Origin of the sequence: Thermaerobacter subterraneus DSM 13965, from assembly GCF_000183545.2 — a bacterium.
Classification (GTDB): Bacteria; Bacillota; Sulfobacillia; order Thermaerobacterales; family Thermaerobacteraceae; genus Thermaerobacter; species Thermaerobacter subterraneus.
The window spans coordinates 57,672-113,987 of sequence record NZ_JH976536.1; the positions used below are offsets into that span (position 1 = coordinate 57,672).

The window sequence follows — 56,316 nt, forward strand, 5'->3', positions numbered from 1 at the left end:
TTGCTGGCGGCCGAGCGGCCGGCGGCACGCCTGGTGCTGGTCGGCGACGGCCCCCTGCGGGAGAGCATGGAGCGGGCGGTGGCCGCCTGGGGCCTGTCGGGCCGGGTCCGGCTTCCAGGGGCCGTACCGCCTGAGCGGATCGCCGCGTTCTACCGCGCCGCCGATGTCTACGTGTTCCCGTCGGTGACCGAGACCCAGGGGCTTGTGGTGATCGAAGCCATGGCCGCGGGCTTGCCCGTGGTCGCGGTGGCCAGCGAGGTGTCCCACGAGGTGGTGGCGGCAGGGGAAGCGGGACTGGTGGTGGCAGACGAGGCGGCCGAGCTGGCCGCCGCTTGCCGGCGCCTGGTGGACGACCCCGCGCTGCGCGCCAGAATGGGCCGGGCCGCCCAGCAGGCGGCCCAGGCATACGATAGCGATGTGATCCTGGCGCGCATCCTGAAGCTGTACCAGGAGCTTCTGGCGGAGACCCGGCGGCGACCTGCCGCCGTGCCGTGAACGACGGGCCTTGGCCATGGCACCGCGGACCGGCCGGTACCGTGCCCCGGCCCGGGCCGACAGCCGGGTGCCGTAGACCTGCCCGCGCCGTGCCGTGGCGGGCGGCCCGGGCGCTGCGGTCCGCCGGCCGCCCGAGATCGGGTGGCCGCTACCCCGTCTCCGGGGGCGCTGCCGGCCCCGAGGCGGCCGGCCCGGCGCGCAGGGGGCCGTCGCGCAGGGGGCCGGCGCAGCGCGCCACGGTGCGGGGCGCCACGCCGCGGGCGTGAGTCGCAGGCGCTACCCCGGACCCGGTTGCTCCGCGCGGCGGCACCGCCGCACGGAGCGGCCGGGGCGAGCAGCCGCTGCGGGTCATTCGGTCTCGGGCAGGGTTTCCTTCAGCCGCTGAAGCTCCTGTCCGAGTTCTTCCACCTCGCGGCGGGCCAGGTCGAGGAAGAATTCCAGCTCCTCGCGGCGCTGCGGGTCACCCTGCTCCAGCTGGCGGCGGCACTCGTTGTAGATGTCAAGGGCACGGTCGACCCGCTCCCGCAGTTCCTCCAGCCGCTCCCGGGGACTGGAGGTGGCCGCCGGCTCGTGCGGGTCCAGGACCGCCTCCAGCCACGGGGGCCGCGGGCCGGTATCCAGGGCCAGGTAGATGTCGATGTCCCGCTCCGCCAGGACCGAGATCAGCAGCACCGGGTCGGCCACCTCGGTGGTGCCGACCCAGGCCCGGAACCAGCGCCCCGTCCAGATGCGGGCATGGGGGGTGGCCAGGACGATGCGCGCTGCGGCCGGGTCGGCCCCTTCGGCGGCGGCGACGAAGTGGAGGCGATCCAGGCGCGCGGCCAGAAAGCCCAGCAGCATCATGAGGCCGGGGTGCTGGGGGAGCATCCGCGAGAGGTTCATCAGGGCGATCATCTTCTCCCGTTGCCGCTCCATCTCCCTCGCCTCCTGAATCTAAGTGTACACCGCGAAGGGGAAAGGGGGACCCGGCATGGCAGGACCCGGAACGGCGGGCCCGGTTCCACCGGTGGAGGTTGAGTGCTGGACCCTTCATGGCCAGCGGCGCCGCTATCCCGCCGAGCAGGTGCGGTTTCGCCCGGCCGTCTACGGCGTGGCGGTGGATGGAGGCCGGGTGCTGCTGGGACGATCCGCCTTCACCGGCCGGCTGGACATTCCGGGCGGCGCCGTGGAACCTTGGGAGTCGCTGGAGCAGGCCCTGCGCCGCGAGTTCCGGGAGGAAACCGGGGTCGAACCCGAGCCCATCGAGCTCTTCCACTTCACCGAGAACTTCTTTGCCTTTTTCAACCACCCGTTCCACTCCCTGCGGTTCTACTACCTGGTCCGGGTTCCCGCGGGTGCCACCTTCACCCCGCAGCCCGGCGAGGTGACGGAGGTCTCCTGGGTGGATCTGGCCATGGCGCCGGCCGACGCCTTCGCCCCAGGGGATCGGGAGATCCTGGAGAAGGCCGTCCGCAGGGCCGCGGGCCGGCGGTGAGGGACACCGCCAGGACGCCGGGGTGGCGGGGCGGGACGCCTCCACCGGTCGGCCCGGCGGCGAGCTCCGGGAAGGGCCGGCGCCGGGCGCGAGTTCGTCCCGGGCTGCTGGAGAAGCGGCCCGCCGCGGGGGCGCACCGGTGGGGACCCGGAGGGACCGTCCCGGAGCCGGGCCCAGCCCGGGCCCTCCTGGCGAGGGTTGTGGCCCCGGGCAGGGAACCGCCCCGGGCTGTCGAATGGCAGTGCCGTTCCGGCCGGTCCGGAGCGGGCCCCACCGCCGCCCGCAGCCGCCGGAGGCCAGGAAGGAGGGCGTCCTTTGAGCGGGGATCGCACCGCGGCGGGCGGGTTGCGCCGCACCCCCCTGTACGACGAGCACCTGGCGCTGGGAGCGCGCATGGTCCCCTTTGCCGGCTGGGCCATGCCGCTGCAGTACACCGGCATCATGGAGGAACATCGCGCCGTCCGCCAGGCCGCGGGACTCTTCGACGTAAGCCACATGGGCGAGATCGAGATCTCGGGGCCTGGCGCCCGCCAGGCGCTCCAGCGCCTGGTGACCAACGACGTCGAGCGGCTGGCTCCCGGCCGCGCCCTGTACACGGTGATGTGCACCCCCGAGGGGGGCATCGTCGACGACCTGCTGGTCTACCAGGTGGCCGAGCAGCGCTACATGCTGGTGGTCAATGCGGCCAACACCGCCTCCGACCTGGACTGGGTGCGGGAGCACGTGGCCGGTCCTGAGGTGACCGTGGCCGACCGCAGCCTGGAGACGGCCCTGATCGCCCTGCAGGGGCCGCGGGCCCAGGCCATCCTGGCCCGGGTGACCGACGGCATCGACCTGGAGTCCCTCCGCCCCTTCCATTTCGTGGGCGGCTGGGAGGGCATGATCTCGCGCACCGGCTACACCGGGGAAGACGGTTTCGAGATCTTCCTCAGCTGGGAAGGCGCCCCCGCCATCTGGCGCGGAATCCTGGCGGCCGGCCAGGACGAGGGGCTGGTGCCGGCGGGCCTGGGCGCCCGGGACACCCTGCGCTTCGAGGCCTGCCTTCCCCTGTACGGCCAGGAGCTGGACCGGGACACCAGCCCGCTTGAGGCCGGGCTGGATTTTGTCGTGAAATGGGACAAGGGGCCGTTCATCGGCCGCGAGGCGCTGCTGCGCCAGCGGGAGCAGGGCCTGCGCAAGAAGCTGGTGGGTCTGCGGCTGCTGGAGCCGGGGGTGGCCCGCACCGGCTACCCGGTCCTGGACGACGAGGGGCGGGAGGTGGGCCGGGTGACCAGCGGCACGGTGGCGCCGACGCTGGGGGCCAGCCTGGCCCTGGCCTACGTGCCGCCGTCCCTGGCGGTGCCGGGCCGGCGCCTGGCGGTGGGCATCCGCGGCCGGGCCGTGGCGGCTCAGGTGGTCGAGACCCCCTTCTATCGCCGGCGGCGGGGAGGTTGATGAGGGTGGCCCACGAGGTGCCGGAAGGCCTGTACTACACCGAGGAGCACGAGTGGCTGCGGGTGGAGGGCGAGGAGGGCGTGGTCGGCATCACGGCCTACGCCCAGGACCAGCTGGGGGATGTGGTCTTCGTCGAACTGCCCCAGGTGGGCGCCGAGTACCGGGCCAAGGAGGCCTTCGGCGTCGTGGAGTCGGTGAAGACCGTCTCCGACGTGTACATGCCCGTTTCGGGGCGGGTGGTGGCCGTCAACGGAGCGCTGGCCGACCGGCCCGAACTGGTCAATCAGGATCCTTACGGCGAGGGCTGGCTCGTCCGCATCCAGATTCTCAACCGGGACGAACTGGCCGGGCTCCTGGATGCCGCGACCTACCGCCAGCGCACCAGCTAAGGCAGGGAAAGCCATCATGGCGATCAGCTACATACCCCACACCGGCGAGGACCGGCAGGCCATGCTGGCCGCCCTGGGCATCCGGTCGGTGGAAGAGCTGTTTGCGGACATTCCACCGGATCTCCGGCTGCAGCGGCCCCTGGCCCTGCCGCCCGCCCTCAGCGAACCCGAGCTGGTGGCCCACCTGGAAGGACTGGCCGCCGCCAACACCGGGGCGGCCAAGGTCTGCTTCCTGGGGGGCGGCGTCTACGATCACTTCATCCCGTCGGTGGTCCCCTACCTGGCCGGCCGGGGAGAGTTCGCCACCGCCTACACGCCCTACCAGCCCGAGGTCAGCCAGGGCACCCTGCGGGCCATCTTCGAGTTTCAGACCATGGTCGCCGAGCTGGCCGGGCTCGACGTGGCCAACGCGTCCATGTACGACGGAGCGACGGCACTGGCCGAGGCCGCCTTCATGGCCGTCAACATCGCCCGGCGGGAGCGGATCGTGGTGCTGGGCGGCGTGCATCCTGAGGCGCGCCAGGTGGTGGAGACCTACGCCGGCGGGCAGGACCTTCCCGTCACGGTGGTGCCCGTGGACCCCGGTCTCGGTACCACGGACCTCAAGGCCCTGGATGAGGTGCTGGCTGCGGGCGACAGCGCCTGCGTGCTCCTGCAGCAGCCCAACTTCTACGGGTGCCTGGAGCCCGCGCCCGAGATCGCGCGCCGGGCCAAGGCGGCAGGCGCCCTGGTGGTGGTCAGCGCCGATCCCGTCAGCCTGGGGCTTCTCGAGGCACCCGGCCGCTACGGTGCCGACATCGTGGTCGGCGACGGCCAGAGCCTGGGCTTGCCCATGGCCTACGGAGGACCCCACTTCGGGTATCTCGCCTGCCGGGGCGAGTACGTCCGGCGCCTGCCGGGGCGCATCGTCGGGCGGACCCTGGACCGCGACGGGCGGGAAGGGTACGTGCTCACCCTCCAGACCCGCGAGCAGCACATCCGGCGGGACCGCGCCACGTCGAACATCTGCACGAACCACAGCCTGATGGCGTTGACCGCCACGATCCACCTGGCGGCCCTGGGCCCGCGGGGCCTGCGGCGGCTGGCCGAGATCTGCCTGCACAAGGCCCACTACCTGGCGGAGCGGATCGAAGGACTCCCCGGGTTCCGCCGCGTGTTCCAGGCCCCCTTCTTCAAGGAGTTCGCCGTGGCTTGTGAGCGGCCCGACTTCGACCCCGCCGCCGCCGCCCTGGCGGCCGGCTACCTGGTGGGACCCGACCTGGGCCGCTGGGAGCCCGAGCGGCGGGGACAGCTGCTGGTGGCGGTCACGGAGCGCCGCACCCGCCAGGAGATGGACGGCCTCCTGGCGGCCTGGGGGGTGAGGGAATGATGGACCACGACCAGCCGCAGCGTCCTGGCGGACCCCAGGCGGCCGCCGGGGTGCCCGCGGGTGCCCAGGCGGCGGAGGGCGTGCCGGCCGGGCCCCAGAACCGGGGACCGGTGGCGGACCGGGGCTCGCCGGCGCCGGCCGCCATGGCGGCCGGAACGGCGCCCGGGCAGGCCGAACCCGCCCCCGTGGGGGCCGAGCCGGAGCCGCTGATCTTCAGCTACAGCCGGCCCGGCCGCGGGGGCATGGTCTGGCCCGAGCCCGACGTCCCGGTGCGGCCTGTGGAGGAACGGGTGCCGGCCGAACTGCTGCGCCAGGAGGCCCCCGCCCTGCCGGAGGTGGCCGAGGTCGACCTGGTCCGGCACTATACCCGCCTGAGCCAGATGAACCACGCCGTGGACACCGGGTTCTACCCGCTGGGCTCGTGCACCATGAAGTACAACCCCAAGGTGAACGAGCGGGTGGCGGCCTTGCCCGGCTTTGCCGGCCTGCACCCGTACGTGCCCGACGAGCTGGCTCAAGGGGCGCTTCGGCTCATGTGGGAGCTGGAACGGGCGCTCTGCGAGATGGGCGGCATGACCCGGGCCACCTTGCAGCCGGCGGCCGGCGCCCACGGGGAACTGACGGGCATCCTGCTGATCCGGGCGTATCACCGCGCCCGGGGCCAGGGCCACCGCCACAAGGTCATCGTGCCCGACTCCGCCCACGGGACCAACCCGGCCACGGCCGCCATGGCCGGCTACCGGGTGGTGGAGGTGCCCTCCGACGCCCGGGGCGGGGTCGACCTCGGCGCCCTGGAGGCCGCGCTGGACGACGACGTGGCCGCCCTCATGCTGACCAACCCCAACACCCTGGGGCTCTTCGACGAGAACATCCACCGCATCGCGGAGATGGTCCACGCCGCGGGCGGGCTTCTCTACTACGACGGCGCCAACGCCAACGCCATCCTGGGCATCTCGCGCCCGGGGGACATGGGCTTCGACGTGGTCCACTTCAACCTGCACAAGACCTTCTCCACGCCCCACGGCGGCGGCGGGCCCGGGTCGGGCCCGGTCGGCGTGAAGGAGGAGCTGGTGCCCTTCCTGCCGGCGCCCCTGGTGGAGCGGGACCCGGCCACGGGCCGGTTCTACCTGGACTACGAGCGGCCCCAGGCCATCGGGCGGATGCGTTCCTTCTACGGCAACTTTGCGATCCTGGTCCGGGCCTACACCTACATCCGGGCGCTGGGGGCCGAAGGGCTGCGCCGGGTCAGCGAGGACGCGGTGCTCAATGCCAACTACGTCATGCGGCAGCTGGCCGGCCTGTTCCGGCTGCCCTACGACCGCACCTGCATGCACGAGTTCGTCCTCTCGGCCGCCAACCTCAAGGAGCGCACGGGGGTACGGGCCCTGGACGTGGCCAAGCGGCTGCTGGACTTCGGGATCCACCCGCCGACCATCTACTTCCCGCTCATCGTGGAAGAGGCGCTGATGATCGAGCCCACGGAGACCGAGAGCAAGGAGACCCTCGACCGCTTCGTGGCCGTCATGCGCCGGATCGTACGGGAGGCCCAGGAGGAACCCGAGGTGGTCCGGCAGGCGCCCCACACCACGCCGGTCAGCCGCCTGGACGAGGCCCTGGCGGCGCGGCGGCCCGTGTTGCGCTGGCGGCCTGAAGGGGAGGACGCGCGATGAGCCGCGGGGAGGAACGGGTGCCGGGCGCCCATGACCGCGCCGGCGAGGCCGGTCAGGGAGTCCGGGAGGGAGAGGCCCGCCGCCCTGCGCCCGGACCCGAGCCCGGCTCGCGTCCGGGCGGCGGTGCGGTGGAGGCGTCGTTGCGGGCGCGGATCCGGCAAGTGCCCGGCTATCCGGTCCCGGGGGTGACCTTCCTTGACATCACCCCGCTCCTGGCCGACGGGGCGGCCCTGGGCCAGGCGGTGGAGGCCCTGGCCGCGGCCGTGGCGGGGATCGAATTCGACCGGGTGCTGGGTATCGAGGCCCGCGGGTTCATCCTGGGGGCACCGCTGGCGGTGCGCCTGGGCAAGGGCTTCATCCCCGCCCGCAAGCCGGGCAAGCTGCCCCTGGAGGTGGCCCGCCAGGAATACCAGCTGGAGTATGGCCAGGCGGCCATCGAAGTCCACCAGGACGCCATCCGGCCCGGCGACCGGATCCTGATCGTCGACGACGTCCTGGCCACCGGAGGAACCAGCGCCGCTGCCGCCGCCCTGGTGGAACAGCTGGGCGGCCGGGTGGCCGGATTCGCCTACCTCATCGAGATCGTTGCCCTGGGGGGCCGCCGGCGCCTGGGAGATCGCCCGGTGCGGGTCGTCCTGCCCTCCTGAGGAGCGGATCGGCCGGGCGGGCACGGGCCCGCGGCCCGGCCCCGGCCCGGGGGCCGGGCCATTCCATGCCCCCGGGCCAGGGGCCGGAGGATTCCATGCCAGGGGAGGCGAAGGATGATGGCCTTGACGGTGCCCGCCGATCGCGCAACCCAGACGGCCCAGCGCCTGGCACGGCTGCGGGAGCGGATGGCGGCAGAGGGACTGGAAGCGGTCTGGATCGGCAGCCCGGCCAACCGCCGTTACCTGAGCGGCTTTTCGGGCAGCTCGGGGTGGCTGCTCATCACCGCCACCGGCGCCCAGCTGTGGACGGACTTCCGCTACCTGGAGCAGGCGGCCCAGGAGGCCCCGGGCTATGAGGTGGTGCGCCACGAGGCGCAGGTGTACGCCCACCTGGCCCGGCACCTGCAGGAGGTGGGGGTCCGCCGGCTCGGCTTCGAGGCCGAGCACGTGCGCTACGGCGACTGGCAGCGCCTGCGGGCGGCCCTGCCGGAAGAGGTCGAGCTGGTGGGCATCAGCGGCTGGGTCGAGCAACTGCGCCGGGTGAAGGATGAGGTGGAACTGGCCCTCATTCGCGAGGCCGCGCGCCTGGCCGACGAGGCGCTCCTGGAGGTCCTGGCGGGGCTGCGGCCGGGGGTCACGGAGCGCCAGCTGGCGCTGGAGCTGGAGTTCGCCATGCGCCGGCGCGGGGCGACGGCGGCGGCCTTCGACCTGATCGTGGTCTCGGGCCCGCGCTCGGCCCTGCCCCACGGGCAGCCGGGGGATCATGCCATCGAAGCCGGCCAGTTCGTCACCCTGGATTATGGGGCCGTGGTGGGCGGGTACTGTTCCGACTGCACCCGTACGGTGGTGGCCGGACGGGCCACGCCCCGGCACAGGGAAATCTACCAGGTGGTGCTGGAGGCCCAGCGCCGCGCCGTGGCCGCCATCCGGCCCGGGGTCAGCGGGGCGGAGGTGGACCGGGCCGCCCGCCAGGTGATCGAAGAGGCCGGCTACGGCGACCGGTTCGGCCATGCCACGGGCCACGGCGTGGGCTTGGAGGTCCACGAGGGTCCCCGCCTCTCGGCCCTGGCCGAGGAGGACCGGCTGGAACCGGGCATGGTGGTGACGGTGGAGCCCGGCATCTACATTCCGGGGTGGGGCGGCGTGCGCATCGAGGACCTGGTGGTCGTCACCGCCGACGGCGGCGAGATCCTGACCCGGGTCAGCAAGGAGCTGCTGGAGGTGGGCGTGGCCTGAAGGCAGGCCGGGGCCTGCAGGCGTGCCCGGAAGGAGGCTGGAGGCATGATCCAGGCAGGGGATTTCAAGAACGGGATGACCGTGATCATCGACGGCCAGGTGCACCAGGTGCTGGAGTTCCAGCATGTCAAGCCCGGTCGCGGCCAGGCCTTCGTGCGGGCCAAGATCCGCAACCTGGAGACGGGGGCCACGGTGAACCGCACCTTCCGGCCGGACGAGCGCTTCCCGCCGGCGCCCGTCGAGAAGCGGGAGATGCAATACCTGTACGATGCCGACGGCCAGTACTTCTTCATGGACACGGAAACCTACGACCAGGTGGGCCTGAGCGCCGCCCAGCTGGGGGACGCGGTCAACTTCCTCAAGGAAGGCATGGTGGTGAAGGTCCTGCAGACGGGGGAGAAGACCCTGGGCGTGGAGCTGCCCACGGCCGTCGACCTCAAGGTGGTGGAGACGGAACCCGGGGTCCGGGGCGATACCGCCCAGGGCGGGTCCAAGCCGGCCCGGCTGGAGACCGGAGCCGTCGTGCAGGTCCCCCTCTTCGTCAACGCCGGTGACGTGATCCGGGTGGACACCCGGACGGGCGAGTACGTGGAACGGGTTTCCTGAGAGCCGCCCGCTTCCCCCTCGGCCAGACCCGGCAGGAGGCGCGACTATGGCGCCCGCCTGCCGGGCACATTTTTTATGAGAAGGGGGGCGACGCCATGGCCCGCTTGCGCCAGCGGGTAGCCTACCTGAACGGGCTGGCCGCGGGACTGAACCTGTCCACCCAGTCGGCCGAAGGCCGGGTGCTGGCCGGCATCATCGAGGTCCTGGATGCCATGGCCGAGGAAATGGAACGGCTCGACGGGCGGTTGGGCGAGCTGGCGGAATACCTGGGCGAGCTGGACCAGGACCTGTTCGACCTGGAAGAGGCTGTTAGCGGCGAAGGGACGGGCGACGGCGACCTGTGGGACGAAGAGGACCTTCCGGAGGCGGCGGACGGCGAGGCCGGCGACCAGGACGAAGAGGCGGCCCCGGGGGACTTTGAGGGGGCCCTGGTCTTTGACGCCGGCATCCCCACCCGCCACCGCGAGGACGGCACCGGGCCCGGACGAACGCAGCAGGAGGACGGGCAGCTGGTGGACGGGCTTTTGCTGGAATGTCCCCACTGCGGCACGCAGTATGCCGTCGCCATGGACGATCTGGAGTTCGACCGGGAGCCGGAAGAAGACGAGAACGAGTTCGAATGGGTCTGCCCCCACTGCGGGGAGGTGGTCCACGACTTTCTGCCCGACGCCGACCCCGACGACAGCGACGACCCGCTGGAGGCGGGAGCCCGCCAGACCGCAGCCATGGAGCGGCCTGCGGGCGACGGCGCCGCCGCCGGGGTCCCGCCCGGGCGCCGGGAATCCGGGACGAGCGCGGCCCCGGTGGCGCCAGCCGGTGCCGGCACGGCGGCCGCCCCCGCCGGTGGCGCCACGCCGGTGGCCCCCTTCTAGCCCGGCCATCCGCTTCCCCTCGATGCCGATCCCGTTCCCCTGGCCGCAGCCCGGAGGTGCTCCGGGCTGCGTTTTTCTGCTGCTCCCCGGCGGCCTGTGTTAAAGGGGTCAAGCCCCTCATATACCTGGGAACGAGGTTGGACAGGGAGGCAAGCCCATGGCCACGGACCGGCACGCCACGGCCTGGCGGCCAACCTTCGCCACCCGGAGCCGGCCGGGTGCGGAAGCAGCGAGCGCGGCGGTCGGGGCTCCTCGGGAAGGAAGGGGAGCGGGCGCCGCCGGCGGCCCCGGCGGGATTCCGGGCGGCCCCGGCGCCGCTTCGGGCGCAAGAGCCACCGCCGCTCCGGGCGGGAGAGCCGCCCCCGGTCCGGATGCCGCCTCCCCGGGGGCGGAAGCCACGTGGGCGTCGCTGCTCGAGTCCCTGGCGCCCGCCCTGGCGGAGCGGCTCCGGCGAGTGCCGCCCCAGGTCCACCGGCAGGTCGACGAGGTGCGGGTGGTGGCCGGGTCCCCCGTCTGGCTGCTGCTGGCCGGGGGCGAGGGTTTCGTGGACGCTGCCGGGCGGCTGGTCCCCGTCCCCGGCCAGGCCCCGGCGGTGACCCCGGCGGAGGTGGCGGAATGCCTGGAACGCATGACGGCCAGTTCCTGGTACGCGGTGCAGGAACAGGCCCGGCAGGGGTTTCTCACCCTTCCCGGCGGGCACCGGGTGGGGCTGGCCGGAGAGGTCCAGGTGGAAGGGGGCCGGGTGGAGCGGTTCCGCCGGGTGCGCGGCCTGGTCATTCGCCGGGCGCGCCCGGTCAGCGGGTGCGCGACCCCCCTGCTCCCCTACCTGGTCGAACCCGCCCGCCCGGGCCCGTGCCTGGCCAGCACCCTGCTGATCGGCGCGCCCGCCAGCGGCAAGACCACCCTGCTGCGGGATCTGGCCCGGCTGGCCAGCGCGGGCGTGCCCGGGACCCTGGCGGGCCGGCGGGTGGCGGTGGTGGACGAGCGGGGAGAGCTGGCCGCCGGCGGTGCCTTCGACCTGGGACCCCGGACGGCGGTCCTCGAGCACTGCCCCAAGGAGGCCGGCATCCCGCTGGCCCTGCGCGCCCTCTCCCCGGAGGTGCTGGTCACCGACGAGCTGGGGGGACCCCACGATGCCGCAGCCGTGGCGGAAGCGGTCCACGCCGGGGTCACGGTGGTGGCCACGGCCCACGCGGGCAGTGTGGCCGACCTGGAGGCCCGGCGGCAGCTGCGGGCCCTGGAAGCAACCGGCGCCTTCCGCCGTCTGGTCCAGCTGACCCGCCACCCCCGGCCCGGGACGGTGGAAGCCGTCTACGCCCGGGGTCCGGGCGGACGCTGGATCGCCCTGACATCCGGCGGGAGGGGGTGACGGGCATGGGGTGGCTGGGTTTTGCCCTGGTGCTGCTGGCCTGTTCGGCCTGGGGGTGGCAGCGGGCAGCCGAGCTGGCCCGGCGACCCGGGGAGCTGAGGATCCTGCGCAGCGCCCTGCAGGCCCTTGAAAGCGAGATTGCCTTCGGGGTGACGCCGCTGCCCGAGGCCTTCGGGCGCATCGCCCGGCTCTACCCCGAACCGGCCGCGACCTTGTTCCGGCAGGCGGCCGCCCTGCTGGCGCCGCCCCGGTCCCAGACCGCGGCGGCTGTCTGGGAGGAGGCGGTGGACGCCCTGGCCCGCACGAGCGCCCTGACCCGCGAGGATGGTGGCATCCTCCGGGCCCTGGCCCCCTACCTGGGGGCCACGGGCCGGGACGACCAGGTCCGTCACCTGCGGCTGGCCATGGCCCGGCTGGAGGCAGCCGAGACCCTGGCCCGGGACCTGGACCAGCGGTGGGGGCGGCTGTACCGCTACGGCGGCGTGCTGGCGGGGGCCTTCATCGGGCTGCTTCTGCTGTAGCGGCGCGAGGGGAGGAGGCGCGGCGGTGATCGACCCCAACCTGATCCTGCGGCTGGCCGGCATCGGCATCATCGTCACCGTGGTCTACACCTTGCTGAAGACCGCGGGACGGGAGGAGTACGCCTTCACCGTCCTGCTGGCGGGACTGGCGGTGGTGCTCTGGATGACGGTCCAGGTCATCGTCGAGCTGTTCGAGACCATCCAGAACCTCTTCGATCTGGGCTGAGAGCCATGACCGTCGCCCAGGTGGTCGGCATCGCCCTGGTGGCCAGCGTTCTGCTGGTGCTGCTGCGGCAGGCGCGGCCGGAGTGGGCGCTGCTGCTGAGCATCGTCACCGCCGTGGCCGTGTTCCTCCTGCTGGTGGACGACATCGCAGCGGTGATCCGCGTCCTCCAGCAGGTGGCGGACCGGGCCGATCTGGACGCCCGCTACACCGCCACCCTGCTGAAGATCGTCGGCGTGGCCTACCTGGCCGAGTTCGGCGCCCAGCTTTGCCGGGACGCCGGCGAATCGGCCCTGGCCGCCAAGGTCGAACTGGCGGGCAAGGTCGTGATCCTGCTGCTGGCCGTGCCCATTCTCATGGCGGTGCTGGAGCTCCTGGTCGGCCTTCTGCCGGCCTGACGCGGGCCAGAGGGGAGGTGGCGGACCGTGGCAGCAGTGGCGCGGGGGCAAGGGCTGCAGGTGAAGGCCGGGAGGCCGGCGGTGCACCGGCGCCGGGGCTTGCGGCCTCCATCCCGGGGATGGCCGGCCGCATCCCGGACCGGCAGCGGACCCGCCGCCGGCCCGGTCCTGGGCCTCTGGGCCCGCGGTGCCCTAGCCCTCCTCGTGCTGCTGGTGCTGCCCTTCCTACCCGGGACGGCCCTGCTGGCCGGGGCCGCCGCCCCGGCCCCGGGTGCCGGCCCGAGCCCGGCCGATGAGGGCGCGCCGGCGGGGGCGGGACAGGGAGCGGGGCGACCCCTCCCCTGGACCGCCGGCCTGGCGGCCGGTGCCGTGCCGGTCCAAAGCCCCCGGGCCGGTACCCTGCCGGCCGCACCGGCGGGGAGTGGAGGCCCGGGGTCCGGGGGGATCGCGGCCAGCCCTTCCGGAGGGACCGCGGCCATCCCCGGACCGGCGGCGGCCGCCCCGCCCGCTTTCGTTGACGTGGAGCAGCTGGCCCGGGAGCAGTGGGAGGAGACCGAAGGCGCCACCGGTTTCCTGGAGGCCCTGGACCGGGTGCGCCAGCAGGTGGGGGAGGCCATCCCCGGCCTGGACTGGGAGCACACCCTGGACGCCCTGCGGCGCGGCGAGCTGCCCTGGAGCGCCGGCGACCTGCTGGGGGCCCTGCTCCGGGCTCTGGCCGGCGAGGTGCTGACCAACGGGGGCCTGCTGCTGCGCCTGCTGGTGCTGGCGGTGCTCCTGGCGGTCCTGCAGGCCATCGAGAACGCCTTCGACAACGAGGCGGTGGCCCGGGCCGCGTATGCGGTGACCTATCTGGCGCTCATCGCCCTGGCCCTGGTCAGCTTTCGCGATGCCCTCACCATCAGCCAGCAGGCCATCCGCGGCCTGGTGGACTTCCTCCTGGCCAGCCTGCCGGTGCTGCTGACCCTCATGGCGAGCACCGGTGCCCTGGCCACGGCCGGGATCCTCCACCCGCTGGTGGTGGCCACCGCCCACACGGTGAGCGTCATCGTGGGCCAGTGGGTCCTGCCCCTGATCTTCCTGGCGGCGGTGGTGGACATCGCAGGGCACTTCCCGGTAGGAAACTCCCTCTCCGGCCTGTCCCGGCTGCTGCGCCAGGCGGCGCTGGTGATCCTCGGCCTGGCCGGCACGGTGTTCCTGACGGTGGTGGCCATCCAGGGCGCTGCCGGCAGCGTGGCCGACGGCATCGCCCTCCGGACGGCCAAGTACCTGGTGGGGACGTTCATCCCGGTGGTGGGCGGCATGCTGTCGGACTCGGTGGAACTGGTGGTGACGTCCTCCCTGCTGCTGAAGAACGCCGTCAACCTGCTGGGCATGCTGGCGGTCTTCGCCCTGGTGGCCTGGCCCCTGCTCAAGCTGGTGGCCCTGGTCTTCGTCTACCGCCTGGTGGCGGCGGCGATCCAGCCCGTGGGGCCGGGGCACGTCGCCGGGGCCCTGCAGTCCATGGGCGACCACCTGGTGCTGGTGGGGGCGGCCACGGCCGTGGTGGGGCTGATGTTCTTCATCGTCATGGCGGTCATGCTGGCGGCGGGCAACGCCGCCGTGATGATGCGCTAGGAGGGCCGGCATGGGGGCGCTCAGCGACTGGGTTCGCCAGGTGGTCATGGTCCTCGTCCTCACCGGGGTGGTGGAGCTGGCGCTGCCCACCGGGGCCCTGCGCCGGTACGTCCAGGTGGTGCTGGGGCTGCTGGTGCTGCTGGCCATCGTGCGTCCGGTGCTGGCCTGGCTGGGCAGCGAGCCGGCGACCCTGGTGCCGGCGTGGCAACAGGTCTTAGAGGGCATGAGCGCCGGGCCGGGCCGGGCAGGCGGCCCGGCGGGGACCGTGGGTCCCCAAGACCTCCAGGCGGCCCGGGACCGGACCCGCAGCCTGGCCCTGGACCTGCACCGGCAGCGGCTGGTGGCGCTGATCCGGGATGAGGTCCGGGCGGTGGTGGGCACGGAGCCCCTGGCCATCGACCTGGACCTGGTCACCGACCCCGGTTCGCCCCGCTGGGGAGCGGTGACCGGCCTGACCGTCCACCTGCCCGCCCGCCGGCCGGCGCCCGCGCCGGGGGGCTTCCCGCCCGGTGCTTCCCCGGACCCGTCCAGCGGCCCGGCCGCCCCCGGCGATTCCGCACCGGACCAGGGTCCTCCCGGGCCGGGTAGCGCCGTCCGCCCGGTGGAACCCGTCCGCATCCCGCCGGTGGTTCCGTCAGGGAGCAGCGGGCCGCCTGCCCCGGGCGGCGCGCCGCAGGGTCGGGGAGGGCTGCCGGCGGGTCCTGACCTCGCGTCCGGCGGCGGGCCGCTCCCCGCAGCGGAGCGCCGGGCGCTGGCCCAGCGCCTCCAGCAGGCCCTGGCCTCACGCCTCGGCCTGGATCCGGCGGCCGTGGGGGTGGTGTGGGTGGAAGCCGTGGAGGGAGGTGATGGCGGTGGCCCAGGGTGACGGCCGGCGCCCCGCCCTGGCGCTGGCCCTGGACTGGCGGGATCCCCGCCGGCGACAGCAACTGCTGCTCGCCGCCGCCCTGATGGTGGGCGTGGGCCTTCTGGTGGCAGGCCAGTGGCGCCAGGGGGGTGCGGGCCCGGCGCCGGCGGTGGCACCGGCTGGGACCGGGACCGCTTCCGCCCCCGCTGCGACGACGGACCCGCTTCAGCCCATGGCCGCGGATCTGGCGGCGCGGCTGGAGGCGATCCTCTCCGGCGTCCAGGGGGCGGGCCGGGTCCAGGTGGAGGTGCACCTGGCCCGGGGACCTCGCTACGAATATGCGGCCAACCAGGTGGCCACCGAACGCCGGATCGAGGAACAGGATTCCGGCGGGGGCCGCCGGACGACCACCGAGCAGCGCGACGAGCGCCAGCTCTTGAGAGGAGGGGGGGACGAAAGGGCACTGATCAGCGAGGTGGACGCGGTGGAGATCGCAGGGGTCCTGGTGGTCGCCGAAGGCGCCGCCGACCCCGATGTCCGCGCCGCCCTGACCCAGGCGGTGGCGACGTATCTGCACCTGCCCCTGCACCGGGTGATGGTGCTGGCAGGGCAACCCAGCCTATGAGGAGGGAACGGGCATGACCAAGGCTCAGGCGGCATCGCCGGCACGGTTTCTCGTCTTCCTGGTGGTGGTGGCAGTGGTCTTTGCCTACATCGCCGCCAAGTGGGACGACTTCAACCACCAGAGCGCCCTGTACGACGGCAGCTCGGGTGTGGCCAGCTGGGATCAGCAGGGTACGGGGACCGCGGATCTGAGCGGCGGCCCCTCCGGTGAACCCGGTTCCACCGGGTTGCCGGGCGGCGAGGCGGGTGCGGGGGCCACCGGGAGCCAGGCCGGTGCCGTGCCCGACGTGGAGGCGGGCAGCTTCGCTGAGCTGCGGGTCCAGCGCACGGCGATCTATGACCGGCAGATCGAGCAGCTGCAGGCCATCGCCGGCGACCCCAACGCCAGCGCCAGCGCCCGCGAGCAGGCCCAGCAGGCCCTGGTGCAGCTCACCCAGCGCCAGGGGGTCGAGCAGCAGATCGAGCAGCTGATCAAGAGCAAGGGCTATGAGGACGCGGTGGTATTCGTCTACGACCAGGCCGCCATCGTGGTGGTCAAGGCCGACCGGTTCGCCCAGGCGGACGCCGCCCGCATCGCCGACATCGTCCGCCAGGTCACGGGCATCGGGTATGAGGGCATCCGCATCGTCACGCGGAACAGCTGAGAAGGGCCGGCATGCTGCCGCGCGGGCCGCCCTTCCGGGCCGGACCCGGCGCTGGCGGGGCGGCGCCCCGCCCCGGGGCCGCCGCCCCGGGCGTGCGCGGCCGCGGCAACCGCGGCTGGCCGCGGTTGCCGCGGCCGCTGTATAATGACAGCGCTGCGGCGGTTCCGGGAGCCGGCCCCCGGGGCGCGGGAGGTGGCGCGGATGGAGGAGCAGGGCGAATTTCTTCCCCTTCCGGGCGAGGATGAGGGAGGCCACGTTCGCATCGCCAGCGAGGTGGTCAGCGTCATCGCCGGGATCGCCGCCATGGAGATCGACGGCGTCGCGGGGATGGCCAGCGGCGGCCTGGTGGGCGGCCTGTCGGAGATGCTGGGTTGGAAGAACCTCGGCAAGGGCGTCAAGGTCGAGGTGGGCGAGCGGGAGTGCACCATCGACCTGTTCATGATCGTCCACTACGGGGTGCGCATCCCGCAGGTGGCCGAGCGGGTGCAGGATAACGTCAAGCGGGCCGTCGAAACCATGACCGGGCTGCGGGTGCGCGGCGTCAACATTCATATTCAGGGTGTGGCCTTTCCGGAGGCCCAGCGGGAGCAGGAGGCCCGGGCCAGGTAGGGCCTGCCAGGCCGGGGGCCTGCGGCTGCGGCCCCCGGCCGGCGCCGGCAGGGGCAGGATCCCGGACCGGCCCCCAAGCCCCTGGGGCTGGGATGAACCCCGTGACCTCCCGGTTCCGGGTCTTCCCCGCCGCGGCAGCGGTGGACAGGCCCTGCGGCCCGTTCGGCCGTGCCCTGCCGGGACGGCGGGGTCCCACACCCGGAGGGGGGCAGCCGATGGCCCCGTGGAACGCAGCACTGGCGGTAGTGAACTCCCTGCTCCTGGCAGGCGTGGGCGGGGTCTTGCTGGCGGCTGGCCTGGCGGGCTGGCTGCCTCCGGGCACCCTGCCGCCCGCCTGGTTGCCCGGACCGCCCGCACCCGGCGGGTGGCTGGTCGCTATCGTGGGCTTGGCGTTCGTCCTCAGCGGGCTGCATGTGACCTACCACGCCTTGCGGCCCCGCCGCCGGGACGCGGTGTCGGCGGCTACGGAGCTGGGGGAGATCCGCACCGCCCTGGCGGCGGTGGAGGAGCTGGCCCGCCGCACCGGGCTGCAGGTCCCCGGGGTGCGGGACATCCGACCGCGGGTCCAGGCCGGACGGGATGGCATCCGGCTCCGGGTCCGGGCGGAGGTCCTGCCGGATCATCCCATTCCCGATGTGGCACCGCAGCTTCAGGCGCGGCTGCGGGAGGCGGTGGAGACCATCGTGGGTGCCCGGGTCGCGGAGGTCCGCGTGGTGGTCGAGCGGATCGCTGCAGAACGGCGCCGCCGGGCCGAGTGAAGCCGGCGCTCCGGGTGGCGCCTTGCCGGCGTTGAGGGGACCCGGCGGGCCGGAAGGCGGTGGGGATGTGGAGGACGACCGGGGGTTCTGGCAGCGCCATGCCGGCAAGATGGCCGGGGCGGCAGCGGGCTTCCTCGTCGCCCTGCTGGTCAAGTGGATCGGCCTCGGATGGACCCTGCTCGGCTTGGCCCTGGCCTGGCTGGGCCTCCAGGTGGGCAGCCGCATCGACGAGGGCGACTGGGAATGGCCCGAGGCCTGGGAGCGGCTCTGGAACCGGTGGAGCAAGCGGGCTTGAAAGGCGGTTCCTCCGGTCCCGGAATGGGCCGGGGCGGGGGGCCGCCGGGAGGTGAGGGCATCTTTGGCGGCGGGAAGCGGTGGACCGGCCGGCGGGCCCCGGCGGAGAGGGCGTGAAATCGCCCTGCAGGTGCTGTTCCAGTGGGAGGCGGCGGGCCACCCCCTGGAGGCCGGCCTGCAATGGGCGGCCGGCGAGTACAACCCGGGGGAGGAGGTCCTGGCCTTTGCCGCGGACCTGGCCGGCGGTGTCACCCGCCACCGGCTGGATATCGACGGGCTCATCGCCCGCTACGCCCGCGACTGGGACCTGGAGCGCCTGGCCCGGGTCGATCGGAACATCCTGCGTCTGGGGATCTACGAGCTGCTCTATGCCGGCCGTCCCGACGTCCCGCCGCCGGTCGCCATCAACGAAGCGGTGGAACTGGCGAAGCGGTACAGCAGCGAGGACGCCGCCCGCTTCATCAACGGGATCCTGGGCCAGCTGGCCCGGGACCGGGGACTGGCGGGTGAGGGCCGGCCCGCAGCGCCGGCCGCCGCGGGACAGGGTGAGTCGGCAGGCGGGGCGCCCGCCGGTGAGGGCGGGAGCGGGGCGGCACCTTCTGCCCCGATGACCGCCGGCGCACGCCCCGCCCCGGCCCCAGGTACCGTGCCGGGCTCGGGCCAGCTGGGCGGTTTAATCCGGCAACCGGGGGAGGGAACCGGGGGTTGACGGCGGGACATCTTTGGGACGGCCGGCCTGTCGCGGCGAGGGTGCGGGCGGAGGTGGCCGCCCGCGCCGCTGCTTTCCGCAGGCAGGCCGGCCGCCCGCCGGGGCTGGCCGCCATCCTGGTGGGGGATGACCCGGCCTCCCGGCTGTATGTGGCCAACAAGGCCCGGGCCTGCCGGGAGGCGGGACTTTACTCCGAGGTTCACCACCTGCCCGCGGGAACGCCGCAAGCCCAGCTGGTGGACCTGGTCCGGTGGCTCAACGGGCGCCCGGACATCGACGGCATCCTGGTTCAGTGGCCCGTGCCCGCCGGGATCGATTACGAGGCCGTGCTGGCGGAGATCGATCCCGGCCGGGACGTGGACGGGTTCCACCCGGTGAACACCGGCGCCCTCTGGCGGGGCCGGCCCCGGCTGGTGCCCTGTACCCCCCTGGGCATCCTGCTGCTCCTCCGCGCCTACGGGATCTCTCCCCGCGGCCGGCGGGCGGTCATCGCCGGCCGCAGCCCCATCGTGGGCCGCCCCCTGGCGGGCCTGCTTTTGATGGAAGACGCCACGGTCACCATCTGCCACTCGCGCACGCCCCAGCTGGAAGAGGCCACGCGGGCGGCGGACATCCTGGTGGTGGCGGTGGGCCGGCCCGGACTGATCGGGGCCGGGCACGTGCGGCCGGGGGCGGCGGTGATCGATGTGGGGATCAACCGGGTCGACGGCCGGGTGACCGGCGACGTGCGCACCGCGGAGGTGGCCCGGGTGGCGGCGGGCGTCACCCCGGTACCCGGCGGCGTCGGGCCCATGACGGTGGCCATGTTGCTGGCGAACACGGTGGAGGCTGCCCGGGCGCGGGCGGAAGGGCGCCCGCCCGACAGCCTGGCCGCTTGGGGCCGGCTGGGGGAGGCCTGGTCATGAGGAGCCCTGAACCCCGGCCCCTGGCCTGGCGCCGCCCGGCTCCGGGGAGCGAACCGGCTGCCGCAGCCCGGCCCCTGGCCTCCGGGGGAGCGGGCTGGCCGGTGTGGGAGCCGGATGCCGGTGTCCCGGGGGGCGTCCGGCCTGCAGACCCGCCGGCGCCCTGGCCGGGAGGCGCCCTGGTTTCAGGCGGGGTACCGGCCGGGGTCCTGACGGTATCGGAGCTCACGGCCCGCATCCGCCTGCGGTTGGAGTCCGACGCCCGGCTGCGGCAGGTCTGGGTGCGGGGCGAGCTAAGCAGCTGCAAGCGCCACTCCTCGGGGCACCTGTACTTCTCCCTGCAGGATGAAGGGGCCACCCTGCGCTGTGTCATGTTCCGCAGTGCCGCCCGGCACCTGGGCTTCACGCCCGAGGACGGGATGGAGGTGCTGGCCCTGGGCCGGGTGGGGGTGTACGAGCCCGCCGGCACCTACCAGCTCTACGTGGAGACGCTGGAACCGGCCGGTCTGGGCGCCCTGTACCTGGCCCTGGAGCAGCGCCGGCAGCGGCTGGCCCGGGAGGGGCTGTTCGACCCCGCCCGCAAGCGGCCCCTGCCGGCCTGGCCGCGGTGCATCGGCGTCATCACCTCGGCCGACGGCGCCGCCCTGCGGGACATCCTGAAGGTGGCCCTCCGGCGGAATCCCCGCCTCCAGGTGGTGGTGGCTCCCGTGCCCGTACAGGGGGAAGGCGCGGCCCAGGCCATCGCCGAGGCGATCCGGCGCTTCAACCGCTGGGGCCGGGCCGACGTGCTGATCGTCGGGCGGGGAGGCGGCGCCCGGGAAGACCTGTGGGCCTTCAACGAGGAAGAGGTGGTCCGGGCCGTTGCCGCCAGCCGGATTCCCGTCGTTTCCGCCGTGGGCCACGAGGTCGACGTCACCCTGTGCGATCTGGCGGCGGACGTGCGGGCGCCCACGCCCTCGGCGGCCGCGGAGGTGGTGGCGCCCGAGCTGGCGCCCATGGAGCGGCGGCTGGCCGAGCTCTCGGGCCGCCTGGAGGGCGGCGTCCGGCGCCGGCTGGAGCGGGCTCGCCGGCGCCTGGAGGAACTGGCCGGCCGTCCCGGCCTGCGCCACCCGGCCCAGCAGGTGGCCGCGTGGCGCCAGCGCCTGGAGCGGCTCCGGCAGGATCTGGCCCGGGCCGCCGGCTGGCGGGTGGCCGGGGGGCGCCAGCGCCTGGCGAGCGCCACGGGCCGGCTGGAAGCGCTGAGCCCGCTGTCGGTCCTGGGCCGGGGCTACAGCATCACCCGGACCCGGGACGGGCGCGTGGTCACCCGGGCGGGGCAGGTACGGCCCGGCGACCGGGTGGAAGTGCTCCTGGCCCGGGGCCGGCTGGATGCCCAGGTGCTGGCCAGCTGGCCCGGTGAAGGGACCCCTTTGCCCGGCGGTGATGGGGGCGAGGAGGAACGGTGATGCCTCGTCGGAGGAACATCAACGAAAGCCGGGATCGCGGCTCGCAGCAGGCCGGGCCGGCGTCCGGCCCGGAACCGGTGATTCTGGCGGGCGACGCGGTGTCCCCGGGTTCGACGGAGGCGCCGGCCGGTGCGCCCGCAGGGGACCCGCCGGCGGTGGGGAACCCGCCGGCTGCGGGGGCCGGCGGGCCCTCGGCGGCGGCACGGGCCGGAACCCGGACGGTCGAGCCCGCCGGCAGGCCCGGGGACCAGGGAGCCGGGGCCTCCGCGGCCCCGGACGGCGGGGCCTCCCCTGGTGAAGCCTCGTTTGAAGAAATGCTGGCCGAGCTCGAGGCGATCGTGACGCGGCTCGAGTCCGGCGACGAGCCCCTGGACCGGGCGCTGGCGCTGTTCCAGCGGGGCATCGGCCTGGTTCGCCGGTGCAACCAGCTCCTCGATGCCATGGAACGCAAGATCCAGTGGCTGCTGGAAGACGCGGCGGGGACCGTCGTGACCCGCGAGGCCCCGGAGCTGGAGCCGGCAGCCGCAGAAGGCGAGGGCCACTGATGGCGGAAGGACATGAAGAACGCCGCGCAGCTCTACCGCCCGTGCAGAGCGCCGCCCGGGAGCCGGCTGGCGCGCTGCCGGGCGCGGCGTCCTGGCGCCGGGAAGTGGACCAGCTGGTGCTGCGCGCGCGCCGTGCCCTGGACCAGGTGCTCCCCCCGGTCACCGCGCCGCCGTCGCGCATCCACGAGGCCATGCGCTACAGCACGCTGGCGGGCGGCAAGGCCCTGCGCCCCGTCCTGCTGATGGCCGCCGCGCGCTGCGTGGGCGGTCCCCAGGTCGTCACCCCGGCGGTGGAACGGGCGGCGGCCGCCGTGGAGCTGGTCCACACCTACTCGCTGATCCACGATGACCTGCCGGCCATGGACGATGACGACATGCGCCGGGGCCAGCCGGCCAACCATGTGGTCTTCGGCGAGGCCATGGCCATCCTGGCGGGGGACGCCCTGCTGACCCTGGCCTTCGAGGTGCTGGCCGGCTTGCCCCGCTGGGGCGCCGATCCGGCGGTCGCCCTGGCGGTGGTGGAGGAACTGGCCGTGGCGGCAGGGACGGCCGGGCTGATCGGCGGCCAGGTGGACGACCTGGCCGCTACCACGGCGGCGGGCCTGGATCTCGCGGGACTGCAGTCCATCCACCGCCGGAAGACGGGCGCCCTGTTCCGTGCCTGCGTGCGCATGGGCGCCCGCCTGGCCGGCGCAACGGCTACGGAACTGGAGGCCCTGACCGCGTTCGCCACCGCCTTCGGCGAAGCCTTCCAGATCGTGGACGACATCCTGGACGTCACCGGCGACGAGGCGGAGCTGGGCAAGCCCGTGGGAAGCGACGCGCGCCAGGGCAAGGTCACGGTGCCCGGCCTGGTGGGTCTGGAGGCGGCCCGGCGGCTGGCGGCGGCGGCGACGGAGCGCGCCGTGGCCAGCCTCGAGCCCCTGGGCGACCGCGCCGGCCTGCTGGCCTGGCTGGCCCGGGACCTGCTGGAGCGCCGGCGCTGACGGCAGGCGCCGGCGTGGACACTGCGAGGTCCCCGGTGCGGCGCGGCCGCCGCACCGGGGAAGCACGGACCGCCGCACCTGGAAGGGAATGGTGTCGCCGGCGGCGAAAGGTCCTTGCGGCGGCGGCGCGGCCATGATATCGTAAGCGACCTGCGGCGCGGCGCGGCGTGATCGGGCGCGGCGCGGGGCATCGCCCCCGGACGGGACCGGTGGCCGTCGGCGGTGATTGCGATACAATAGGCTTTGAACAGGCCTTGCACTGCAAAACAGGCCGGCACGACCAGGTTTTGCAGGATTCATCTTTGACAACTTTTGTCTGCGGGTGGCGCAGTATCCTAGTCGGCACCCGTGCTTCTGAAGGCGGGCCTAAAAATCCGCCATACGGGCACATCGATGAAGTTCCTGGTGGCGGCTGCCGACGCCCAGTCGGGGGTCGCTGCTGGGAGTTAAGGGGCCGGGGCGATCTGCAATGGCATGCAGGCGTTGACCCTGACCCCGCGGAGGCCCATGGCCGTGGCCGGTTCGACTTGCACGCGCCGCTACGGCATGGGGTATGAACCTGCATGCGGGATGACCGTGTGCAGCGTAGCCCGCCCTGCGTGGGCCGGGTGGAGGAAGCAGGACGGCCTCCGGTTCCGGAGGGCCCCCGGGCCGGGAGGCTTGCTCTGAAACCCGGCCTGCTAAACGGGCTAGGAAGCACCGGGGAGCCGCCGGGGAAAACCCCTAGGCTGTTTCCCGCACGGGAAGGCACGCTGGGGATTACAGTGCGCGCTAAGTGGCAATCTAGCCCTGCCGGCGGCGACGCGGCAGGCTGGCCGCGCAAAGGGAAACCGCCGGGCCGGCGACGGCCCGGTCGGCCAGTGGGAAAACCTGCTAGACCTCAAGCCGCAACGTTTACTCAGCGTGCTGCCACCCGCAGTGCTTTTGGCCTCGTGGCCAGCGCAGCCTTTCTGGCCCAGTGGATGCGATCCGCCTGGGCCGTTTGTTTCTATGTGCTCCTCTATGTGCTCCATGGGAGCGTCGCTTCGCGCCGCTTCCGGCGCTTCCGGTGCGGGCCGGACGGGAACGGGTTGATGGAGGGATGGCCGGTTGGCGCGCGGTCAGGCCTCACGCTACACCCCGGGATGGAAGCGGGGCGTGGGGCTCGGTCTGCTCACCTTTGTGATCGCCCTCGTGACCTCACCCTTGTCGGAGTCGGCGGTTCGGGCCCTCAACCTGCCGCTGGCCGTCCTCATCGTGGTGGTGATTGTCGCCCTGGGCGTGGTGTTCGATATCATCGGCGTGGCGGCCACCGCCGCAGGCGAGGCCCCCTTCCACGCCATGGCGGCCAAGCGCAGGCCGGGTGCCCGGGCGGCGCTGGGTCTGGTGCGGCACGCCGACCGGGTCGCGGCCTTTGCCAACGACGTGGTGGGCGACGTGGCGGGGACCCTGTCGGGTGCCGCCGGTGCCGCGGTGGCGCTGCGGCTGGGCCAGTGGCTGGACGGCCTGGGGACGCACCTGGTGGTGGGGCCGCTGGTGCTGGCTCTGGTGGCAGGGATCATGGTGGGAAGCAAGGCGGCCGGCAAGGGCTTTGCCCTGCGCGAGCACCAGCGGATCCTGCTGACCCTGGGAACCCTGCTGGAGGGCATCGAGCGGCTGGCCGGGATCCGGTTGTATCCGGCCCCCCGCCGCACGCGCCGGCGGGCGCGGGAAGCGGCCGGGCCGCGGAGGAAGCGAAAGGGTGGCCGGTCGCTGGCCACCGCGCAGGAGAAGGGGTGAGCCACGCTGGCCGAGATCCTCCCGCGGCTGCAAGGGCCGCAGGACCTCAAGGCGATGGATGAGGCCCAGCTCACGCAACTGGCGGCGGAGATCCGGCGGGTCATCATCGACACCGTGGCCCGGCAGGGCGGCCATCTGGGGGCCAGCCTGGGCGTGGTGGAGCTCACCCTGGCCCTGCACCGGGTCTTCGACAGCCCGAAGGACCGGATCATCTGGGACACCGGCCACCAGGCCTATCCCCACAAGCTGGTGACCGGCCGGTTCCACCGGTTTGCCACCCTGCGCCAGACCGGCGGTCTCAGCGGCTTCCTGAAACGGGACGAGAGCCCCCACGACATCGTCGAGGCAGGCCATGCGGGCACCTCCATCTCCCACGCCGTGGGCCTGGCCCGGGCCCGGGACCTGCGCGGGGAGAAGCATCACGTGGTGGCGGTCATCGGCGACGGCGCGCTGACCGCCGGCATGGCCTTCGAGGCGCTGAACCATGCCGGGCACCTGGGCACCGACCTGCTCATCGTCCTCAACGACAACTCCATGTCCATCGCCCCCAACGTGGGAGGCCTGGCCCGCTACCTCACCCAGATTCGCACCGATCCCGCCTACGAGCGCATGCGCGCGGAACTGGAACGGGTGCTGGAGCAACTGCCCCGGGTCGGCAGCCAGGCGGTGCGCTGGCTCCAGCGCTTCAAGGACAGCCTCAAGTACCTGGTGGTACCCGGCATGCTCTTCGAGGCGCTGGGCTTCCGCTACATCGGCCCGGTGGACGGCTACCGGCTGCGGGATCTCATCCGGGTCCTGGAAAGCACGCGGTCCATGCGGGGGCCCGTCCTGGTCCACGTCATCACCCAGAAGGGCAAGGGCTACGCGCCGGCGGAGGGCGATCCGTGGACGTGGCACGGGCCGAGGCCCTTCAACCCCGCCACCGGCAAGATGGAGCCGGCCCGGCCGGGCGAGCCGCCCTCGTACACCAGCGTCTTCGCCCGGACCCTGGTGGAACTGGCCCGGAACGAGCCGCGCCTGGTGGCCATCACCGCCGCCATGCCCGACGGGACGGGGGTCGCCACCTTTGCCCGGGCCTTTCCGGAACGTGCCTTTGACGTGGGCATCGCCGAGCAGCACGCGGTGACCTTTGCGGCCGGGCTTGCCCTGGGCGGGCTCCGGCCGGTGGTGGCCATCTACTCCACCTTCTTGCAGCGGGCCTTCGACCAGGTGGTCCATGACGTGGGGCTGCAGCGCCTGCCGGTGATCTTCGCCATCGACCGGGCGGGCATCGTGGGCGCCGACGGCGAGACCCACCAGGGGCTTTACGACATCGCCTACCTGCGCCCGCTGCCCGGGTTCGTGCTCATGGCGCCCCGGGACGAGAACGAGCTGCAGCACATGCTCAAGACCGCCGTGGCCTACGAGGCCGGTCCGGTGGCGATCCGCTGGCCACGGGGCAGCGGGGTGGGCGTCCCGCTGGAGGAGCCGCGGGTTCTTCCCATCGGTCGGGCGGAACTGCTGCGCTCCGGCCGGGACGTGGCCCTCATCGCCTATGGACCCCTGGCCCATGCCGCCCTGAAGGCCGCCGGCCAGCTGGCCCAGGAGGGAATCCAGGCAGCGGTGGTCAACGCGCGGTTTGCCAAGCCCCTGGACGAGGCGTTGCTCTGCGACCTGCTGGCCACGACCCGCTGCGCCGTCACCATCGAGGAGCACGTGCTGGCCGGCGGGTTCGGCAGCGCCGTCCTGGAGATGGCGGCCCGGCACGGCCTGGATGCACGCATCCGGTGCCTGGGCGTGCCGGACCGGGTGGTCGAACACGGCGACCCGGCGCACTTCCGCACCCTCTTCGGCCTTACGCCAGAGGGCATTGCCAGGGCCGCCCGGGAGCTGGTGGGCGCCGCCGCCCCCAGGCGGCGCCGGGCCGGCGGATGACCGCGGGCCGGGACCACCGCGCCAGGGGAGGCCGGCCGGGGTGAGCCCGCGAGGGATACGGCTCGATCAGCTCCTGGTGGAACGCGGTTACTTTCCGACCCGGAACCGGGCTCGGGCCGCCATCCTGGCCGGGCGCGTGCGGGTCGAGGGCCAGGTGGTGGACAAGGCGGGGGCGGCGGTGTCGCCCGATGCCCGGATCGAGGTGGCGGGCGATCCCATCCCCTACGTCAGCCGGGGCGGGCTCAAGCTGGAGCATGCCCTGCGCGCCTTCGACCTGGAGGCGGCGGTGGCAGGGGTGGTGGCCGCCGACATCGGCGCCTCGACCGGGGGGTTCACCGATTGCTTGCTCCAGCATGGCGCCCGCCGGGTCTACGCCATCGACGTGGGGTACGGCCAGCTGGCCTGGCGGTTGCGCCAGGATCCCCGCGTGGTGGTGATGGAGCGGGTCAATGCCCGCTACCTGTCGCCCGGCGCCCTGCCGGAGCTCGTGGACCTGGTCACCGCGGACGTGTCCTTCATCTCCTTGCGCCTGATCCTGCCCGCCGTCCGGGGCATTCTGGTGCCGGGGGGCGGGGTGATCGCCCTCGTCAAGCCCCAGTTCGAGGCAGGCCCCGGCGACGTGGGCAAGGGCGGGATCGTCCGGGACCCGGCGGTCCACCGGCGGGTCCTGGCGGAGGTTGCCGCGGCGGCCGACCAGCTCGGGTTCACCCTGCTGGGTCTTGCCGCCTCGCCCATCCTGGGAGCAGACGGCAACCGCGAGTTTTTGGCCCTGTGGCGGGCCCCCGCGGGCAGTGATGCGGCGCCGCAAGCCGTCGTGCCCCCGGACGGCCCGGCCGCCGCTGCGGGGGTGAGGGTCGCCGGCCCGGTCCCCCGGGAGCCCGGCTCGGCGCTGGTCAGGGCGCTGGCCGGACGTGCCGAGCTGGCCGGGGAAGCCCGCCGCCGGCGCATCGGCGAGCTGGCCCCGTGAGCCCGCCCGGCGAACCGGCGGGCCGACAGGGACGGGCGGACCCGGCGGACCGACAGGGACGGGAGGACTCGACAGGGAAGACATATGCGCGACGGCGCGGCCTGGCGCCCGCACGCCCGGCCGCCGGGGCCGCCGGGCCACGGCCTCCGGGGATGGCGCCGGGGCTCGGTCCCCGGCCGCCGCGAGGCAGCGGGCCGCCGGAGCCGCCCCAAGCGCCAGGGGCAGGAGGTGGGGAGGGTGGCGCTGGAGCTTGACGGCATCTGGGCTCCGCTGGTGACCCCCTTCGCGGAGGATGAGGCGCTGGACCTGGAGGCGCTGGCGTTCAACGTGCAGCTCTACGGCCAGACGCCCCTGCGGGGCTACGTGGCCCTGGGTACCACGGGCGAGTTCGTCCACCTGAGCGACGAGGAGCGGGGCCAGGTGATCGAGACGGTGGTGCGGGCCGCGCGGGCCGATGGCCGGCCGGTGATCGCGGGGGTGGGCGGCCACGCCACCCGGGTGGCCATCGAGCAGGCGCGACGGGCAGCCGACGCCGGGGCCGCAGCCCTGCTGGTCTGGCCGCCGTTCTACTACAAGGCCCGGATGCAGGCCGAGGCCTTGATCGACTACTTCGCCGCCGTGGCCGACGCCTCGCCGGTGCCGGTCATCCTCTACCACATCCCGCAGAACACCGGGGTCAACCTGTCGCCGGCGGTGGTCGGCGAGCTGGCGGCCCATCCCAACATCGCGGGCATCAAGGACAGCAGTGGCCAGCCCGCCCAGACCATCGCCTTCCTGCGCGAGGGCGGGCCCCGCTTCCGGGTGTTCGTGGGGTCGACCACGGCCCTCCTGGCCGGCCTGGCCGCCGGGGCTGCCGGCGGCATCCTGGCGGCCGCCAACCTGGCTCCCTATGAATGCTGTGAGGTGTACGACCACGCCCGGGCGGGTCGCTGGGCCGAAGCGGCGGAGATCTACCGCCGGGTGGCGGCCGTGGACGAGATGGTGGCCGGCATGGGATTGGGTGCCCTGAAGGCGGTGCTGGACATGCTGGGTTATCGGGGCGGCCATCCCCGCCGCCCGCTGGTGCGTCCCGATGAGCCCCAGCTGGACCCGCTGCGCCTGCTCTTGCGGGAGCAGCGGCTTCTGGGATGCTGAGGCCGGGGGGCAGCGCGACGGAACGCTGGCCGCCGGCAAGGAAAGCGTGGAGGCAGGCAAGGTGAACGGAGAACCAGCGGGTGGAGCAAGGGGCTCCGGGCAAGGGCCTGGTGCCGGGTACGGGCAGGGCGGCAGCGGGCGCACGTCCGGCGGGCCGGCGCCGCGGGCCGGGGGCGGTGCGGCGTCTGTCCCCGGGCCGGCGGCCGGTCCGGGCCGGTACAAGCCCGGGGCCGGCGCCGCCGGGCCGGCTCCGGCCGTGGCCCGGCTGGCAGCCCGCCTGGCTCGCCTCACCGAGGAGGCGCGCCCGGCCATGGAGGAGCTGCTGGCGGACCTGGTGAACCACGACTCCCCCAGTGACCATAAGCCCCTGCTGGACCGGCTGGCCGGCCGGCTCCAGGAGGAACTGACCCGCAGGGGAGCCCGGGTGCGGCGGATCCGCCAGGAACAGGCCGGCGACCACCTGGTGGCCCGGCTCTTCCCGGACGCCGGGACCCGCGGAGCCGCCGGGCCAGGAGGGGAGGCGGCCATGGCGGCCGGTTCGCCCGGCCCGGGGAGCCACCGCCGGAGGGGCGTCCTGCTCCTGGCCCACTACGATACCGTATGGCCCCCGGGGGAAGCGGCGCGGCGGCCCTTCCGCCGGGAGGGCGGGCGGGGCTACGGGCCCGGTGTCTTCGACATGAAGGCCGGGATCGTCATCGGCCTGGCCGCCCTGGAGGCGCTGGCGGCGCTCTGCGGGGCAGCAGGTGCGGATGGGGCCTTGGAGCCCCCGCCCGTGACCTTCCTCCTCACTTCCGACGAGGAGACGGGGAGCCGCACCTCCCGGACACTGATCGAGGAACTGGCCCGGCAGCACCAGGCGGTGCTGGTGCTGGAGCCGGCCGCGGCGGGGCGGCTGAAGACGGCCCGCAAGGGAGTGGGCGATTTCCGGCTGGTGGTGGAGGGCCGGGAAGCTCACGCAGGCAACGATCCGGACCGAGGCGTCAGCGCCGTGGAGGAACTGGCCCGGCAGATCCTGCGCCTGCACGCCTTGACCGATCCGGGCCGGGGCACCACGGTCAACGTGGGCGTGGTGCGCGGCGGCCTGCGCCCCAACGTGGTGGCCGGCTGCGCCGAAGCGGCCGTCGACGTGCGGGTTGCCACCCTGGACGAAGCCCGGCGCATTGAGGATCTCTTCCGCCGGTGGGAGGCGGTTCTCCCGGGAGCGCGGGTGCAGTTGCTAGGCGCTTTCGAGCGGCCGCCCATGGAGTTCACGCCGGGCAACCAGGCCCTGTTCCGGCGGGCCCAAGCGGTGGGGCACCGGCTGGGGATGGACGTGGAAGGCACCGCCGTGGGCGGCGCCAGCGACGGCAACTTCACTTCCGCCCTGGGCGTACCCACTCTGGACGGGCTCGGTGCCACGGGCGACGGCGCCCACTCCCCGGATGAGCACGTGGATCTGGACGCGATGCCGCGGCGCGCGGCGCTGGTGGCGGGCCTGATCCTGGACCTGGGGGAGCGCCCCTTGGACGCCGGCGCCGGTTCAGGGCAGGACGGGACCCGATGACGATGGAATATACTGGATCTCGCGGGCCACTGCGCTGGGTGGGACTGTTCGCGACGAAACCGGCCGGTCAGGAAATGGCTGCCCGGCTCGCCCCCTGGCTTGACCGCCGCGGCGTGGCGGTGGTGCATCTGCCGGCGGCGGGGGTCGACGGGCCGCGGGAAACCCGGGGGTGGCCGGCAGAGGCGGGCGTGGTCGTCTCGTTGGGAGGCGACGGCACCTTGTTGCGGGCGGCGCGGGTGGTGCCGGCGGCGGTGCCGCTGCTGGGCGTCAACCTGGGCCGGGTGGGCTTTCTGGCCGAGGTGTCGCCCGCCGAGGTCTGGGACATGCTGCCCGCGGTGCTGGAGGGCCGGTTCGTCCTGGACGAGCGCCGCCTCCTGGAGGGGACGGCGGGCGGCCAGGACCTCTGGGCGGTGAACGACCTGGTGGTGCGCAGCGGGGCCACCGCGCGCCTCCTGCGCCTGCGCCTGACGGTGGACGGCCAGCTGGCGGCGGAGATGGCCGGTGACGGCGTGGTGCTGGCGACCGCCACCGGGTCGACGGCCTACGGGCTGGCGGCGGGCGGCCCGGCGGTGCCGCCGGACCTGGAATGCCTGGTGGTGGTGCCCCTCAATTCCTTCAGCCTGGGGGTGCGGCCGTTTCTGGTGGCCCCGCAACGGGCGGTGACGGTGGAACTGGTGGAAGGCGATGCGCTGGTGACGGCCGACGGCCAGGAGAGCCGCCCGCTGGCCGCCGGGCAGCAGCTCGTGGCCCGGCTGGGCCGCCGCACCCTGCGACTGGTACGGCGGAGCCCGTGGCCTTTCTATGAGGTCCTGCGGGCCAAGCTCTTTACCACGCCCGAAGGAGGGGGGCGCCGGTGAAGTCCAGGCGCCAGCGCCTGATCCTGGAGATCATCCAGACCATGCCCATCGAAACCCAGGAAGAACTGGTCCGGGAACTGGAACGGCGGGGATTCCCGGCTACCCAGGCCACCGTCTCCCGCGACATCAAGGAGCTGGGGCTGGTCAAGTCGCCCACGGGCGACGGCCGCTACTGTTACGCTTTGCCGGAGGCGGCACCCGGCGGGCGCGAGCGCCTGCGGCGGCTCTTCCGCGAGTCGCTGCTGGACATCGACGTCAGCGAGAACCTGGTGGTGGTGAAGACCCTTCGCGGCACCGCCGCCGCGGCGGGCGAGGCCATTGACCAGCTGGGCTGGACCGAGATCGTGGGCACGGTGGCCGGAGACAATACGGTGCTGGTGGTGGTCCGCTCGCGGGAACTGGCGCCGGCGGTGGCCGAGCGGTTCCGGGAGCTGGCCCGGTAGGGCGGAGCCGCCGAGAGCCGCCGGGCGTCGACGGGAGGGAGCCGGGTGCTGGCGGAGCTGGTGATCGAGAACATCGCGTTGATCGATACCGCCCACGTGGAATTCGGTCCCGGCCTCAACCTCTTGACCGGCGAGACGGGGGCGGGCAAGTCCATCCTGATCGACGCCCTGGGCCTCGCCCTGGGGGACCGGGCCAGCCCCGACCGGGTCCGCGAGGGTGCGGAATCCGGCCGGGTGGACGCCGTCTTTCACATCGGACGGGCCCCGGGCCCCCGGCTGGCGGCGGTCCTGGAGGAGGCGGGACTGCAGCCCGACGAGGACGGCCGGCTGATCCTGACGCGGGAGGTCAGCCGGGCCGGGCGCAGCACGGCGCGCATCAACGGCCGGCCGGTCACCACAGCCCTGCTGCGCCAGGTGGGAGCGCTGCTGGTGGAGGTTCACGGCCAGGGCGACAACCAGGCCCTGCTGGATCCCGACCAGCAGCTGGAGTGGCTGGATGCCCTGGCGGGCGGCGAAGTGGCGGCCCTGCGCGCGCAGCTGGCCGACAGGGTCGCGCGGCTGCGGGAACTGGCCGCCCGCCTGCGGCACCTGGCCGCGGACCCGCGGGAGCGGGAGCGCGAGCTCGACCTGCTGCGCTTTCAGCGCGACGAGATCGACGCCGCCCAGCTGGTGCCCGGCGAGGAGGACGAGCTGGCGGCCCGCCGGCGGCTGCTGGCTGGGGCGGAGCGGCTGGCCCGCCACCTGGGCGAGGCCTACGAGGCCCTGTACGCCGCCGGCTCCTCCGCCGCCGACCGGCTGGGCGAAGCAGCCCGGGCCCTGGAGGAAGCCAGCGCCATCGATCCCGCCCTGGCCGGCCTGGCCCAGCGGGTGCGGGGTCTGGAGTACGAGGTGGAAGAGGCGGCCCGGGACGTCCGGTCAAGGGCGGCGGCCGTCGAGTATGATCCCGACGCTCTGGCCCAGGTGGAGGAACGCCTGGCCCGCCTTCAGGACCTCAAGCGCAAGTACGGCGATTCCATCGAGGAGATCCTGGCCTACCGGCGCCAGGTGGCGGAGCGCATCGCCGAGCTGGAGGGCGCGGCCGAGCGGGTGGCCATGCTGGAAGCGGAACGGCAGCGGATCCTGGCCGAGGCGGCCGGCCTGGCGCGCCAGCTCCACCAGGCGCGCCGGGAGGCGGCCGGCCGGCTGAGCCGCCAGCTGCGGCCCATCCTGGCCGCCCTGGGCATGCCGGGAGCCGGCTTGTCGGTCGCCTTCCAGACGGTCCCCGACCCGGCTGGTGTCCCCTGGGAGGGCGGCACGGTCCGCCTGACCGAAAGGGGCGTCGACCGGGTGGAGTTTTTGCTGGCGCCCAACCCGGGCGAGCCGCCCAGGCCCCTGGCGCGCGCCGCTTCCGGCGGCGAGCGGTCGCGGGTGATGCTGGCCTTGCGCAGCCTGCACGTGACAGCCGGAGAGGTGCCTACGGTGATCTTCGACGAGGTCGACACCGGCGTGGGCGGCGAGACGGCGTGGGCCGTGGGCCAGCGCCTGGCGGCCCTGGCGCGGGCTCGCCAGGTCCTCTGCGTCACCCACCTGGCACCCATCACCGCCCTTGCCGACCGGCACCTGGCGGTCCGCAAGGAGACCCGCGGCGGGCGGACCCGCACCACGATCCGCACCCTTGCAGGAGAAGAGCGGCTGCAAGAGCTGGCCCGCATGCTGGGCACGGGTTCGGGTCAGGAGGGAACCGGGGCGGCGCGCCTGCTGCTGGAGCGCGCCCGGAAGCTTCGCCAGGCTGGATGAGCCGCCGGCCGGGGTCCGGCGCGGCGCGACCCTGCGCGGCGGGAACGGTCCCGCGCGGCGCGGACCCGCGCCCTCAACGCCGCGCCCGGGCCTGCCCCAGGGGTGCCCGACAAGGCGCCCGGCCCGGACGGCCCGGCCACCCGGCTTCCGGCTCCCCCGCCACGGCCCCCGCCGCGCCCGCCCCTTCACGCCGGCGCAAGCCCTTTGATCCCCAAGCGGGCCGCCCAGAGCGCCCGCGCGCGAAACGAAGGCGCGCCCGCGCGTCCAACGAAGGCCTGCGCGCAGGGTGCCGGGCACGTTCTGCCCTGTGCACCGGCCGGGACGTCGAGGCCAGGGCTTCCCGGGCGTCGTGCCGCGAGCCGTGCCGCCCCCGTGCCGCCCCGCCCCACGCCGGCCCTCGCCCAGATCCGGCCGCGGTGGCGGCCCGGCCTGGGGGTGGTAGCCCGGGGCGCCGGCTTCCACCCCTTGCAACCTTTCCGTAACATCCGCCCGTGCCCTTCGCCCGACACTACCCCTGGGCGGCGTCCTGCTCCTTGGGGAGCGCTGCAGCCGCCGGCCGTTCCTTGACAAGCGGAACAACCGGCCGTTTCCTGCGTCGCCCGCTCTTTCCCCCGGGCGTAGCAGGATGCAGCGAAGGTCCCGGCAGGAGGCCACGGGGCACGACCCGGCCGCGCGCGGGGACGGGGTCCCTCCAGAAAAGGAGGGGATGCCCTTGCGCCCAGCGCGAGTCCGGAGGGCCGGGGTGTGGGGCGCGGCGGCGGCCGCGTTCCTCCTGGTACTGCTGGCCCGCTGGCAGGTGGCGATTCCCGGTCACGTCCGGCTCACGCCGGATTCGGTGCAGAAGCTCGGGCCTGGCCTTCCCATCCCCATCTCGGTGCGGGCCGAACCGCCAGGTGTGCTGGACGTGGGCGGGGGAACCGGCGGCACCACCCGCCTTCCCCTGTCGCTGGCGGCCCAGCGGCCCGGCGTGGCCCGCCTGGAGATGAGCCTCTTCGGGTGGATGCCCCTGCGGCCCGTCACCGTGGAGGTGGTACCCCGGGTCGAGGTGGTTCCGGGGGGCCAGGCGGTGGGCGTGATGGTGCAGGCCCGTGGCGTGCTGGTGGTGGACTACGCGCCGGTGCCCCTGGACGGTGGCGGCACGGCGGAGCCGGCGCGGCAGGCCGGGCTGAAACCGGGGGATCTGATCACCCGCATCAACGGCGAACCGGTGGACAGCGATGCCGAAGCCGTCCGGCTGATCGACCGGGCGGGCCGGCAGGGCGAACCGGTGGAGGTGGAGGTGCGGCGCGGGGACCAGGTGCTTACCCGCCGCATCGAGCCGCTTTACAACCGGGACCAGCAACGCTTTGCCATCGGCATCTGGGTGCGCGACCGGGTGGCCGGGGTGGGGACCCTGACTTTCTACCATCCGGGCACCGGTCGTTACGCCGCCCTGGGTCACGTGGTGGCGGACCCGGAAACCCAGGTTCCCCTGCCCGTGGGTGACGGCCAGATCCTGCCCGCCCGGATCACGGCCATCGAGCCGTCACGGCGGGGCGATCCAGGGGAGAAGATCGGCGTGGTGCCGCCCGGGGCCACGGCCCTGGGAACCATCGACCGCAACACGCCCGTCGGCATCGCCGGCCGGCTGCTGGCCGAACCGCGCCCGGGACCCGTCCGCCACCCGGTCCCGGTGGCCACGGCCGGCGAGGTCCATCCCGGGCCCGCCCAGATCTTGACCGTCCTGGACGGGGAGGAGCCGCGGGCCTTCCAGGTGGAGATCCAGCGGGTCACCGGCGCCGGGGACGGCCGCGACCTGGTGATCCGGGTGACCGATCCCGAACTGCTGGCCCGGACGGGGGGCATCGTCCAGGGCATGAGCGGCAGCCCCATTCTCCAGGATGGCCGCCTGGTGGGGGCGGTGACCCATGTCTTCGTCAACGATGCCACCCGCGGCTACGGGGTGCTGGCGGAGCGAATGCTGGAGCCGGCCGGCCTGGCAGGGCCGGCTGCAGCCCCCACCGCCCAGGGCGGCCTGCCGGCACCGGACGGCGCGCAGGCGGTATCCGCGGGGGCGCGCTGGGGACCGGCAGCGGGCGAGGTGCCCGCGGCCATGGCGGTGGAGGAACCGGCACGGAACGGCCTGGTGATCACGCCGGGGCCGGGGTCCCTAAGGGGTCCCGGCTTCCCGGCTTTTCACCCCACCCGGCGTCCGGGCCGGGGCCGCCGGCTTGGGGGGAAGCAGGCCCTGGCCCCACAAACTCCCGGGACCCGGCGAAGGTTATCCGTAACGCATGCTTTAAGTCGAACCGGCGCGGCGTCATGTCGGATTTCGTCGACAAGTTTTGTTGTCATTCCGGCAGGAGTTGCCAGGGCGGCTGACAAACACGATGAAGGACCCCGGGGATCCTGAAGGAGGCAGACGGAGGCATGGTGCAGGCCGCAACCGCTATGGCACAGCCGGCGCCCGCCCTGCCGGCGGAGCCGATTCGCGTCCTGATCGCCGATGACAACCGGGAATTTTGCGAGCTCCTGGCCACCTACCTGGAACAGCAGCCGGACATGGAACTGGTGGGCATCGCCCACGATGGCCAGGACGTGGTGGAGCGGATCCAGTCCTCCGCACCCGATGTGGTCCTGCTGGACGTCATCATGCCCCACCTGGACGGCATCGGGGTTCTGGAGACCCTGGCGGCCATGGAGCTGCCACGCCGTCCCCAGGTCGTGATGCTGACGGCCTTCGGGCAGGAGTCCGTCAGCCGGCGGGTGGCGGAGCTGGGTGCCAGCTACTTTGTTTTGAAGCCCTTCGACCTGGACGTCCTGGCGGACCGCATCCGCCAGGTCGCGGGAGCCGGGCGGCAGCCTGCACGCCGGGCGCCTGCGCCGGCCCGGGACCGCAACCTGGAAGTCGAAGTGACGAACCTGCTCCACCAGATCGGGATCCCGGCCCACATCAAGGGGTATCTTTACCTCCGGGAGGCCATCCTGCGCGTGGTCCACCGGGTCGAGCTGCTTGGTGCCGTGACCAAGGAGCTCTATCCCTCCATTGCCGTCAAGTACGACACCACGCCCAGCCGGGTCGAGCGGGCGATCCGGCATGCCATCGAAGTGGCGTGGAACCGCGGCAACATGGACGTGGTGAACCGGCTCTTCGGCCATACGGTGCACGCCGACCGGGGCAAGCCGACCAATTCGGAGTTCATCGCCATGGTGGCGGACCGCCTGCGGATGAACATGAAGTAGCCCGCCAGAGCACAGCGCCAGAGCACAGCGCCAGAGCACGGCCGGCCAAGGAAAGGCAGGGCACCCCCGCCCGGCGGGGGCCCTGCCCTTTTATTTCCCTCCTCGTACCCGGCACCCCCAGGCCTGCGATAACCGCCGGTGGATTTGGAAATATTCAGTGGCGGAACCGGTACGGGGAGGGCATCCCATGCGGGTGACCGGTCCGGCGCGGGTCGACCGGCGGACCAAGCGGCTGGTGCGGCGCCTCCGCCCGGGCGACATCGCCGTAGTGGCCCACCGGGACATGGACGAGGTGGCCGCCCGCTCGCTGGTGGACGCCGGTGTCCGTGCCGTCCTCAACGCCGAAGAAACCCTGACGGGCCGGTACCCCGCCACCGGGGCCGCCGTCCTGCTGGCGGCCGGCATTCCGGTCCTGGACGGCCTGGGGGAGGCCCTTTTGAACAGCATCCGCGACGGCGACCCCCTGCGGGTGGAGGAGGCCACCGTCTGGTGCGGCGACCGGTACCTGGGCCGCGGCACACCTCTGACGCGCCGGTACGTGGAGGAACGCATGGCCCGGGCCCGGGCCAACCTGGACCTGGAGCTGGCGCGGTTCCTGGAAAACACCCTGGAGCGGGCGCGCCGCGAGCGGGACCTGGTGCTGGAGCGCTGGGAACTGCCGCCGCTGCGCACCCGGCTCGAGGGGCGGCAGGTGCTGCTGGTGGCGCGGGGGCCAGCCTACCGGGAAGACCTGGCCGCCATCCGGCCCTACATCGAAGAGGTGCGGCCGGTGCTGATCGGCATCGACGGCGGCGCCGACGCCCTGCTGGCGGAAGGCTACCGCCCGGACCTGATCATCGGCGACATGGACAGCGTCTCCGACCGGGCCCTCTGCTGCGGGGCGGAGCTGGTGGTCCACGCCTACCCCGACGGGCGGGCCCCGGGAGCGGAGCGGCTTCGTTCCCTGGGGCTCCCTGCCGTGCGCTTCGCCGCGCCCGGAACCAGCGAGGACGCGGCCATGCTGCTGGCCTACCAGGCGGGGGCCGACCTGATGGTGGCGGTGGGCACCCACACCAACCTGGTGGACTTCCTGGACAAGGGGCGGGAGGGAATGGCCAGCACCCTGCTCGTGCGGCTGAAGGTGGGGACCCACCTGGTGGATGCCAAGGGCGTCAGCCGGATCTACCGCTCGCGGCTGACCGGCCGGCACCTGGCCCACCTGGTGGTGGCGGCCCTGGTTCCCGTCGCGGCCATGGTGGCCGTCTCCCCCTGGCTGCGCACCTGGCTGGAACTGGTCTGGCTGCAGGCGCGGGTGGCCCTGGGGTGGTGAGGGGCCACAAGCCCCCAAGGGACGGGGCCCCGGCCCGCATCTGGCGCCGGCATGGCGCGTCGACCGCCGCGTTGACCAAGGGAGGAAGCGTCGTGGGACGACCGGGTCCCCTGGGACTGCGATATCACCTGCTCACGTTGATGGCCGTGTTCCTCGCCCTGGGCGTGGGAATCTTCATCGGCGCGGGGATGCTGGACGACCGGACCCTGCTGGAGCGCCAGCAGGCCCTCATCCGTTCCCTGGAAGAGGACTTCGCCGCCCTGCGCCGGGACACCGCCCTCCTGCGCAGCGAGAACCGGCGCCTGAGCAGCGAGCTGGCCCGCTACGGCCAGGCCGAGCAGGCCCTGGCCTCCCTGGCGGTGGAGGGCCGGCTCACGGGCCGGAGGATCGCCCTGGTGGTGCTGGGCGAGGCCGAGGCGCCCCTGGCCCAGGAGGCGGCCCAACTGCTCCAGGCTGCAGCGGCCCGCCCGGGTGCCCGGCTGGTGGTCGACCCCGGCCTGGCGCAGCTGGTCGGCCGCTGGCCCGAGGTGGCGGCGGCCGCCCTGGGTACCCCGGGGGCGGGCCGGCAGCACCTGGTCCAGGGCGTCGCCGGGGCCCTGGCGGAAGCCCTGGTCCAGGGTCCGAAGGCCGAGCCTCCTGCAGGGGTGGCCGGGCTGGCGGCCGTGGGCGGCCTGACCTGGCAACCGGCCCCCGGCGACGGACCGGCCCGGCCGGACGGGGTGGTCATCGTGCACGCGGCGGGCCACGAACCGGAAGCCATCCTGGGGCCCTTGCTGGAAGCCCTGCAAGGGGAAGGGCTCACCGTGGCCGGCCTGGCGGCCCCCGGCGGCCAGCGGGCCGCCGTGTACGCTGGTGCCGGGGTCCCGCTGGTGGAAGCCGGCTCGGCCGCAGCCCGGGTCACGCTGATCCTCACCCTGGCCGGCCAGCAGGACCGGCTGGAGGGTCTGGGGGTGGGCCGGTGAGTACGGCCCGCCCGGAGCTGGCGCGCCAGGAGCCGGCGGTGGAAGCGGTGGTGCCCGCCTACAACGAAGAAACCACGGTGGCGGAGACGGTTCAGGCCCTGGCCCGCTGTCCTGCCGTGGGTACCGTCTGGGTGGTGGACGACGGCTCCACCGACTCCACGGTCGCCCGGGCCGCGGCGGCGGGCGCCCGGGTCCTCCGGCTCGGGCGCCGCCGGGGCAAGGCCCAGGCCCTGCTGGCCGGAGCCGCCCGCACCCGGGCGCCGTGGCTGCTGTTTGCCGACGCCGACCTGGGCCCCTCGGCTGCTCGCCTGGCCGTGCTGGTGGAACGGGCCCTGGCGGGCCAGGCCGACATGCTCATCGCCGCCCCGCCGCGGCGGCCCGGACGCCACGGCCTGGGGGCTGCCGTAGGCCTGGCCCGCTGGGGGCTGGCCCGTCTGGGCGGCCGGGTGCTGGAGGCCCCCCTGTCGGGCCAGCGCATCCTGCGCCGCACCCTCCTCGAGCTGGTCCAGCCCCTCCCTCGGGGCTGGGGCATCGAGGTGGCCCTCACCCTGGCGGCGCTGCGGGCCGGCCTCTCGGTGGTCGAGGTGCCCGTCCCCATCGCCCACCGGGTCACCCGCATGGACCTGGCCGGCTTCCTGCACCGTGGCCACCAGCTGGTGCACATCGCCTGGACCCTGGCGGCTTGCGCCTGGCAGCACCCGGCAGCCCGGCGCCGGGGAGGGGTGGCGGCCCCGTGATGACCCCCGCCGAGCTGGGCTGGATCCTGGCCGTACCGGCGGCTGCGGCGGGGACCGCGGTGCTGGCCCTGGCCCTCCTGGAGCGCCTGGCCCGGGCCGGGCTGGTTCGTCCCAACTATCGTGGCCGGCCGGTGGTAACGGGGCTGGGGGTAGCCCTGGTGGCTGGTCCCCTGGCTGCGCTGGCCGTGGCCGCGGCCGTCACCGCGTGGGCGGCGACGCCCGGTTCCCGGCCCGGCCCGGACCTGCCCGCCTCCGCATCCCTGCCGGCCGCCTCGGTAGGAGTTCCTGCGCCCGGCGGCATCCCCTCGTCCCCTGGTCCCGCTGGCCCGGAACGGCGGGGCGAGGCCGCCGCCGGCGGCAGTGCGCCCGCCGCCGCCCCCGGGGAGATGGCGGCGGATCCCGCCGGCCCCCTGGCCCTCCTCCTGGCATCGGGTCCCTCCCTGCTGGGCCTGGTCGCCGCCACCGCCCTGGTCGGCCTGGTGGACGACCTGCTGGATGAGCCGGTGCGCGGCTGGCGAGGACACCTGGGCGCCGGCAAAGCCCTGACGGGAGGGCGCCTCAAACTGCTGATCCTCCCCCTGCTGGCCTGGACCCTGCTGCCCCCGGCCCCGGACCTGCCCGGGCGCGCGCTGGCGGCGGCCCTGGTGGCGGCCAGCGCCAACGGGATGAACCTGCTGGACCGGCGCCCGGGGCGGGCCCTCAAGGCCTTCTTTGCAGCCTGGCTGGCCCTGGCCGCTTCCCTGCCTGCCGCCGCCCTCGTCCTGTTGCCCGTGGCCGTGGCGGCCCTGGTTCTCCTTCCCCTGGACCTGGGCGAGCGGGCCATGCTGGGCGACGCCGGCAGCAACGCCCTGGGGGCTGCCCTGGGCTGGGCGCTGGCCGCCCTCGCGCCGGCCGGCACCCAGGCCGGGATGCTGGTGGGGCTGGCGGCTCTGCATCTGGCCGGTGAATTCCATTCCCTCAGCCGCCTGATCGACGCCCTGCCGCCCCTGCGCTGGGCCGACCGGCTGGGCACCCAGTCCCTTTCCTCCCCAACCCCACAAGGATCTTCCTGGCCGAAAGAGTAATCTTGCTGGGGATACGGTACGCGCCGCTTGACGAAAGGGGTCGGAGGCCTGGAGGCCGTCCCGAACCGCGAGCCCGGCGCCGCTGGACGGCGGCGGGTACCCGTCCCGGGACGGCCCTTCCTTGTGCCCGCCGTGCCCGCCGCCTGCCGCGGCGGCAGCCCGGGACCGCGGGTCACCGGCCCAGGATGCCGGCCCATATGCTGGGAGGGAACCACTCAGGGGGATGACGTCACGGGGGGATGCGCGTGTCCGTCTTCGAGGCCATGGCGGCCGGCGGCCACCGGCAACTGGTCTTCTGTTATGACCCGGCGGCCGGGTTGCGGGCGATCATGGCCGTCCACGATACCACGCTGGGCCCCGGCCTCGGCGGCTGCCGCATGTGGCCCTATGCCGGCGAGGAGGAGGCGATGGAGGACGCCCTGCGCCTGAGCCAGGGGATGACCGCCAAATCCGCCCTGGCCGGGGTGAACTACGGCGGCGCCAAGGTGGTCATCTGGGGCGACCCGGGACGGGACAAGAGCGAGGCCCTGTTCCGGGCGCTGGGCCGGTTCGTCCAGACCCTGGGCGGGCTGGTGATCACCGGCACCGACGCCGGCACGAACCCCGAAGACTTCGTCGCCGCTCGCTGGGAAACCCCGTACCTGGTCGGCCTGCCGCCTGCCTACGGAGGAAGCGGGGACAGCTCGGAGACCACCGCCTACGGGGTGTTCGTGGGCATCCGGGCCTGCCTGGAAGAGGTATACGGTGACGGCGATCTGAGGGGGCGTCGTGTCGCGGTCCAGGGCTGCGGCAAGGTCGGCGGCAAGCTGGTGCGCCGGCTGGCCGAGGCGGGGGCGGAGGTCACCGTCACCGACGTCGACGGGGAGCGGGCCCGGGCGGTGGCGCGGCGGCATGGTGCCCGGGTGGTGGAACCCGGCGCCATCTACGACGTGCCTTGCGACGTCTTCGCACCTTGCGCCCTGGGCGGGGTGATCAACGACCAGACCATCCCCCGCCTTCGCTGCCGGGTGGTGGCGGGGGCGGCCAACAACCAGCTGGCCGAGCCGCGCCATGCGGCGGCCCTGCAGGACCGGCAGATCCTCTACGCGCCGGATTACGTGATCAACGCGGGCGGCCTGATCCAGGTGGCCGACGAGCTGGACGGTTACGACCGGGACCGGGTCATGCGCAAGACCGCTGCCATCGGCCCCATGCTGCGGGCCATCTTCCGGATCGCCCGGGAACGCTCCATCACCACCCTGGAGGCCGCGGAATGGATGGTCCGGCGGCGGCTGGCGGGGGCCGCTGCCCTGCGCACGTTCTACCGGCCGGGGGACGGCCCGGAGCCCGGCGGCCCGCCGCCGGCGGGCGGCGAGGCGCCCCGCTGAGTCCGGCCGGAAAGGAGCGAGAGCCTTGGTGTTCGACAAGCTGGAAACCATGGGCCACGAGCAGGTGGTGTTCTGCTACGACCGGGCCACGGGGCTCAAGGCGATCATCGCCATCCACGACACCACCTTGGGTCCCGCCCTGGGCGGCTGCCGCATGTGGCCCTACGCCAGCGAGGAGGAGGCCATCGTCGACGCCCTGCGCCTGGCCCGCGGCATGACCTACAAGAACGCGGCCATGGGGCTCAACTTCGGCGGCGGCAAGAGCGTCGTCATCGGCGATCCCCGGCGGGACAAGTCGGAGATGCTGTTCCGCGCCTTCGGCCAGTTCGTCGAGTCCCTGGGCGGCCGGTACATCACCGCGGAAGACGTGGGCACGGGCACCGAGGACATGGCCTACGTGGCCATGGAGACGCGGCACGTGGTGGGCCTGCCCGGCCGTTCGGGCGACCCCTCGCCGGCCACCGCCTACGGGGTCTTCCGGGGCATGAAGGCCTGCCTGGGAGAGGCCTTCGGCGACGAATCCTTCCAGGGCCGGGTGGTGGCGATCCAGGGAATGGGCCACGTGGGCTACCACCTGGCCCGGCTTCTCCATGAGGCCGGCGCCCGGCTCGTGGTCACGGACATCGATCCCCAGCGCGCCCAGCAGGCCGCCCGCGAATTCGGCGCCGAGGTGGTGGAACCCGACGCCATCTACGGCGTGGAGTGCGACGTCTTCGCCCCCTGCGCCCTGGGCGCCATCCTCAACGACCAGACCATCCCCCGCTTGCGCTGCCGGATCGTGGCCGGGTCCGCCAACAACCAGCTGGCGGAACCCCGTCACGGGGAAGAGCTGGCCCGGCGAGGCATCCTCTACGCGCCCGATTACGTGATCAACGGCGGCGGCGTGATCCACGTGGCCGACGAGTACACCCCCGGCGGCTACGACCGGGACCGGGCCTACGCCCGGGTGGCGACCATCTACGACAAGGTGAAGGCGATCCTCACCATGGCCCGGGAACAGGGCATCACCACGGCGGAAGCCGCCGACCGGCTGGCGGAGCAGCGCATCCACGCCATCGCCCGGCTGCGCCGGCTGCACATGCCCGGTCGCGGGCCGCGCTGAGCCGGGCTCCGGCCGCCTTGACGGGGCCGGCTGCCGGGAAGGCACCGGGCAGGCCCCGGCCTGCGACTCCGGAGGGGCTGGCTCCGGCGGGAGGAACGCGGCACCGCCCCGGCGAAAGCGACGGGGACCCAGGGAGGAGACGTGGGGATGGCAGCAGAGCCACCATCGCGCGGCGGAACCCGGGCGGCCGGCGGCCGGCCCGGGCCGGCCGGCCGGGTCGGGCGGGGGCCGGCGATCCGCCCGGCGGTCCGCCGCTCCGACATTGAAGACCTGCTCTCGCGCCTGCCGGGCGTCCTGGCGGTCCGCCTCTCGGTGAACGATTGGGGCGCCATCCAGACCGTCCACGTGCTGGCCACGGTGGACCGGGGCGCCAAGCAGATCGTTCGCGACATCGAAAGCGCCTTGCAGGCCCGGTTCGGCCTGCGGCTCGACCACAAGAAGGTCAGCGTGGCCCAGGTGCGTGGCCTGGGGCCGCTGCGGGAGCCCGTGCGGCCCGAGCTGGCCGGGTTCGTCACCCAGTCCGATGCGGTGACGGGCAAGACCCGCATCGAGGTCACCTTCCGCGATCCCCGGGATGAAACGGCCCGCTGGGACGGCGCCGCCACGGGCGGGTCGCGGCGCAAGCAACAGGCGCACACCGCCTTGCTGGCGGTGCTGGACGCCTTGCGCCCGCTGCTGCTGGCCGCCGAGCGGGATCTGGAACTGGTCGACTGCGAGCTGGTGACCCTGGCTGGCCAGGAACTGCTGGTGGGCCTGTATGCCCTGCCCAATGCCCGGACGGGCGAGGCGACCCACCTGGCGGGGGCGGCCCCCCTGGCGGGCGGCGTGGTGGAGGCCGCGGCGCGGGTCTTCCTTGAGGTGTACGAGCAGTTGCTGGAGATGCGGGACCGGCGGGTACGCCAGTCGCCGGTCTACCGCCTGCTGGAGCTGGGGCGCCAGATGCGGGCCCAGATGGCCGCAGAACGGGCAGCGGCCCGGGGGACCGCAGCTGGGGAGCCCGGCGGCGAGGGAGAAGCGCCCGCCGGGTATGCGGCGGACCAGGGGACCCCGGGGCAGGCCGCTCCCCCGTTCCCGGCGGCCGGGGAAGGGGACGATGAACCCCTGAACCTGGAGGCCACCGCCGAGGCGGCGGTCACAGCGGACGCGGACGACGGCGACCCCGAGCTGCATCTGGAACAGGGCGGGGAGGAAGAGCAAGGGGAGGACCGCTAGCCGGATGGCGGCTCCGGCTGGCCGGCCCCGGGCCGGGGCCGGGAGGCGCCCCGCCGTGGTGGCACCTGGCCTGGGGCGCCACGGGCGGCCGGCACGAGGCGCGACCTGGAGTCAAGAGCCCCTCCCGGCCTTCCGGTGCCCGCCACGGTCCGGCCCCTGCACCAGGCGCGGGCCGGAGCCCGCCACCTCGCCGGTCTCTCGCACCCGGCTCCGGGACCCCTCCCGGGGCCGTGTCTTTGGGCGGGACGGGGAGGAAGGGAGCGGCGCCCTTGCTGCACACCCTCTGGGGTACGGTGGAACGGGTACTGGCCTCCACGCCCAGGCGCCAGGAGCTCCTGGTGCGGGCCGGCGAGGAATGGCGGCGGGCCATCGCCTTCCCCGACCTGGTCGGCAAGGCCGAGCCCGGCGACCGGGTCTGGCTCAACACCACCGCGGTGGACCTGGGACTGGGCACGGGCGGCTACGACCTGGTCATCGCCATTCCCGGGCGGCGCCCTCCGCCCGGCACGGGCGAGGCCATGAAACTGCGATACACCCCCCTGCAGGTGCGGGTGGAGGCCGCGGAAGAGCGGCTGGGCCCCCTTCCCGGCGGCCTGGGTGGCTTGCCCGTGGTGGCCGCGGAGTTGCACAGCCAGCTGCCGGCCGTGCTGGCGGGATGGCGGTGGGCGGGAGGACAGGGCGGCGCGGTCTACGTCATGACCGACGGCGGTGCCCTGCCGGCGGCTTTCAGCCGGCTGCTGGAGGATTTGCGGGAGCGGCGGTGGCTGGCGCGGGTGGTCACCGCCGGACAGGCCTTCGGCGGGGACGACGAGGCCGTGCACCTGGCCTCCGCCCTGCTGGTGGCCCGGGCACGGGGAGCCGCCCTGGTGGTGGCGGGGATGGGGCCGGGCATCCTGGGGACGGGGGAGACCCTGGGCCATTCGGGGCTGGACCAGGCCTGGATCCTGGGTCTGGCCGCCGCCCTGGGCGGCCAACCGGTTCTGGTCCCGCGGCTCAGCCAGGCCGACCGCCGGCCGCGGCACCGGGGCCTCAGCCACCACACGGCGGGCGTTTTGGGGGTCCTGGCGGCTCCGGCCTGGCTTGCCCTCCCGCGGCCTCTGCCACGGGAGGCCGCCCGCCGGCTGGGGCAGCTGGCGGCCGGGGCCGCCGTGACACCGGTCGAGGTCTTCACCGCGCCGGCCGCCGCCTGGTGGCGGGCTCAGGGCGCCAGCGTCACCAGCATGGGCCGGGGTCCCGGCCAGGACCCCGCCTTCTTCCACGCCGGGCTGGCGGCCGGGATCCTGGCCGCCTGGCTGGCACGGCAGCGAGAGGGCGGCGGTCCGGCCCGGCCCGCCCACCACCCAGGAGAGGAGGCGGCCTGTGGAGACACCCCTGGAGACGGAAACCGTCTGGAACGGCAGGATCTTTGAGGTGCGGCGCAGCCGGGTCCGCCTGGAAGGCGGCCAGGAGGCCCTTCGGGACTGGATCGACCATCCGGGCAGCGTGGTGGTGGCAGCCGTGACGGCGCGCCGGGAGGTCCTCCTGGTGCGGCAGTACCGCCTGCCCGCCGGGCAGGAACTCTGGGAGCTGCCGGCCGGCCGCCGGGAACCCGGGGAAGACCCCCTGGCGGGAGCCCGGCGGGAGCTGGAAGAGGAGACGGGCCTCCGCGCCCGGACCTGGCGCCTGCTGGCCCGGTTCTACGCCTCGCCGGGGTACAGCAGCGAGTACAAGTGGCTGTTTCTGGCCCAGGACCTGGAGCCGGGCCACCGCCACCCCGATCCCGACGAGGAGATTGCGGTCCGGGCGGTGCCTCTGGCCGAGGCCCTCGCCATGGCAGAGCGCGGGGAGATCGCCGATGCCAAGACCTTGATCGGCCTGCTGCTCCTGGAGCGGGGCGGCCTTCTGGCCGAATCCGCCCCGGAGCAGCCGTGAGGGCCGAAATGGGCGGGAGCGGCCGTTCCGGCGCGGGACGGCCCGGCGTGGCCGGCCAGGTCCCGGGGGCCGTCGAGGCTACGGGCCGGTCCGGCCCCCCGCCCCCCGCCAGCCGGGCCCTCCCGCCTGCCAGACCGGGTCACATGGACAGGACGCCCGGCGCATAGGGTGATAGGGACCGGCCGGGGACGTCCGGCTGTGGGAGGGCGGCATCCCATGCTGCAGTACCTGCCCCGAGCTCTGGCCCTCACCCTGCGGCAGCACCAGGCGGCACTGGTCCTGGCGGCGCTGATCCTGGTGGTGGGCATCGTCACCGGTGCCCTGCACGTGGCCCAGCTGGACGCGGGGCAGCAGGCCCAGGTAGGCCAGTACCTGGACTACCTGCTGGCGACGGCGGCCGCAGGCCCCGCGGACGGAGGGTCGGGGGCCGGCGCCGCCCCCGGCCCTGCCGGGCCGGGAGGGGGCAGCCCGACCGCCAGGGCCTGGCCGGGTTCCTCCCTGCCGTGGCAGGCGGCGGGCAGCAACCTGCGCCAGGTGGTCCTGGCCTGGGGGGCGGGCTGCCTGGTGCTCGGCCTGCCCGTGACCCTGGGCATGCTCTTCCTGCACGGGTACAGCCTGGGCTTTGCCGTCGGGGCCCTGGCCGCCCACTGGCAATGGCGGGGCCTGGTCATCGCCCTGGCCGGCATCTTCCCACCCAACCTGTTGCAGGTCCCTGCTCTCCTGGTGGTGGCCGCCGCCGCCACCCGCCTGGCGGTGCAGGTGGCCGCCAGCCGCTGGCGCCGGGCCCTGCCGGCCCTGGATTCCCCCTGGTCGCCCTATGTGGCCCTTGGCCTGGTGGCGGTCGTCCTGGCCACCGGCTCCGGGCTCGTGGAAGCTTACCTGGCCCCCCGCCTGCTGGCCTTGGCCCAGCGCCTGGCCTTCTGACCCCGTCGTCCGGCCTCGCGACCCGCCCAAGCGGCCCGCAGGCCGGCCTCCCGGCCCTGCCGCGCCCCCTGGCCACCCGCGGAGAGGGGCCCCTGCCCGGCGGGCGGGTCAGGGGAAGACGCCGGCTGCACCCTGGCCCGGTCCGGCCGGGCAAGCGGCCACCCCTTCACCGCCCGGTATCGCCCGGGTGGACCTCACCCCGCCGCAGGCGGGCCGGGTCCGCCTGCCGGCCTTTACCTTGCCGGCAGCACCTGGCTGTGCTACCATCGCGTCGCAGTCAGGCCGTGGACGGGCCTGACCGCCCGGCCGCGGGATCACCGGCGCTGGGGGCAGGGTCCCGGGGCAGGGTCCTGGCCGGGTCCGGCGGCTTCCCTGCCGGGTGGGCCGGGTTCGTCCGCAGGTCAAAGGCGGGTTCCTGCCGCCGCCCGGACAGGGGCGCGGCGGGCCGGAAACCCGGTCCAGCGGGAGGCGCAGCAGCATGCCCGTCGTGATTGGCGTACCGCGGGAAATCAAGAGCAACGAGAACCGGGTGGCCCTGACGCCGGCCGGCGTCCACGCCCTGGTCCGGGAGGGCCACACGGTCTGGGTGGAACGGGGTGCGGGCGAGGGCAGCGGCTTCTCCGACGACGACTACGCCCGCGCCGGAGCCCGGCTGGCCCCCGAGCCCGAAGCGGTTTGGGAGAATGCAAGCCTGATCCTCAAGGTCAAGGAGCCCCTGCCCGAGGAATACCGGTTCTTCCGGCCCGGACTGACCCTCTTCACCTACCTGCACCTGGCGGCGGACGAGCCCCTGACCCGGGCCCTGCTGGACCGCGGCGTGACGGCCATCGCGTACGAGACGGTGCAGCGGCCCGACGGCTCGCTGCCGCTTTTGACCCCCATGAGCGAGGTGGCCGGCCGCATGGCACCGCAGGTGGGGGCCCACTTCCTCGAGAAGGTGCACGGCGGCCGGGGCGTGTTGCTGGGCGGGGTGCCCGGCGTGCCGCCGGCCGACGTGGTGATCATCGGCGGCGGCACCGTGGGGCGCAACGCCGCCCGCATCGCCCTGGGGCTGGGAGCCCGGGTCACCGTGCTGGACGTCCGGGCGGAGGTGCTGCGCTGGTTTGACGACATCTACGGCGGCCGCATCACCACCCTGATGTCCAACGAGTACAACGTGGCCCAGGCCGTGCGGCGGGCCGACCTGCTGATCGGGGCCGTGCTGATCCCGGGGGCCCGGGCACCGCGCCTGGTTTCGGAGGAAATGGTCCGGTCCATGAAGCCGGGGTCGGTGATCATCGACGTGGCCGTCGACCAGGGCGGTTCCATCGCCACCATCGACCGGGTCACCACCCACGACCACCCCACGTACGAAAAGTTCGGGGTCGTCCACTACGCCGTGGCCAACATGCCCGGGGCGGTGCCCCGGACGTCTACCCTGGCGCTGACCAACGTCACCCTGCCTTACGTCCTGGACCTGGCCCGGCTGGGGGTGGAGGAGGCCGTACGCCGGGATCCTGCCCTGGCCCGCGGGGTGAACACCTACCGGGGGCACCTCACCTACCGGGCGGTGGCGGAGGCCCACCAGCTGCCCTACACCCCCCTGGCCGAAGCCGGCCTGGAACCTGCAGCAGGCGCCGCGGGCACGCGGTGAGCCGGCGCCCGGTGCCTCGGGGTGGCGCCGCCCGCACCGGGACCTGGGGGGAGGCCACTGGCATGCCGGCACAGGAGGACAGCGCCGCGACCCGGGCCTGGCAGGAAGCGACGGCCGACTACCTGGAGATCCTGCGGGTCGAACGCGGCCTGGCCGCCCACACCCTGGCAGCATACCGCCGGGACCTGGCCGACTTCGCCGCCTTCGCCGCCGCCCGGCAGGTGGAGCCTGCGGGCGTCACCCGCCCGCTGATCCTGGCCTACCTGCACCAGCTCGAGCGGGCCGGGCGGTCCCGGGCCACGGCGGCCCGCCGGCTGGCGGCCCTGCGCGGCTTCTTCCGCTACCTGGCCAGCGAGGGGAAGGTGGAGCACGATCCCGCCGAGGGCATGGCCACGCCCCGCGGCGGCCGCCCCCTGCCCCGGGTCCTGGCGGTGGACGAGGTGGAACGGGTGCTGGAGCTGCCGCAACCGGCTTCTCCGGCGGGCCTGCGGGACCGGGCGGTGCTCGAGCTGCTCTATGCCACCGGCCTGCGGGTCTCGGAACTGGTCGGCCTCGATCTGGACGACCTGCTTCTGGATCACGGCCTCCTGCGCTGCCGGGGGAAGGGGGGCAAGGAGCGGGTGGTTCCCGTGGCCGCGCCGGCGGTGGAAGCCACCCGCCAGTACCTGGCACGGGGGCGGCCCGCCCTGGCCCGCCGGCCGGGCCAGCGGGCGCTGTTCCTCAACCAGCGGGGCGGGCGCCTCAGCCGGCAGTGGGTCTGGCACCTCTTGCGCCGGGCGGCCCGGCGGGCGGGTGTGCCCCGGGCCGTGAGCCCCCACACCCTGCGCCACTCCTTCGCGACCCATCTGCTGGCGGGCGGTGCCGACCTGCGGGCCGTGCAGGAACTGCTGGGCCACGCGGACATCTCCACCACCCAGATCTACACCCATCTGACACGGCACCACCTGCTGGAAGCCTATCTCCGGGCCCACCCCCGGATGGCGCCGGGCGGCGGCCGTCCCGGGTCCGGAGCAGGGGGAAGGACGTGATGGAATCCGGACGGTCCGGTCCGGCGGAGGGCCTGCGCGGCCTCCCGGCGGTGCACCGCCTGCTGGGGCACCCGGCCGTGCGGGCGGCCGCCGCGGGTCCTGCCGCAGGCTGGGCGACGGCCGTCGTCCGGGAGGTGCTCGAGGACGAGCGCCGGCGCCGCTGGCAGGGAGAGGAACCCCGCACGGCGGACGAGCTGGCGGCCCTTGCCGCCCGGCAGCTGCAAGCCTTGACGCGCCCCTCGCTGCGGCCCGTCATCAACGCCACCGGAGTGGTCCTGCACACCAACCTGGGCCGGGCCCCCCTGGCCCGGGAGGCGGTGGAGGCCGCGGCCGCCGTGGCCGCCGGCTACTCCACCCTGGAATACGATACCGGGTCGGGAGGCCGCGGCTCGCGGCTCGAGCACGTGCGCCACCTGCTGCGGCGGCTGACCGGCGCAGAAGACGCCCTGGTGGTCAACAACAACGCCGCGGCCGTGTTCCTGGTGCTGGCGGCCCTCGCCTCCGGCCGGGAGGTGGTGGTGTCCCGCGGCCAGCTGGTGGAGATCGGCGGTTCCTTCCGCATCCCCGAGATTTTGGCCGCCAGCGGTGCCCGGCTGGTGGAGGTGGGGACCACCAACAAGACCCGCCTGTCGGACTACGAGGCCGCCATCGGTCCCGACACGGCGCTGCTCCTGCGGGTCCACACCAGCAACTACCGCATCATCGGCTTCACCGCCAGCGTCCCCCTGTCCGACCTGGTGGCCCTGGGCCGGCGGCACGCCCTGCCGGTGGTGGACGATTTGGGCAGCGGCCTTTTGCTCCCGCCCGCCGGGCCGGAGGCAGCAGGGCTGGCCAGCGAGCCGGCCGTTCGGGACAGCGTGGCCCAAGGAGCCGATCTGGTGACCTTCAGCGGCGACAAGCTGCTGGGAGGCCCCCAGGCGGGCATCATCGCCGGCCGGGCCGACCTGATCGCCCGCCTGCGCCGGCACCCGCTGATGCGGGCCCTGCGGTGCGACAAGCTGGTGCTGGCCGCCCTCGAAGCCACCCTGCGCCTTTACCTCGATCCCGAAGCGGCCCGCCGCCAGGTGCCGGTGCTGGCCATGCTGTCCCGGTCGCCGGAGGAACTGGCCCGAGCGGCCCGGCGGCTGGCGACCCGCCTGCGCCGTGCCCTGGGCCCCCGGGCCCGCATCCGGCTGGCCGCCGGCGAGTCCCAGGCCGGTGGGGGGAGCCTGCCCGAGGTCCCCTGGCCCACCACCCTGGTAGGCATCGAAGCGCCCGGTCTTCCCGCGGCCGCCCTGGCGGCGGCGCTGCGCCAGGGGGAGCCGCCGGTGGTTGCGCGGGTCCAGGACCAGGTCCTGTGGTTCGACCCGCGCACCCTGCTCCCCGGGGACGAGCGGGTGCTCGTCGACACCGTAGTCGCTGCCCTGGATCGCCTGGGGCCGGGCGCATAGGGGGCCTGCCCCGGGAAAACCTACCTCCGAGCGAAGGCGTGATCCGCGAGGAGGGATGTGGGGTGCCCGAGCCGCGTCGGCGGCCCGGCGGGGGCCGGTCCGGGGGGCAGCGACGGCCGGAGCGACGGCCAGAAGGGCTTGCAGGGTGGAAGCGCGGCATCGCCGCCCTGGCGGTGACGGCGGTGGTGATCGGCAGCGTGTTGGCCATCGCCCCGGCCGCCCCGGTGGCGGCGGCCCCGGCCCCCGGGCCGGGCGAGCGGCCACCGGCGGGGAATGCCGGGGAGGCAGGAGGTCCCGGCTTCCCGGCCCGGTCCGCCGCCCTGCTGGTCATGGACCCCGCCAGCGGCCAGATCCTCTGGGAGAAGAACGGCGACGAGCCCCGCCATCCGGCCAGCATCAGCAAGCTCATGACCCTCCTGCTCACCCTGGAGGCCATCGATGCCGGCCAGATCCGCCTGCAGGACCAGGTGACGGTGAGCCCCCGCGCCCAGGGCACGCCGGGGAGCACGGCCTTTCTGGAGGCCGGCGAGCGGATCACCGTCGAAGACCTGATCAAGGCCGTGGCCGTCGCTTCCGCCAACGACGCCTGCGTGGCGCTGGCGGAGTACATCAGCGGCGACGTGGACCGGTTCGTCCAGCGGATGAACCAGCGGGCGGCCGAACTGGGCCTGACCCGCACCCGCTTCGTGGACCCCCACGGCCTGACCGACCAGCCGGGCAACCGCATGAGCGCCCGGGACGTGGCCCTCCTGAGCCGCTACCTGATCAACCATCACCCGGAGATCCTGCACTACACCTCCATCTGGGAGGACTGGCTGCGCAAGGGGACCGACCGGGAGTTCTGGCTGACCAACACCAACAAGCTGGTGGCCTGGTACGAGGGCGTCGACGGCCTGAAGACCGGCCTGACCGACGAGTCGGGGCCGTCGGTGGTGGTCACGGCCCGCAAGGGCGACGACCGCTTCATCGTGGTGGTGCTGGGCGCGCCGGACAGCAACACCCGCTGGCGCGAAGCCAGCCGCCTTCTGGACTGGGCCTTTGCCTCCTTCGATTCGGTGCCCGTCGCCCGGCCCGGCCAGCCCCTGCGGGCGGTACGGGTGGCCGAAGGCCGCCGGTTGCAGGTGCCCGTGACGGTGGAAGAGGTCTTTGGTGTGACGGTCCCCCGGGGTGAGGGGGGCCGGGTCCGCTGGGACCTGGAGGTGACGGAGCCCGTCCCGGCCCCGGTGGCACCGGGGCAGCGCGTCGGGCGCATCGTCGCCCGGGACGGCCAGCGGGAGCTGGCCTCGGCCCCCGTGGTGGCCGCCCAGGCGGTGGAACGGGCCGGCCCGCCCACCTTGCTGGCCCGCCTCTTCGGCTGGATCTGGCCTATGCGCTAGGACCGCCGCCTGCCATCCGTCGTCCCCGGCAAGCCGCCGTCGGCAGGGATCCCCGGGCCGGCGGCGAACTGCTGTCCGGGGAGATCGGGGAGAGAGGGCGATAGGAGGCGTTGGCGTTGCAGGTCCAGCTGGACTGGACGGGACGCACCCTCGTCGCCCGGCTGGCGGGAGACTTCGACGAGCATGGGGCCGAGGTCTTCCGCCTGGAGATCGAGCGCGCCGTCCGCCGGCGCGCCTACGACCATCTGGTGGTGAACCTCCAGAAGGTCCACTTCATCGACAGCTCCGGCCTGGGCGCCCTGCTGGGCCGGTACCGGCGGGCCCGGGAAGACGGCGCCCGGGTGAGCATGGTCAGCGCACCGCCCCACGTGCGGGCGGTGCTGCAGATGGCGGGGATCCTGCAGTGGATTCCCCTTTACGACGACGAGCCCACCGCGCTGGGTGCGGGCCGGGGGGTGGTTCAGGGATGAGCCGCCGTGCCGAGCCCGTGCATGCCTTGCCTCGTGCCGCCGCACCCCAGCCTGGGAAGGAGGGCCGGGCCATGTCCCGCCGCGCCACCGCACCTCGCTGGCTGGAGCTGCGCCTGTCCAGCCAGGCGGAAAACGTGGGGGTGGCGCGGGTGGCCGTGGCCGCCTTCGCCGCCCAGCTGCCCTTCACCTTGAGCGAGCTCGAAGAGATCAAGGTGGCCGTCTCCGAAGCGGTGACCAATGCCGTCGTCCACGGTTACGGCCACGACCATGGCGTGGTGACCGTCCGCGCCGGGCACGACGGCCGCCGCCTCTGGGTCGAGGTGGCCGACAGCGGCCGCGGCATTGCGGACATCGAGCAGGCGCGCCAGCCCGCCTTCTCCACCGACCCCGAGCGCATGGGCATGGGCTTCGCGTTCATGGAGGCCTTCATGGACCAGGTGGACGTGGAGTCGGTGCCCGGCGCCGGAACCACGGTCCGCATGTACAAGCGGCCCCGGCCCCAGGAGGGCAGCGGGACGCCCGGAGAGCCGGCCCGCCCGGCCGTCGCCGGGCCCCACCCCGCAGCCCTGCCATCCACCGGAGCGCCGCCGTCCCAGGCGGAAGCGGCCGCAGGCCGGGTGGAGGAACCCGGACCTGCAGGCCCCGCTGGCGGCCGCTAGGGGGCGGGGGCCGTGGAGGATCGGTTATGGGAGCGGGCGCGCCAGGGCGACGGGGAGGCCCGGGAGCGGCTGGTGGCCCTGCACATGCCCCTGGTACGCCATGTGGCCCGCCGTTTCGCCAGCTTCGGCCACGACCTGGACGACCTGATCCAGGCCGGGACCATCGGCCTGCTGCAGGCCATCGACGGCTTTGACCCGTCCCGCGGTTACCAGTTCTCCACCTACGCAGTGCCCGTGATCCTGGGGGAGATCCGCCGCTGGCTGCGGGCCAGCGACCCGGCGGGGTTGAGCCGCGCCATGCGCGCGCGGGTCGCCGAGATCCGCAGGGTGGCGGACGCCATGGAGCAGGAGCTGGGACGGCGGCCGCCGGCGGCCGCCGTCGCCCAGCGGCTGGCTTGCGACGTGGCCGACGTGACCTTCGCCCTGGAAGCGGCCCAGAGCCCCGTGTCCCTGGACGAGCCCCTGTCCGCCGAACCCGACGCCGCCTGCCGCGGCGACCGGCTGCCGGCCCCGGGAGATCCGGACTGGAGCGACACCGTGGCCGTACGAGCCGCCCTGGCCCAGTTGCCTCCGCGACTGCGCACCATCATCGCGCTGCGCTTCTTCCGCGACCTGACCCAGGCCGAGGTCGCTGCGGCGGTGGGCCTTTCCCAGCCCCAGGTGTCGCGGCTGGAGAAGATGGCCCTGGCCCGGTTGCGCAGCCTGCTGGCGGGTGAGGGGGTGGCCGCCGCCGCCACGGGTGACGCCGTGCGGGGCGGGCCTTGCTGACGCCCGGGCCCGCAGGTCCTGGGGGAGCGTGGCGCCAATCCGCAGGTCCTCCGGGGAAAGCGAAGGACCGGGCCGCCGCCGGGGCGGGCGCCGGACCGCGCCCAGCATGCCGCAGGCGGGGCGCCGGACCCCGCTAGGCATGCCGCAGGCGGGGCGCCGGACCCCACCAGGGGCGTGACGGTGCACCGCGCCACCGGTGCAGCGTGCTGGGGCTACGGGCCTTGATCGTGGGGCCTTTGTCGATCTTTCGGTCTTGCTGGATGTGTGCAGGCAGGGGGCCTCCCTTGAGGCCCCCTGTCGTTTGGGCGCCGGGTGCTGCGAGGCGGTGTACCCTGGGGCGCCGGGCGGGCGCAGCATAGGGCTCCGGGGGGCCGGGAAGGCTAGCAGCGGAACGCTCCAAGGCCTATACCGGCCGGGCCGCGCCCGGCGGCCGGGTTCGTCCGGCTCGCGGCGCTTCCCGGCGACCCACGTGGAGGAGGGTGCGCCGTGCCTGACGTGGTGAAGGTCATCGAGCTGGTCGGCGAGTCCACCAAGGACTGGACCGATGCCGTTAGCAACGCGGTGGCGGAAGCCTGCAAGACCATCGACAACGTCTCCGGCGTGGAGGTCGCCAACCTGACGGCGAACGTGGACAACGGCCGGATTGTCGAGTGGAAGGCCAACGTCAAGGTGGCCTTCAAGGTCGACAACAGCCGGCGCGGCGTCTGAGGGCGCCGCGCCGGTCGTCGCGGGGAACGTCCATGGCAAGGGCAAGCAAGGAGCAGACCCAGGCGTACCAGAAGGCGGTCCAGCGCATCCTGCCCCCCAAGCCCATCGCCCGCAACGCGTTGATGGCCTTTCTTGTCGGCGGCAGCATCTGCACGGCCGGGCAGGTGGTCCTCAACCTGCTGAAGAACGCCGGCCTGCCGGCCACCGACGCCGCTTCCTGGACCGCGGCGGCCTTCATCCTGATCGGGCTTTTCCTGACGGGGCTGGGGGTGTACGACGACCTGGGCCGGGTGGGTGGCATGGGGGCCTTCCTGCCCATCACGGGCTTTGCGAACTCCATCGGCTCGGCGGCCATGGAGTTCAAGCGCGAGGGCTGGGTGCTGGGGCTGGGGGCCCGCATGTTCCAGATCGCCGGCCCGGTCATCGTCTACGGCGTCGCCGCCGCCACGGTGATGGCGGGCTTGCTGACCCTGCTGGGCGGCACCCGGGCCGCCCTGGGCGGGCCCTGACGCGGCGAGGCGGCGTCCGGTACCTTGCGCGTCCGTTACCTGGCGCCCGGCACCCGGTGGGGGCGACGGCAGCCCCGCACCCGGTGGGGGCGACGGCAGCCCCGCGGTGATCGGGCAGCCTCCAGGCACCAAGGCGACAGGATCGAGGATCGAGGTGGGGTCAGGGGGGGGATGGGGGTGGCTTCGCTGACGGCTATTGCGAGCTTGCTGGAAAAGGGGCGGAGCGCGCACCTGGGCCCGGCCCGGCGGCAGGGCCAGGGCCGCCGGGCCGGCCAGCAGACCCTGGTGTTCCACAACCGCCCGCGCATCGCCGCCGCTGCTGCCGTGGCCGGGCCCAAGGAAGCGGAAGGTCCCCTGGGCGCCTACTGGGACCGCACCTACCCCGACCGGCTGCTGGGGCAGCGGTCCTGGGAGCGGGCGGAGCGGCGGATGTCCCTCGACGCGGCGGTGCTGGCCCTGGAAAAGGCCGGGCTGGAGCCGGCGGACATCGATCTCCACCTGGCCGGGGATCTGATGAACCAGCTGACGTGTGCCAGCTTCACGGCAGCCGAGCTGGATATCCCCTATCTGGGCCTGTTTGCCGCCTGCGCCACCTGGGCCGCCGCCCTGGGCCTGGGGGCCCTGCTGACCGACGCGGGGTATGCCTCCCGGGTCCTCTGCACCACCTCCAGTCACCACGACACTGCGGAACGCCAGTACCGGTTCCCCACGGAGCTGGGCAACCAGCGGCCGGCCACGGCCCAATGGACGGCCACGGGGGCGGCAGCGGCCGTGCTGGTGGGGGAGGCCCGCCCCCTGCCGGAGGGATGGACCGCCGGGGAGAATCCCTCGGAGGCACGAGGCACGTCACCCCCTG

The 56,316-nt window shown here is 74.1% G+C and carries 56 protein-coding genes and 1 pseudogene (2 of these 57 running past the window's edge); 56 read left to right on the forward strand and 1 reads right to left on the reverse strand.

Features of this window, described 5'->3' with window-relative positions; all coding sequences use genetic code 11:
* Positions 1–495 carry the end of a glycosyltransferase gene (locus THESUDRAFT_RS10425; RefSeq protein ID WP_006904753.1) on the forward strand. The gene continues 702 nt to the left of window position 1, outside the view, so only the last 495 of its 1,197 coding nucleotides appear in the window; its start codon lies off the left edge, out of view; its stop codon occupies positions 493–495.
* A 348-nt stretch (positions 496–843) separates the two neighbouring features.
* Here the strand turns inward: THESUDRAFT_RS10425 and THESUDRAFT_RS10430 are convergent, their stop codons facing one another.
* Positions 844–1,410 (reverse strand): hypothetical protein, encoded by a 567-nt coding sequence (locus THESUDRAFT_RS10430; RefSeq protein WP_006904754.1) that lies wholly within the window; start codon positions 1,408–1,410, stop codon positions 844–846.
* Positions 1,411–1,465: 55 nt separating this feature from the next.
* Here THESUDRAFT_RS10430 and THESUDRAFT_RS10435 point away from each other — a divergent pair, with 55 nt between their 5' ends.
* The 55 genes and pseudogenes from THESUDRAFT_RS10435 to THESUDRAFT_RS10710 all read left to right on the forward strand — a co-directional run.
* On the forward strand, positions 1,466–1,969 hold the full coding sequence (locus THESUDRAFT_RS10435) for an NUDIX hydrolase (protein ID WP_006904755.1): 504 nt from the start codon (positions 1,466–1,468) through the stop codon (positions 1,967–1,969).
* Positions 1,970–2,284: 315 nt separating this feature from the next.
* Positions 2,285–3,403 (forward strand): glycine cleavage system aminomethyltransferase GcvT, encoded by a 1,119-nt coding sequence (gene gcvT / locus THESUDRAFT_RS10440; protein WP_006904756.1) that lies wholly within the window; start codon positions 2,285–2,287, stop codon positions 3,401–3,403.
* Between the two features lie 5 nt (positions 3,404–3,408).
* Positions 3,409–3,792, forward strand: a complete 384-nt coding sequence (gene gcvH, locus THESUDRAFT_RS10445) for a glycine cleavage system protein GcvH (protein WP_006904757.1) — start codon at positions 3,409–3,411, stop codon at positions 3,790–3,792.
* A gap of 16 nt (positions 3,793–3,808) precedes the next feature.
* A complete protein-coding gene (gene gcvPA / locus THESUDRAFT_RS10450) occupies positions 3,809–5,161 on the forward strand; it encodes an aminomethyl-transferring glycine dehydrogenase subunit GcvPA (RefSeq protein ID WP_006904758.1) in 1,353 nt (450 codons plus the stop codon).
* A 143-nt stretch (positions 5,162–5,304) separates the two neighbouring features.
* A complete protein-coding gene (gene gcvPB / locus THESUDRAFT_RS10455) occupies positions 5,305–6,831 on the forward strand; it encodes an aminomethyl-transferring glycine dehydrogenase subunit GcvPB (protein WP_083855452.1) in 1,527 nt (508 codons plus the stop codon).
* 128 nt (positions 6,832–6,959) lie between these two features.
* Positions 6,960–7,478 (forward strand): adenine phosphoribosyltransferase, encoded by a 519-nt coding sequence (locus THESUDRAFT_RS10460; protein ID WP_040827726.1) that lies wholly within the window; start codon positions 6,960–6,962, stop codon positions 7,476–7,478.
* A gap of 117 nt (positions 7,479–7,595) precedes the next feature.
* The gene (locus tag THESUDRAFT_RS10465; protein WP_006904761.1) at positions 7,596–8,714 is read left to right on the forward strand and encodes a M24 family metallopeptidase; all 1,119 of its coding nucleotides are present in this window, start codon (positions 7,596–7,598) and stop codon (positions 8,712–8,714) included.
* 45 nt (positions 8,715–8,759) lie between these two features.
* The gene (gene efp, locus THESUDRAFT_RS10470) at positions 8,760–9,320 is read left to right on the forward strand and encodes an elongation factor P (RefSeq protein ID WP_006904762.1); all 561 of its coding nucleotides are present in this window, start codon (positions 8,760–8,762) and stop codon (positions 9,318–9,320) included.
* Positions 9,321–9,415: 95 nt separating this feature from the next.
* Positions 9,416–10,192 (forward strand): CD1247 N-terminal domain-containing protein, encoded by a 777-nt coding sequence (locus THESUDRAFT_RS13580; RefSeq protein ID WP_006904763.1) that lies wholly within the window; start codon positions 9,416–9,418, stop codon positions 10,190–10,192.
* Positions 10,193–10,349: 157 nt separating this feature from the next.
* Positions 10,350–11,561, forward strand: a complete 1,212-nt coding sequence (locus THESUDRAFT_RS10480; RefSeq protein ID WP_006904764.1) for a hypothetical protein — start codon at positions 10,350–10,352, stop codon at positions 11,559–11,561.
* A 5-nt stretch (positions 11,562–11,566) separates the two neighbouring features.
* Positions 11,567–12,082 (forward strand): stage III sporulation protein AB, encoded by a 516-nt coding sequence (locus THESUDRAFT_RS10485; protein ID WP_006904765.1) that lies wholly within the window; start codon positions 11,567–11,569, stop codon positions 12,080–12,082.
* Positions 12,083–12,107: 25 nt separating this feature from the next.
* Positions 12,108–12,308: a stage III sporulation protein AC gene (gene spoIIIAC / locus THESUDRAFT_RS10490; protein ID WP_006904766.1), complete on the forward strand. Its 201-nt coding sequence runs from the start codon at positions 12,108–12,110 to the stop codon at positions 12,306–12,308.
* Positions 12,309–12,313: 5 nt separating this feature from the next.
* Complete coding sequence (spoIIIAD, locus tag THESUDRAFT_RS10495; RefSeq protein ID WP_006904767.1) at positions 12,314–12,703, forward strand: stage III sporulation protein AD; 390 nt, start codon at positions 12,314–12,316, stop codon at positions 12,701–12,703.
* A 27-nt stretch (positions 12,704–12,730) separates the two neighbouring features.
* On the forward strand, positions 12,731–14,317 hold the full coding sequence (spoIIIAE, locus tag THESUDRAFT_RS10500; protein WP_006904768.1) for a stage III sporulation protein AE: 1,587 nt from the start codon (positions 12,731–12,733) through the stop codon (positions 14,315–14,317).
* A 10-nt stretch (positions 14,318–14,327) separates the two neighbouring features.
* Positions 14,328–15,182, forward strand: a complete 855-nt coding sequence (locus THESUDRAFT_RS10505) for a stage III sporulation protein AF (RefSeq protein WP_006904769.1) — start codon at positions 14,328–14,330, stop codon at positions 15,180–15,182.
* Positions 15,163–15,786 carry a hypothetical protein gene (locus tag THESUDRAFT_RS10510; protein WP_006904770.1) on the forward strand — a complete coding sequence of 208 codons (624 nt, stop codon included), beginning with the start codon at positions 15,163–15,165 and terminating at the stop codon, positions 15,784–15,786. The genes THESUDRAFT_RS10505 and THESUDRAFT_RS10510 overlap by 20 nt, the downstream gene beginning before the upstream one ends.
* A 13-nt stretch (positions 15,787–15,799) precedes the next feature.
* Positions 15,800–16,429: a SpoIIIAH-like family protein gene (locus THESUDRAFT_RS10515; protein ID WP_006904771.1), complete on the forward strand. Its 630-nt coding sequence runs from the start codon at positions 15,800–15,802 to the stop codon at positions 16,427–16,429.
* A 201-nt stretch (positions 16,430–16,630) separates the two neighbouring features.
* Positions 16,631–17,038 (forward strand): Asp23/Gls24 family envelope stress response protein, encoded by a 408-nt coding sequence (locus THESUDRAFT_RS10520; RefSeq protein WP_006904772.1) that lies wholly within the window; start codon positions 16,631–16,633, stop codon positions 17,036–17,038.
* 215 nt (positions 17,039–17,253) lie between these two features.
* On the forward strand, positions 17,254–17,796 hold the full coding sequence (gene amaP / locus THESUDRAFT_RS10525) for an alkaline shock response membrane anchor protein AmaP (protein WP_006904773.1): 543 nt from the start codon (positions 17,254–17,256) through the stop codon (positions 17,794–17,796).
* A gap of 67 nt (positions 17,797–17,863) precedes the next feature.
* Positions 17,864–18,091, forward strand: coding sequence for a DUF2273 domain-containing protein (locus THESUDRAFT_RS10530; protein WP_006904774.1), 228 nt, complete (start codon positions 17,864–17,866; stop codon positions 18,089–18,091).
* Between the two features lie 51 nt (positions 18,092–18,142).
* Positions 18,143–18,799, forward strand: coding sequence for a transcription antitermination factor NusB (gene nusB, locus THESUDRAFT_RS10535; protein ID WP_242823400.1), 657 nt, complete (start codon positions 18,143–18,145; stop codon positions 18,797–18,799).
* Positions 18,796–19,704: a bifunctional methylenetetrahydrofolate dehydrogenase/methenyltetrahydrofolate cyclohydrolase FolD gene (gene folD, locus THESUDRAFT_RS10540; RefSeq protein ID WP_006904776.1), complete on the forward strand. Its 909-nt coding sequence runs from the start codon at positions 18,796–18,798 to the stop codon at positions 19,702–19,704. The genes nusB and folD overlap by 4 nt, the downstream gene beginning before the upstream one ends.
* Complete coding sequence (xseA, locus tag THESUDRAFT_RS10545) at positions 19,701–21,146, forward strand: exodeoxyribonuclease VII large subunit (RefSeq protein ID WP_006904777.1); 1,446 nt, start codon at positions 19,701–19,703, stop codon at positions 21,144–21,146. The genes folD and xseA overlap by 4 nt, the downstream gene beginning before the upstream one ends.
* Positions 21,146–21,691: an exodeoxyribonuclease VII small subunit gene (xseB, locus tag THESUDRAFT_RS15315; RefSeq protein WP_006904778.1), complete on the forward strand. Its 546-nt coding sequence runs from the start codon at positions 21,146–21,148 to the stop codon at positions 21,689–21,691. The genes xseA and xseB overlap by 1 nt, the downstream gene beginning before the upstream one ends.
* Complete coding sequence (locus tag THESUDRAFT_RS10555; RefSeq protein WP_006904779.1) at positions 21,691–22,677, forward strand: polyprenyl synthetase family protein; 987 nt, start codon at positions 21,691–21,693, stop codon at positions 22,675–22,677. Before xseB ends, THESUDRAFT_RS10555 begins: the two co-directional genes overlap by 1 nt.
* A gap of 1,089 nt (positions 22,678–23,766) precedes the next feature.
* Entirely contained in the window at positions 23,767–24,435 is a 669-nt protein-coding gene (locus THESUDRAFT_RS10560) for a hypothetical protein (protein WP_006904781.1), read from the forward strand.
* A gap of 6 nt (positions 24,436–24,441) precedes the next feature.
* Positions 24,442–26,349: a 1-deoxy-D-xylulose-5-phosphate synthase gene (gene dxs, locus THESUDRAFT_RS10565; protein WP_006904782.1), complete on the forward strand. Its 1,908-nt coding sequence runs from the start codon at positions 24,442–24,444 to the stop codon at positions 26,347–26,349.
* 40 nt (positions 26,350–26,389) lie between these two features.
* Positions 26,390–27,316 carry a TlyA family RNA methyltransferase gene (locus THESUDRAFT_RS10570; protein WP_006904783.1) on the forward strand — a complete coding sequence of 309 codons (927 nt, stop codon included), beginning with the start codon at positions 26,390–26,392 and terminating at the stop codon, positions 27,314–27,316.
* A 237-nt stretch (positions 27,317–27,553) separates the two neighbouring features.
* Positions 27,554–28,450 (forward strand): dihydrodipicolinate synthase family protein, encoded by an 897-nt coding sequence (locus tag THESUDRAFT_RS10575; protein ID WP_006904784.1) that lies wholly within the window; start codon positions 27,554–27,556, stop codon positions 28,448–28,450.
* 61 nt (positions 28,451–28,511) lie between these two features.
* Positions 28,512–29,993 carry a M20 family metallopeptidase gene (locus tag THESUDRAFT_RS10585; RefSeq protein WP_242823401.1) on the forward strand — a complete coding sequence of 494 codons (1,482 nt, stop codon included), beginning with the start codon at positions 28,512–28,514 and terminating at the stop codon, positions 29,991–29,993.
* Complete coding sequence (locus THESUDRAFT_RS10590) at positions 29,990–30,850, forward strand: NAD(+)/NADH kinase (RefSeq protein WP_006904786.1); 861 nt, start codon at positions 29,990–29,992, stop codon at positions 30,848–30,850. The genes THESUDRAFT_RS10585 and THESUDRAFT_RS10590 overlap by 4 nt, the downstream gene beginning before the upstream one ends.
* Complete coding sequence (gene argR / locus THESUDRAFT_RS10595; RefSeq protein ID WP_006904787.1) at positions 30,847–31,293, forward strand: arginine repressor; 447 nt, start codon at positions 30,847–30,849, stop codon at positions 31,291–31,293. Before THESUDRAFT_RS10590 ends, argR begins: the two co-directional genes overlap by 4 nt.
* Positions 31,294–31,338: 45 nt before the next feature.
* Positions 31,339–33,069 carry a DNA repair protein RecN gene (recN, locus tag THESUDRAFT_RS10600; protein WP_006904788.1) on the forward strand — a complete coding sequence of 577 codons (1,731 nt, stop codon included), beginning with the start codon at positions 31,339–31,341 and terminating at the stop codon, positions 33,067–33,069.
* A gap of 706 nt (positions 33,070–33,775) precedes the next feature.
* The gene (gene spoIVB, locus THESUDRAFT_RS10605) at positions 33,776–35,461 is read left to right on the forward strand and encodes a SpoIVB peptidase (protein ID WP_423219090.1); all 1,686 of its coding nucleotides are present in this window, start codon (positions 33,776–33,778) and stop codon (positions 35,459–35,461) included.
* Positions 35,462–35,478: 17 nt separating this feature from the next.
* Complete coding sequence (gene spo0A / locus THESUDRAFT_RS10610) at positions 35,479–36,291, forward strand: sporulation transcription factor Spo0A (protein WP_006904790.1); 813 nt, start codon at positions 35,479–35,481, stop codon at positions 36,289–36,291.
* Positions 36,292–36,478: 187 nt separating this feature from the next.
* The gene (gene steA, locus THESUDRAFT_RS10615; protein ID WP_006904791.1) at positions 36,479–37,600 is read left to right on the forward strand and encodes a putative cytokinetic ring protein SteA; all 1,122 of its coding nucleotides are present in this window, start codon (positions 36,479–36,481) and stop codon (positions 37,598–37,600) included.
* A 92-nt stretch (positions 37,601–37,692) separates the two neighbouring features.
* Positions 37,693–38,562, forward strand: coding sequence for a copper transporter (locus THESUDRAFT_RS10620; RefSeq protein ID WP_006904792.1), 870 nt, complete (start codon positions 37,693–37,695; stop codon positions 38,560–38,562).
* Positions 38,559–39,299 carry a glycosyltransferase family 2 protein gene (locus tag THESUDRAFT_RS10625; RefSeq protein WP_006904793.1) on the forward strand — a complete coding sequence of 247 codons (741 nt, stop codon included), beginning with the start codon at positions 38,559–38,561 and terminating at the stop codon, positions 39,297–39,299. Before THESUDRAFT_RS10620 ends, THESUDRAFT_RS10625 begins: the two co-directional genes overlap by 4 nt.
* Positions 39,296–40,363: a hypothetical protein gene (locus THESUDRAFT_RS12505; RefSeq protein ID WP_051009335.1), complete on the forward strand. Its 1,068-nt coding sequence runs from the start codon at positions 39,296–39,298 to the stop codon at positions 40,361–40,363. Before THESUDRAFT_RS10625 ends, THESUDRAFT_RS12505 begins: the two co-directional genes overlap by 4 nt.
* 245 nt (positions 40,364–40,608) lie before the next feature.
* Complete coding sequence (locus THESUDRAFT_RS10635; RefSeq protein WP_006904795.1) at positions 40,609–41,730, forward strand: Leu/Phe/Val dehydrogenase; 1,122 nt, start codon at positions 40,609–40,611, stop codon at positions 41,728–41,730.
* Between the two features lie 25 nt (positions 41,731–41,755).
* Positions 41,756–42,832: a Glu/Leu/Phe/Val dehydrogenase dimerization domain-containing protein gene (locus THESUDRAFT_RS10640; RefSeq protein ID WP_006904796.1), complete on the forward strand. Its 1,077-nt coding sequence runs from the start codon at positions 41,756–41,758 to the stop codon at positions 42,830–42,832.
* A 147-nt stretch (positions 42,833–42,979) separates the two neighbouring features.
* Positions 42,980–44,044 (forward strand): hypothetical protein, encoded by a 1,065-nt coding sequence (locus THESUDRAFT_RS10645; RefSeq protein WP_006904797.1) that lies wholly within the window; start codon positions 42,980–42,982, stop codon positions 44,042–44,044.
* Between the two features lie 269 nt (positions 44,045–44,313).
* A complete protein-coding gene (locus THESUDRAFT_RS10650) occupies positions 44,314–45,453 on the forward strand; it encodes a DUF3866 family protein (RefSeq protein WP_006904798.1) in 1,140 nt (379 codons plus the stop codon).
* Positions 45,404–45,955 (forward strand): NUDIX hydrolase, encoded by a 552-nt coding sequence (locus tag THESUDRAFT_RS10655; protein ID WP_006904799.1) that lies wholly within the window; start codon positions 45,404–45,406, stop codon positions 45,953–45,955. The genes THESUDRAFT_RS10650 and THESUDRAFT_RS10655 overlap by 50 nt, the downstream gene beginning before the upstream one ends.
* A 216-nt stretch (positions 45,956–46,171) precedes the next feature.
* Positions 46,172–46,879, forward strand: a complete 708-nt coding sequence (locus tag THESUDRAFT_RS10660) for a stage II sporulation protein M (RefSeq protein WP_006904800.1) — start codon at positions 46,172–46,174, stop codon at positions 46,877–46,879.
* A gap of 478 nt (positions 46,880–47,357) precedes the next feature.
* Entirely contained in the window at positions 47,358–48,512 is a 1,155-nt protein-coding gene (gene ald / locus THESUDRAFT_RS10665) for an alanine dehydrogenase (RefSeq protein ID WP_006904801.1), read from the forward strand.
* Between the two features lie 62 nt (positions 48,513–48,574).
* On the forward strand, positions 48,575–49,540 hold the full coding sequence (xerD, locus tag THESUDRAFT_RS10670) for a site-specific tyrosine recombinase XerD (protein WP_006904802.1): 966 nt from the start codon (positions 48,575–48,577) through the stop codon (positions 49,538–49,540).
* Positions 49,540–50,970, forward strand: a complete 1,431-nt coding sequence (gene selA / locus THESUDRAFT_RS10675) for an L-seryl-tRNA(Sec) selenium transferase (RefSeq protein ID WP_006904803.1) — start codon at positions 49,540–49,542, stop codon at positions 50,968–50,970. Before xerD ends, selA begins: the two co-directional genes overlap by 1 nt.
* A 62-nt stretch (positions 50,971–51,032) precedes the next feature.
* Positions 51,033–52,346, forward strand: coding sequence for a D-alanyl-D-alanine carboxypeptidase family protein (locus THESUDRAFT_RS10680; RefSeq protein ID WP_006904804.1), 1,314 nt, complete (start codon positions 51,033–51,035; stop codon positions 52,344–52,346).
* A 116-nt stretch (positions 52,347–52,462) separates the two neighbouring features.
* The gene (locus THESUDRAFT_RS10685) at positions 52,463–52,816 is read left to right on the forward strand and encodes an STAS domain-containing protein (RefSeq protein WP_006904805.1); all 354 of its coding nucleotides are present in this window, start codon (positions 52,463–52,465) and stop codon (positions 52,814–52,816) included.
* Between the two features lie 71 nt (positions 52,817–52,887).
* Positions 52,888–53,307: pseudogene (gene spoIIAB / locus THESUDRAFT_RS10690) on the forward strand (anti-sigma F factor); the annotation flags it as partial.
* A 180-nt stretch (positions 53,308–53,487) separates the two neighbouring features.
* Positions 53,488–54,243: a sigma-70 family RNA polymerase sigma factor gene (locus tag THESUDRAFT_RS10695; protein ID WP_006904807.1), complete on the forward strand. Its 756-nt coding sequence runs from the start codon at positions 53,488–53,490 to the stop codon at positions 54,241–54,243.
* 486 nt (positions 54,244–54,729) lie between these two features.
* Positions 54,730–54,951, forward strand: a complete 222-nt coding sequence (locus THESUDRAFT_RS10700; RefSeq protein WP_006904808.1) for a dodecin family protein — start codon at positions 54,730–54,732, stop codon at positions 54,949–54,951.
* 32 nt (positions 54,952–54,983) lie between these two features.
* Positions 54,984–55,460, forward strand: a complete 477-nt coding sequence (locus tag THESUDRAFT_RS10705) for a SpoVA/SpoVAEb family sporulation membrane protein (protein WP_006904809.1) — start codon at positions 54,984–54,986, stop codon at positions 55,458–55,460.
* A 171-nt stretch (positions 55,461–55,631) separates the two neighbouring features.
* A protein-coding gene (locus tag THESUDRAFT_RS10710; RefSeq protein ID WP_423219091.1) for a stage V sporulation protein AE crosses the window boundary here: on the forward strand, positions 55,632–56,316 show its start. 686 nt of this gene lie beyond the right edge of the window; the window shows 685 of its 1,371 coding nt (coding positions 1–685); it begins with the start codon at positions 55,632–55,634; its stop codon lies off the right edge, out of view.

What these genes read in the sequence shown, in the direction of transcription:
- THESUDRAFT_RS10430 (WP_006904754.1), bottom strand. Translation starts at nt 1,410, where the DNA reads ATGGAGCGGCAACGGGAGAAGATGATCGCCCTGATGAACCTCTCGCGG.
- THESUDRAFT_RS10435 (WP_006904755.1), top strand. Translation starts at nt 1,466, where the DNA reads ATGGCAGGACCCGGAACGGCGGGCCCGGTTCCACCGGTGGAGGTTGAG.
- gcvPA (WP_006904758.1), top strand. Translation starts at nt 3,809, where the DNA reads ATGGCGATCAGCTACATACCCCACACCGGCGAGGACCGGCAGGCCATG.
- gcvPB (WP_083855452.1), top strand. Translation starts at nt 5,305, where the DNA reads ATGGCGGCCGGAACGGCGCCCGGGCAGGCCGAACCCGCCCCCGTGGGG.
- THESUDRAFT_RS10465 (WP_006904761.1), top strand. Translation starts at nt 7,596, where the DNA reads ATGGCCTTGACGGTGCCCGCCGATCGCGCAACCCAGACGGCCCAGCGC.
- efp (WP_006904762.1), top strand. Translation starts at nt 8,760, where the DNA reads ATGATCCAGGCAGGGGATTTCAAGAACGGGATGACCGTGATCATCGAC.
- THESUDRAFT_RS13580 (WP_006904763.1), top strand. Translation starts at nt 9,416, where the DNA reads ATGGCCCGCTTGCGCCAGCGGGTAGCCTACCTGAACGGGCTGGCCGCG.
- THESUDRAFT_RS10480 (WP_006904764.1), top strand. Translation starts at nt 10,350, where the DNA reads ATGGCCACGGACCGGCACGCCACGGCCTGGCGGCCAACCTTCGCCACC.
- THESUDRAFT_RS10485 (WP_006904765.1), top strand. Translation starts at nt 11,567, where the DNA reads ATGGGGTGGCTGGGTTTTGCCCTGGTGCTGCTGGCCTGTTCGGCCTGG.
- spoIIIAD (WP_006904767.1), top strand. Translation starts at nt 12,314, where the DNA reads ATGACCGTCGCCCAGGTGGTCGGCATCGCCCTGGTGGCCAGCGTTCTG.
- THESUDRAFT_RS10505 (WP_006904769.1), top strand. Translation starts at nt 14,328, where the DNA reads ATGGGGGCGCTCAGCGACTGGGTTCGCCAGGTGGTCATGGTCCTCGTC.
- THESUDRAFT_RS10510 (WP_006904770.1), top strand. Translation starts at nt 15,163, where the DNA reads ATGGCGGTGGCCCAGGGTGACGGCCGGCGCCCCGCCCTGGCGCTGGCC.
- THESUDRAFT_RS10515 (WP_006904771.1), top strand. Translation starts at nt 15,800, where the DNA reads ATGACCAAGGCTCAGGCGGCATCGCCGGCACGGTTTCTCGTCTTCCTG.
- THESUDRAFT_RS10520 (WP_006904772.1), top strand. Translation starts at nt 16,631, where the DNA reads ATGGAGGAGCAGGGCGAATTTCTTCCCCTTCCGGGCGAGGATGAGGGA.
- amaP (WP_006904773.1), top strand. Translation starts at nt 17,254, where the DNA reads ATGGCCCCGTGGAACGCAGCACTGGCGGTAGTGAACTCCCTGCTCCTG.
- xseA (WP_006904777.1), top strand. Translation starts at nt 19,701, where the DNA reads ATGAGGAGCCCTGAACCCCGGCCCCTGGCCTGGCGCCGCCCGGCTCCG.
- xseB (WP_006904778.1), top strand. Translation starts at nt 21,146, where the DNA reads ATGCCTCGTCGGAGGAACATCAACGAAAGCCGGGATCGCGGCTCGCAG.
- THESUDRAFT_RS10555 (WP_006904779.1), top strand. Translation starts at nt 21,691, where the DNA reads ATGGCGGAAGGACATGAAGAACGCCGCGCAGCTCTACCGCCCGTGCAG.
- THESUDRAFT_RS10590 (WP_006904786.1), top strand. Translation starts at nt 29,990, where the DNA reads ATGACGATGGAATATACTGGATCTCGCGGGCCACTGCGCTGGGTGGGA.
- spoIVB (WP_423219090.1), top strand. Translation starts at nt 33,776, where the DNA reads ATGCCCTTGCGCCCAGCGCGAGTCCGGAGGGCCGGGGTGTGGGGCGCG.
- spo0A (WP_006904790.1), top strand. Translation starts at nt 35,479, where the DNA reads ATGGTGCAGGCCGCAACCGCTATGGCACAGCCGGCGCCCGCCCTGCCG.
- steA (WP_006904791.1), top strand. Translation starts at nt 36,479, where the DNA reads ATGCGGGTGACCGGTCCGGCGCGGGTCGACCGGCGGACCAAGCGGCTG.
- THESUDRAFT_RS10645 (WP_006904797.1), top strand. Translation starts at nt 42,980, where the DNA reads ATGGCAGCAGAGCCACCATCGCGCGGCGGAACCCGGGCGGCCGGCGGC.
- THESUDRAFT_RS10660 (WP_006904800.1), top strand. Translation starts at nt 46,172, where the DNA reads ATGCTGCAGTACCTGCCCCGAGCTCTGGCCCTCACCCTGCGGCAGCAC.
- ald (WP_006904801.1), top strand. Translation starts at nt 47,358, where the DNA reads ATGCCCGTCGTGATTGGCGTACCGCGGGAAATCAAGAGCAACGAGAAC.
- xerD (WP_006904802.1), top strand. Translation starts at nt 48,575, where the DNA reads ATGCCGGCACAGGAGGACAGCGCCGCGACCCGGGCCTGGCAGGAAGCG.
- selA (WP_006904803.1), top strand. Translation starts at nt 49,540, where the DNA reads ATGGAATCCGGACGGTCCGGTCCGGCGGAGGGCCTGCGCGGCCTCCCG.
- THESUDRAFT_RS10705 (WP_006904809.1), top strand. Translation starts at nt 54,984, where the DNA reads ATGGCAAGGGCAAGCAAGGAGCAGACCCAGGCGTACCAGAAGGCGGTC.